General features: G+C 74.5%; 40 protein-coding genes and 7 tRNA genes (2 of these 47 cut by a window edge). 34 read left to right on the forward strand and 13 right to left on the reverse strand.

What is annotated here, in order from left to right; all coding sequences use genetic code 11:
- From argH to C7M71_RS28040, 7 genes are all read left to right on the forward strand, one after another.
- Positions 1 to 964 carry the 3' portion of an argininosuccinate lyase gene (gene argH / locus C7M71_RS28010; protein ID WP_111491379.1) on the forward strand. It extends 479 nt beyond the left edge of the window, so the window shows 964 of its 1443 coding nt (coding positions 480-1443); its start codon lies beyond the left edge, outside the window; its stop codon occupies positions 962 to 964.
- Positions 965 to 1168: 204 nt separating this feature from the next.
- On the forward strand, positions 1169 to 1648 hold the full coding sequence (locus tag C7M71_RS28015; protein ID WP_111491380.1) for an RNA polymerase sigma factor: 480 nt from the start codon (positions 1169 to 1171) through the stop codon (positions 1646 to 1648).
- Between the two features lie 327 nt (positions 1649 to 1975).
- Positions 1976 to 2503 (forward strand): GNAT family N-acetyltransferase, encoded by a 528-nt coding sequence (locus C7M71_RS28020; protein WP_111491381.1) that lies wholly within the window; start codon positions 1976 to 1978, stop codon positions 2501 to 2503.
- Positions 2504 to 2639: 136 nt separating this feature from the next.
- Positions 2640 to 3302, forward strand: coding sequence for an HAD-IA family hydrolase (locus C7M71_RS28025; protein ID WP_111491382.1), 663 nt, complete (start codon positions 2640 to 2642; stop codon positions 3300 to 3302).
- A 447-nt stretch (positions 3303 to 3749) separates the two neighbouring features.
- Entirely contained in the window at positions 3750 to 4775 is a 1026-nt protein-coding gene (locus C7M71_RS28030; protein WP_162824431.1) for a methionine ABC transporter ATP-binding protein, read from the forward strand.
- Positions 4772 to 5596, forward strand: coding sequence for a methionine ABC transporter permease (locus C7M71_RS28035; protein WP_111491385.1), 825 nt, complete (start codon positions 4772 to 4774; stop codon positions 5594 to 5596). Before C7M71_RS28030 ends, C7M71_RS28035 begins: the two co-directional genes overlap by 4 nt.
- A gap of 67 nt (positions 5597 to 5663) precedes the next feature.
- Positions 5664 to 6512 (forward strand): MetQ/NlpA family ABC transporter substrate-binding protein, encoded by an 849-nt coding sequence (locus tag C7M71_RS28040; protein WP_111491386.1) that lies wholly within the window; start codon positions 5664 to 5666, stop codon positions 6510 to 6512.
- 57 nt (positions 6513 to 6569) lie between these two features.
- Here the strand turns inward: C7M71_RS28040 and C7M71_RS28045 are convergent, their stop codons facing one another.
- Positions 6570 to 7337: a class I SAM-dependent methyltransferase gene (locus C7M71_RS28045; protein ID WP_175607756.1), complete on the reverse strand. Its 768-nt coding sequence runs from the start codon at positions 7335 to 7337 to the stop codon at positions 6570 to 6572.
- 300 nt (positions 7338 to 7637) lie between these two features.
- Between C7M71_RS28045 and C7M71_RS28050 the strand changes: the two genes are divergently transcribed.
- The 6 genes from C7M71_RS28050 (at position 7638) to C7M71_RS28075 (ending at position 17590) form a co-directional block, all read left to right on the forward strand.
- Positions 7638 to 8282, forward strand: coding sequence for a GNAT family N-acetyltransferase (locus tag C7M71_RS28050; RefSeq protein ID WP_111491389.1), 645 nt, complete (start codon positions 7638 to 7640; stop codon positions 8280 to 8282).
- A gap of 168 nt (positions 8283 to 8450) precedes the next feature.
- Positions 8451 to 9749: a precorrin-6y C5,15-methyltransferase (decarboxylating) subunit CbiE gene (cbiE, locus tag C7M71_RS28055; RefSeq protein WP_114914621.1), complete on the forward strand. Its 1299-nt coding sequence runs from the start codon at positions 8451 to 8453 to the stop codon at positions 9747 to 9749.
- A gap of 525 nt (positions 9750 to 10274) precedes the next feature.
- Positions 10275 to 14000, forward strand: a complete 3726-nt coding sequence (cobT, locus tag C7M71_RS28060; RefSeq protein WP_114914622.1) for a nicotinate-nucleotide--dimethylbenzimidazole phosphoribosyltransferase — start codon at positions 10275 to 10277, stop codon at positions 13998 to 14000.
- 113 nt (positions 14001 to 14113) lie between these two features.
- The gene (gene cobA, locus C7M71_RS28065; RefSeq protein WP_111494312.1) at positions 14114 to 15424 is read left to right on the forward strand and encodes a uroporphyrinogen-III C-methyltransferase; all 1311 of its coding nucleotides are present in this window, start codon (positions 14114 to 14116) and stop codon (positions 15422 to 15424) included.
- Between the two features lie 58 nt (positions 15425 to 15482).
- The gene (locus C7M71_RS28070) at positions 15483 to 16301 is read left to right on the forward strand and encodes a TrmH family RNA methyltransferase (RefSeq protein ID WP_111494314.1); all 819 of its coding nucleotides are present in this window, start codon (positions 15483 to 15485) and stop codon (positions 16299 to 16301) included.
- 50 nt (positions 16302 to 16351) lie between these two features.
- Positions 16352 to 17590, forward strand: a complete 1239-nt coding sequence (locus tag C7M71_RS28075; RefSeq protein ID WP_229758967.1) for a carboxylate-amine ligase — start codon at positions 16352 to 16354, stop codon at positions 17588 to 17590.
- Between the two features lie 33 nt (positions 17591 to 17623).
- On the opposite strand, the gene C7M71_RS32330 is transcribed toward C7M71_RS28075, so the two are convergent.
- Together C7M71_RS32330 and C7M71_RS28080 are read right to left on the reverse strand one after the other, a co-directional pair.
- A complete protein-coding gene (locus tag C7M71_RS32330) occupies positions 17624 to 18268 on the reverse strand; it encodes a hypothetical protein (RefSeq protein ID WP_229758968.1) in 645 nt (214 codons plus the stop codon).
- Entirely contained in the window at positions 18250 to 19401 is a 1152-nt protein-coding gene (locus C7M71_RS28080; protein WP_229758969.1) for a serine/threonine-protein kinase, read from the reverse strand. Before C7M71_RS28080 ends, C7M71_RS32330 begins: the two co-directional genes overlap by 19 nt.
- A gap of 657 nt (positions 19402 to 20058) precedes the next feature.
- Here C7M71_RS28080 and C7M71_RS28085 point away from each other — a divergent pair.
- Positions 20059 to 20253 carry a hypothetical protein gene (locus C7M71_RS28085; protein WP_111494123.1) on the forward strand — a complete coding sequence of 65 codons (195 nt, stop codon included), beginning with the start codon at positions 20059 to 20061 and terminating at the stop codon, positions 20251 to 20253.
- Positions 20254 to 20519: 266 nt separating this feature from the next.
- Here C7M71_RS28085 and C7M71_RS28090 read toward each other — a convergent pair.
- The 5 genes from C7M71_RS28090 to C7M71_RS28110 form a co-directional block, all read right to left on the reverse strand.
- A tRNA-Val gene (locus C7M71_RS28090) sits at positions 20520 to 20591 on the reverse strand.
- 38 nt (positions 20592 to 20629) lie between these two features.
- Positions 20630 to 20701, reverse strand: a tRNA-Val gene (locus C7M71_RS28095).
- Between the two features lie 71 nt (positions 20702 to 20772).
- Positions 20773 to 20844 (reverse strand) — tRNA-Val (locus C7M71_RS28100).
- Between the two features lie 31 nt (positions 20845 to 20875).
- A tRNA-Cys gene (locus C7M71_RS28105) sits at positions 20876 to 20949 on the reverse strand.
- 28 nt (positions 20950 to 20977) lie between these two features.
- Positions 20978 to 21050, reverse strand: a tRNA-Gly gene (locus tag C7M71_RS28110).
- Positions 21051 to 21319: 269 nt separating this feature from the next.
- On the opposite strand from C7M71_RS28110, the gene C7M71_RS28115 reads away from it, so the two are divergent.
- The 3 genes from C7M71_RS28115 (at position 21320) to C7M71_RS28125 (ending at position 24308) form a co-directional block, all read left to right on the forward strand.
- A complete protein-coding gene (locus C7M71_RS28115; RefSeq protein WP_111494121.1) occupies positions 21320 to 22393 on the forward strand; it encodes a chorismate-binding protein in 1074 nt (357 codons plus the stop codon).
- Between the two features lie 95 nt (positions 22394 to 22488).
- Positions 22489 to 23307 carry an aminotransferase class IV gene (locus C7M71_RS28120; protein ID WP_111494119.1) on the forward strand — a complete coding sequence of 273 codons (819 nt, stop codon included), beginning with the start codon at positions 22489 to 22491 and terminating at the stop codon, positions 23305 to 23307.
- Positions 23308 to 23456: 149 nt separating this feature from the next.
- Positions 23457 to 24308, forward strand: coding sequence for a GNAT family N-acetyltransferase (locus C7M71_RS28125; RefSeq protein ID WP_111494117.1), 852 nt, complete (start codon positions 23457 to 23459; stop codon positions 24306 to 24308).
- A 29-nt stretch (positions 24309 to 24337) separates the two neighbouring features.
- On the opposite strand, the gene C7M71_RS28130 is transcribed toward C7M71_RS28125, so the two are convergent.
- Positions 24338 to 24838 (reverse strand): DsbA family protein, encoded by a 501-nt coding sequence (locus C7M71_RS28130; RefSeq protein WP_111494115.1) that lies wholly within the window; start codon positions 24836 to 24838, stop codon positions 24338 to 24340.
- A 99-nt stretch (positions 24839 to 24937) separates the two neighbouring features.
- On the opposite strand from C7M71_RS28130, the gene C7M71_RS28135 reads away from it, so the two are divergent.
- Positions 24938 to 25438, forward strand: a complete 501-nt coding sequence (locus C7M71_RS28135) for a hypothetical protein (RefSeq protein ID WP_229758970.1) — start codon at positions 24938 to 24940, stop codon at positions 25436 to 25438.
- 97 nt (positions 25439 to 25535) lie between these two features.
- Here C7M71_RS28135 and C7M71_RS28140 read toward each other — a convergent pair whose 3' ends face one another.
- Both C7M71_RS28140 and C7M71_RS28145 read right to left on the reverse strand, forming a co-directional pair.
- Complete coding sequence (locus C7M71_RS28140; protein ID WP_111494866.1) at positions 25536 to 26135, reverse strand: CGNR zinc finger domain-containing protein; 600 nt, start codon at positions 26133 to 26135, stop codon at positions 25536 to 25538.
- A 350-nt stretch (positions 26136 to 26485) separates the two neighbouring features.
- Positions 26486 to 26899, reverse strand: coding sequence for an SsgA family sporulation/cell division regulator (locus C7M71_RS28145; protein ID WP_055586074.1), 414 nt, complete (start codon positions 26897 to 26899; stop codon positions 26486 to 26488).
- 207 nt (positions 26900 to 27106) lie between these two features.
- On the opposite strand from C7M71_RS28145, the gene C7M71_RS28150 reads away from it, so the two are divergent.
- The 3 genes from C7M71_RS28150 (at position 27107) to C7M71_RS28160 (ending at position 27924) form a co-directional block, all read left to right on the forward strand.
- On the forward strand, positions 27107 to 27553 hold the full coding sequence (locus C7M71_RS28150; protein ID WP_111494864.1) for a TIGR02611 family protein: 447 nt from the start codon (positions 27107 to 27109) through the stop codon (positions 27551 to 27553).
- A 57-nt stretch (positions 27554 to 27610) separates the two neighbouring features.
- Positions 27611 to 27682 (forward strand) — tRNA-Val (locus tag C7M71_RS28155).
- Between the two features lie 170 nt (positions 27683 to 27852).
- Positions 27853 to 27924, forward strand: a tRNA-Val gene (locus C7M71_RS28160).
- Positions 27925 to 28003: 79 nt separating this feature from the next.
- On the opposite strand, the gene C7M71_RS28165 is transcribed toward C7M71_RS28160, so the two are convergent.
- Positions 28004 to 28774, reverse strand: a complete 771-nt coding sequence (locus C7M71_RS28165) for an exonuclease domain-containing protein (protein WP_111494862.1) — start codon at positions 28772 to 28774, stop codon at positions 28004 to 28006.
- Positions 28775 to 28960: 186 nt separating this feature from the next.
- Between C7M71_RS28165 and C7M71_RS28170 the strand changes: the two genes are divergently transcribed.
- The 13 genes from C7M71_RS28170 to C7M71_RS28225 all read left to right on the forward strand — a co-directional run bounded on the left by C7M71_RS28170 (position 28961) and on the right by C7M71_RS28225 (position 56493).
- Complete coding sequence (locus C7M71_RS28170) at positions 28961 to 29527, forward strand: DUF4365 domain-containing protein (protein WP_111494860.1); 567 nt, start codon at positions 28961 to 28963, stop codon at positions 29525 to 29527.
- 48 nt (positions 29528 to 29575) lie between these two features.
- Positions 29576 to 30778, forward strand: coding sequence for a hypothetical protein (locus C7M71_RS28175; protein WP_114914623.1), 1203 nt, complete (start codon positions 29576 to 29578; stop codon positions 30776 to 30778).
- A 68-nt stretch (positions 30779 to 30846) separates the two neighbouring features.
- Positions 30847 to 32826: a threonine--tRNA ligase gene (gene thrS, locus C7M71_RS28180; RefSeq protein ID WP_111494817.1), complete on the forward strand. Its 1980-nt coding sequence runs from the start codon at positions 30847 to 30849 to the stop codon at positions 32824 to 32826.
- A 186-nt stretch (positions 32827 to 33012) separates the two neighbouring features.
- On the forward strand, positions 33013 to 33990 hold the full coding sequence (locus tag C7M71_RS28185) for an alpha/beta fold hydrolase (protein WP_111494815.1): 978 nt from the start codon (positions 33013 to 33015) through the stop codon (positions 33988 to 33990).
- Complete coding sequence (locus C7M71_RS30860; protein WP_162824433.1) at positions 33987 to 36434, forward strand: hypothetical protein; 2448 nt, start codon at positions 33987 to 33989, stop codon at positions 36432 to 36434. The genes C7M71_RS28185 and C7M71_RS30860 overlap by 4 nt, the downstream gene beginning before the upstream one ends.
- Positions 36431 to 36709 carry an acyl carrier protein gene (locus tag C7M71_RS30865; protein WP_162824434.1) on the forward strand — a complete coding sequence of 93 codons (279 nt, stop codon included), beginning with the start codon at positions 36431 to 36433 and terminating at the stop codon, positions 36707 to 36709. Before C7M71_RS30860 ends, C7M71_RS30865 begins: the two co-directional genes overlap by 4 nt.
- Complete coding sequence (locus C7M71_RS28195) at positions 36706 to 37728, forward strand: 3-oxoacyl-ACP synthase III family protein (RefSeq protein WP_229758971.1); 1023 nt, start codon at positions 36706 to 36708, stop codon at positions 37726 to 37728. The genes C7M71_RS30865 and C7M71_RS28195 overlap by 4 nt, the downstream gene beginning before the upstream one ends.
- 4 nt (positions 37729 to 37732) lie before the next feature.
- Entirely contained in the window at positions 37733 to 39421 is a 1689-nt protein-coding gene (locus tag C7M71_RS28200; RefSeq protein WP_229758972.1) for a fatty acid CoA ligase family protein, read from the forward strand.
- Positions 39418 to 40437, forward strand: coding sequence for an NAD-dependent epimerase/dehydratase family protein (locus C7M71_RS28205; RefSeq protein WP_111491826.1), 1020 nt, complete (start codon positions 39418 to 39420; stop codon positions 40435 to 40437). Before C7M71_RS28200 ends, C7M71_RS28205 begins: the two co-directional genes overlap by 4 nt.
- A gap of 29 nt (positions 40438 to 40466) precedes the next feature.
- Complete coding sequence (locus C7M71_RS28210) at positions 40467 to 42068, forward strand: PfaD family polyunsaturated fatty acid/polyketide biosynthesis protein (RefSeq protein WP_111491825.1); 1602 nt, start codon at positions 40467 to 40469, stop codon at positions 42066 to 42068.
- Between the two features lie 9 nt (positions 42069 to 42077).
- Positions 42078 to 48038 carry a type I polyketide synthase gene (locus C7M71_RS28215; RefSeq protein WP_111491824.1) on the forward strand — a complete coding sequence of 1987 codons (5961 nt, stop codon included), beginning with the start codon at positions 42078 to 42080 and terminating at the stop codon, positions 48036 to 48038.
- Positions 48039 to 48070: 32 nt separating this feature from the next.
- Positions 48071 to 55888, forward strand: a complete 7818-nt coding sequence (locus tag C7M71_RS28220; RefSeq protein WP_114914624.1) for a beta-ketoacyl synthase N-terminal-like domain-containing protein — start codon at positions 48071 to 48073, stop codon at positions 55886 to 55888.
- 44 nt (positions 55889 to 55932) lie between these two features.
- Complete coding sequence (locus C7M71_RS28225) at positions 55933 to 56493, forward strand: HIT family protein (RefSeq protein WP_111492033.1); 561 nt, start codon at positions 55933 to 55935, stop codon at positions 56491 to 56493.
- 91 nt (positions 56494 to 56584) lie between these two features.
- Here the strand turns inward: C7M71_RS28225 and C7M71_RS28230 are convergent, their stop codons facing one another.
- On the reverse strand, positions 56585 to 57671 hold the 3' portion of the coding sequence (locus C7M71_RS28230) for a hypothetical protein (RefSeq protein WP_111492032.1). 548 nt of this gene lie beyond the right edge of the window; 1087 of the gene's 1635 nt are visible here — the last part of the coding sequence; its start codon lies beyond the right edge, outside the window; its stop codon occupies positions 56585 to 56587.

The following is a 57671-nucleotide window of genomic DNA, read 5'->3' on the forward strand; positions in this document are numbered from 1 at the left end:
CACCGCCATGCCCGGCCGCACCCACCTTCAGCACGCCCAGCCGGTGCTCTTCGCCCACCATGTGCTCGCCCATGTCCAGGCGCTCTCCCGGGACGCCGAGCGGCTGCGCCAGTGGGACACCCGCACCGCCGTCTCCCCGTACGGCTCCGGCGCGCTGGCCGGGTCCTCGCTGGGCCTGGACCCGCAGGCGGTCGCCGCCGACCTGGGCTTCGAGGGCGGCTCGGCCGGCAACTCCATCGACGGCACCGCCGCCCGCGACTTCGTGGCGGAGTTCGCCTTCGTCACCGCGATGATCGGGGTGAACCTCTCCCGGATCGCGGAGGAGGTGATCATCTGGAACACCAAGGAGTTCGGCTTCATCACGCTGCACGACGCCTTCTCCACCGGGTCGTCGATCATGCCGCAGAAGAAGAACCCGGACATCGCCGAGCTGGCGCGCGGCAAGTCCGGCCGCCTGATCGGCAACCTCACCGGGCTGCTCGCCACCCTCAAGGGCCTGCCGCTGGCGTACAACCGCGACCTCCAGGAGGACAAGGAGCCGGTCTTCGACTCCTGCGACACCCTGGAGGTGCTGCTGCCCGCCTTCACCGGCATGCTCGCCACCCTCACCGTGCACCGCGAGCGGCTGGAGGAGCTGGCCCCGGCCGGCTTCTCGCTGGCCACCGACATCGCCGAGTGGCTGGTCCGGCAGGGGGTGCCGTTCCGGGTGGCGCACGAGGTGGCGGGCGCCTGCGTCAAGGTCTGCGAGCAGCAGTCCATCGAGCTGGCCGACCTGACGGACGAGCAGTTCGCCGCGATCTCCCCGCACCTGACGCCGGAGGTCCGCACGGTGCTCACCGTGCATGGCTCGCTGGCCTCCCGTGACGGGCGCGGCGGCACCGCCCCGGCGGCGGTGGCCCGGCAGCTCGCCGAGGTCAAGGCGGACCTGGCGGTCCAGCAGGAGTGGGCGGACGCCAAGCGCTGAGCCCATACGGCAGCAGGGCGGACCGGCCTTCACCGGCCGATCCGCCCTGTTGCCGTACCGGCCCCCGGCACCGCAGCGTCAACCGGCCGCCGCCGCAATCGCCCCGCCGGGCGGTTTGCGCCGCACCCCCGGCCCGTACCGCATCCCGGTCCGGACCGGTCGGCGTTCCCCAGGGCAGACCCCCACACGCCCCCGGAGGCGCCCATGACCGCTCTCGCCGACACCCGGCTGCGCCCCGCCTTCGCCCCGCTCGCCGCCGCCCTGGCCCGCGCCCATGGGCTGGACGCCGAGGATCTGGAGCAGGCGGTCTGGCTGCGGGCCCTGGAGCACACCGCGCGGGCCCCGCTGCCCACCGAACCGGTCGGCTGGCTGCGGTCGCTGACCGTACGCGAGTTCCACCGGGCACTCGCCCCCGCCCGCGCCGAGATCCCCACCCCGCTGCCGCCCCGGCCGACCGCCGCCCCACCCGGCCGCAGCGACCTGCCGACCGCGCTCCGGGCCGCCGTCCCCCTGCTGCCCGCCCGCTGCCCCGCGCTGCTCACCGCCCTGCTGGACCGCCCCGGCCTGACGTACACCCAGCTCGCCGCCGAGACCGGCATCCCGCGCGGCAGCATCGGCCCCACCCGCTCCCGCTGCCTCGCCTGCCTCCGCCGCCTGCTGCGCCACCCGGCCGCATCGGGGTGAGCCGCCGGGTGCTCCCGTACGGCGCGAAGTGATCTAGCCCACGTCCGGGGTCCGCCAGGTTGCAAACGGCCCACGGCCGGGTAATGCCTGGGCGAACGTGCCTCTTGACGAGCCCGCGCCCGCCCGGATACTGAGCGTGAGCGTGGCCGTCCTCCCGCCTGTGAGCTGCGGAATCCGTAGCGCGCGGGGTCAGCGGGAGACGGTACGCTCGCGCACCATCCCCGGCCGGGAGCGATCCCCGGCACGGGTCAACCTCCGGTCAGGGCCGCCCGCGCGCACACCCTCATCCCTCGGCGCCGGGCACACACGAAGGGGAGGCATGCGCACATGGGCATGAGCGTGACCATCTCGGTCGCCGACCAGAGCGACGCCGAACAGATCCTCAAGCTCCAGTACCTCTGCTACCAGGACGAGGCGGAGCTCTACGGCGACTGGGCCATCGAACCGCTGACGCAGACCCTCGACAGCCTGCGCGACGAGCTGGCCGAGCACTGCGTGCTGGTCGCCCGGCTCGGCGACGAGGTGGTCGGCTCGGTCCGCGGCTGGGTGGACGACGACGGGGTGGGCCACATCGGCCGCCTGGTGGTCCATCCCCGGATGCAGCGCCACGGCTTGGGCGGACGTCTGCTCCAGGCCGTCGAGCAGCGGCTGGCCGCCGCCGGCCGGGTCACCGCGTACCGGCTCTTCACCGGCCACCGCAGCCTGGGCAACCAGCGGCTCTACCGCCGCCTCGGCTACCAGGAGACCGGCGTCGAGGAGATCAGCCGCAGGCTGAGCCTGGTCACCCTGGAGAAGTCGGCTCTGCCGGCGGACGGCTGCGCCTCGGCCGTACAGGCCCTCGCGGCCAGTGCCTGAGCCTGGTGCCTCGCAGATCCCGGCACCCGCAGATCCCGCAGGCCCCGCCTCCCTCCGAGCGGGGCTTGCGCCCTGTGGGCGGTCTCACGCCGGGGCCGTCCGTCCGGCGGTCGGGCGGCGGGTACAGTCGAAGATCATGGACATAGCCGCAGACGCCCTGCTCTTCGACATGGACGGCACCCTGGTCGACTCCACTCCGGCGGTCCACCGCTGCTGGACGGCCTGGATGGGCGAATACGGTCTGACCGAGGCGGACTTCGCCCGGATCCTCACCCATGGCCGCCCTGCGGTGGAGATCATCCGGGATGTGCTCCCCCCGGCGCAGCTGGCCGACGGCGGCCTCGCCGCAGCGCTGCGCCGGATCGAGGAGCTGGAGGTCGCGGACACCGAGGGCACCGTGGCGCTGCCAGGCGCCGCCGCGCTGCTGGAGTCGCTGCCGACCGACCGCTGGGCCGTGGTGACCTCCGCGACCCGGGCGCTGGCCGAGGTGCGGCTCGCGGCGTCCGGACTGCCCGCCCCGCTGCTGGTGACGGCCGACGACATCACCCGGGGCAAGCCCGATCCCGAGCCGTTCCTGCTGGCGGCGCGGCAGTTGGGCGTCGACCCGGCGCGCTGCCTGGTGGTGGAGGACGCCCCGGCGGGCCTGGCCGCCGCGCGGGCCGCCGGGATGCGCTCCGTTGCCGTCACCACCACCCACGACCGCGCCGAACTGGCCGCCGACGTGGTCGTGGAGGGCCTGCACCGGATCTGGGCGACCGATGTGCCGAGCGGCCTGCGGATCCGGGCGATGGCCGTCTGACGAACGGCCGCTGTCCGCAATGCGGACTCCATGGCCCAGCATTTGGGAGACGACACCCCCGTCTGGTTTACTGAGGCCATGACGACGACGGCGAACCGCACCCCCACCGGCACCATGCCGGCAGGTGGCCGTGCGATGTGCCGTCGAATGTGTGCCCGCTGAGGGTCCCCGCACCAGCCTCGCGCCCCGAAGCGAGACCCCCGCGCGCCGCCTCGGCGGAGAGCGCCCTGCCCCCTCCTGCTGACATGCTGCCAGTTCTCTCTTCGCGCACCGAGCGCCCCCGCTCCGCGGGCATCCTCCGCTGCCGGCTTGCCCATCACGCGCAGCCGCCGGGCATGCGCCGCAGCTGAGCCCCGCCGCGCCCGCACACCCCCCATTGCCCCACCCCCCGCCGAACTTTGCGCCGCGGCATGCCGCCGCCGTGCCCCCGACCCACGGATGTCCCCTGTGATCAGCATCGCTGACCTGAGAAAGGTCTACCGCGTACGAGGCCGCGAGGTCACCGCCCTCGACGGCGTCGACCTGCACGTCCACGAGGGCGAGGTGTACGGCGTCGTCGGCACCAGCGGAGCGGGCAAGTCCACCCTCATCCGCTGCGTCAACATGCTGGAGCGCCCCACCTCCGGCACCATCACCGTCGACGGCCTGGAACTCACCCGCCTGGCCGGCCAGGGCCCCCGCGCCGGCCGCGAGCTGCGCGCCGCCCGCCGCCGGATCGGCATGGTCTTCCAGCACTTCAACCTGCTCTCCTCGCGCACCGTCCAGGACAACGTGGAACTGCCGCTGGAGATCATCGGCCTGGACCGCACCGAGCGCCGCCGCAAGGCAGCCGAGCTGCTGGACCTGGTCGGCCTCGCCGACAAGGCCCGCGTCTACCCGGCCCAGCTCTCCGGCGGTCAGAAGCAGCGCGTCGGCATCGCCCGGGCGCTGGCCGGCGACCCCAAGGTGCTGCTCTCCGACGAGGCCACCTCGGCGCTGGACCCGGAGACCACCCGGTCGATCCTGGAGCTGCTGCGCGACCTGGGCCGGCAGCTGGACCTCACCGTGCTGCTGATCACCCATGAGATGGACGTGATCAAGTCGGTCTGCGACTCGGCCGCGCTGATGCGCGACGGCCGGGTGGTCGAGTCCGGCCGCCTCGCCGACCTGCTCGCCACCCCCGGCTCGGAGCTGGCCCGGGAGCTCTTCCCGCTGGGCGACCTGCCGGGGACCGGCCGCGCGGGCACCGTACTGGAGATCACCTTCCAGGGCGACACCGCCGCCCAGCCGTTCATCTCCCAGCTGGCCCGCACCTACAACGTGGACCTCAACATCCTCGGCGCCGCCGTGGAGACCATCGGCGGTCGCCAGGTCGGCCGGATGCGCGTCGAGCTGCCCGGCTCCTTCGAGCAGAACGTCGTCCCCATCGGCTTCCTGCGCGAGCAGGGCCTCCAGGTGGACGTCGCCGGACACCGTACGGAGGCGGCGGCATGACCTGGGACGAGATGCGCCCGCTGCTGGAGACCGCCACCCGCGAGACGCTCTCCATGGTCGGCATCGCCACCCTGGTCGCCCTGCTGGTCGGCCTGCCGATCGGCGTGCTGCTGGTGCTCACCGACCGGGGCGGGCTGCTCCGCAACCGGCCGGTCAACAAGGCCGTCGGCGCGGTCGTCAATGTCGGCCGCTCCCTGCCGTTCATCATCCTGATGCTGGCGCTGACCTCCTTCACCCGCTGGGTGGTCGGCACCTCCCTCGGCTGGGAGGCCGCCTCCGTACCGCTCGCCGTCGGCGCCGTCCCCTTCTACGCCCGGCTGGTGGAGACCTCGGTCCGCGAGGTCGACGGCGGCCTGGTGGAAGCCGTCCAGGCGATGGGCGGCTCCACCTGGACGGTGGTCCGCAAGGCCCTGCTGCCGGAGGCGCTGCCCTCCCTGGTGGCCGGCCTGACCACCACCGTCATCGCCGTCGTCGGCTACTCCGCGATGGCCGGCACCGTCGGGGGCGGCGGGCTCGGCACCCTCGCCTACACCTACGGCTATATGCGCTTCGAGACCGACTTCATGGTCGTCATCGTGATCGAGCTGATCATCCTGGTCACCCTCGTCCAGCTGATCGGCGACCTCGCCGTACGGTCCCTGGGCCAGCGCGGCCGAGGGACCGGCCCGGTCCGGCTGCTGCGCCGCCGCGGCGCAGCGACCGCCGTGACCGTACCCGCCCAGCAGACCACCCCCGGCGGGGAGACACCCGCCCCCGGGTCCGCCGACTCGACCGGGGACGGCACCGCAGCCGCCCCGGCGTCGGCCGCCTCCCCGCGATAGCACCCTCAGCCCACCGGGCCGCGACCCCGGACCGGCGGGCACCCCGATATGGAGAAAGGCACTCTTCGTGCGTAACGCCATCAAGCTCACCACCACCCTCCTCGCCGCCGGCGGCCTGGCTCTCGGCCTCACCGCCTGCGGCAGCGACTCCTCGTCGTCCACCTCCGCAGGCAGCCCCGCAGGTAGTTCGGACAAGGCCCTGGTCGTCGCGGCCAGCCCCACCCCGCACGCCCTGATCCTCACGTACGTCAAGGACCACCTGGCCGCCAAGGCCGGCCTCAAGCTGGAGATCAAGGAGGTCACCGACTATGTGACCCCCAACACCGCCGTGCAGGACGGCTCGGCCGACGCCAACTTCTTCCAGCACCAGCCCTACCTGGACGACTTCAACAAGCAGCACGGCACCGACATCGTCTCCGTGGAGCCCGTCCACCTGGAGCCGCTCGGCGTCTACTCCAAGAAGGTCAAGAGCCTCGCCGAGCTGCCCTCCGGCGCCACCGTCGCGGTCCCCAACGACGCCACCAACGAGGGCCGGGCGCTCAAGCTGCTCGCGGACAACAACGTGATCACCCTCAAGGACGGCGCCGGCACCACCGCCACCGTCCGCGACATCACCGGCAACCCCAAGAACCTCAAGTGGAAGGAGCTGGAGGCCGCCCAGCTGCCCCGCGCCCTCGCCGACGTGGACGCCGCCGTGATCAACGGCAACTACGCGCTGGACTCCGGCCTCAAGCCGGCCACGGACGCCATCGCCGTGGAGAAGGCCGAGGGCAACCCGTACGCCAACATCCTGGCCGTCAAGAAGGGCAAGGAGAGCGACCCCCGGGTGAAGAAGCTCGCCGAGCTGCTGCACTCGCCCGAGGTCAAGAAGTACATCGAGGACACCTTCAACGGGTCCGTCATCCCGGCGTTCTGACGCCGGCGCCCGCAACCGGGCCTGCCCACCGGGTCCGAGCCCCGTACACAGGGGGGCTCAGACCCGGTGGGTCCAGTACACATCGGTGGTGTACGGCAGCTCGATCCGGTCGCCGTGCCGGGTCTGCGGATGCGCCCGCAGCACCGCGTCGACCTCCGCCCGCACCCGCTGCTGCTCGGCCGCGTCCAGCGCCGCGATGATGCTGCTGGACGCCATCCGCTCCAGCACCCCCTCCCGGGTCACCGGATGCGGATTGGGCAGATGCCGCTCCTGGATGTCCGACCAGCCCGGCCGCTGCTCCAGCAGCCTGCGCCACCGGCCGTCCAGATGGCTCGGCAGCCCCTCCGGGGCCCGGCCGAAGTAGATCCGCTGGAAGTCGCGCACCCATGGCACCGACGCGTCGAAGGTGTTCCACACCAGGGCCAGCGCCCCACCCGGCCGCACCACGCGCTCCACCTCGGCCAGCGCCTCGTCCTGCCGGAACCAGTGCCAGGACTGCGCCGCCACCACCACGTCCACCGAGCCGTCCGGCAGCCCGGTCGCCTCGCCCGTGCCCTCGCCCACCTCGACCCCGGGCAGCAGCTCCGCCAGCCGGGCCCGCATCGCCGCCACCGGCTCCAGTGCGATCACCCGGGCCCCGGTCAGCGCCAGCAGCCGGGTGAACTTGCCGGTGCCCGCCCCCAGGTCCACCACCGTACGGCCGCGCTCCAGCCGGACCGCGTCGGCGAGTTCGCGGATCACCGGCAGCGGATAGGACGGCCGGGACCGCTCGTAGGCGTCCGCCGCCCGCTGGTACCCGACCCCTGCCGCCTGGTGAACCGTCACGCCCCCTGACGCTATCAGCCGCAGGTGGACGCCACACGAACGCCGTGCGGCGCGCGGTCGGCGCCGACCCACCGCCGATCCGGCACCGATCCGGCACCGATCCGAAGCCGATCCGGCGCCGCGCGGTGGCCCCAAGCCGCTGCACCGCGACCCGCGATGCTGCATGCTGCTGTATCCGCGCCGCGTCCCGATGGCGTCGGCCCTGCACATGACGCATGATCACTGGGTCACCGCCGCCGCACCGTCCCCCGGCGGCGCGGGGCGTACCGTGAGTGCACGACCCGGCGAGGAGAGACGGCCATGGCATCCACCTTCCCCGAGACCGCCATCAGCACCGACCGGCTGCTGCTGCGCCCCTTCGAGGAGGAGGACGTCCCCGCCCTGGTGGAGATGATGAACGACGAGCTGGTCCGCTGCTGGACCGCCGTCCCCGACCCTTACACCGAGCACCACGCCCGCACCTGGCTGCGCTCCACCGCCCCCGAGAACCGGGCGCGCGGCCATGGCATCGCCTTCGCCGTCACCGAGGACCTCACCCAGCGCATGGTCGGCGTCATCCACCTCCAGGGCACCGACTGGCGGCTGCGCTCCACCGAGGCAGGACTGGTCATCGCCCCCTGGGCGCGCGGCGAGGGCTACGCCCCCGAGGCGCTGCTCGGCGTCGCCCAGTGGCTCTTCGAGGACCAGCGGTTCGAACGGCTGGAGCTGCGCACCGCCGCAGGCAACTCCGCCGCCCAGCAGGTCGCCCAGAAGGCGGGCTGCATCAGCGAGGGGGTGCTGCGCAGCGCCACGATAGTGCGGGGCGGCGAACCGGGCGGCGGGGGCGCCGAGACCCGTACCGACCTGATCGTCTGGAGCCTGCTCCCGGAGGACCTGGAGATCCCGGCCGTCCGCACCCCCGGCAGCCTGGGCCTGGCCGACGACCGGTACGCCAGCTGGGTCTGAGGCATCCGGCACGCCGGTGATCGATACCGGTACGCTCCTCGCGGGCGCCCGCCCGGAGCCGCGCCGGACGCGGACCGGGCGCCGGGTGCCCGGCCACCGGGCGCAGGGGGACCCCGGAGCTCGGATGGACCCCCGTTCGGTTACGGACAGTGAGGGAGAGCAGCCGGGATGGCTGACCGGGTCACGGTCATCGGGTGGGACGGGACTCCGCTGACGGAGGCCGCACGCGCGGCACTGGGCGCCGCCACGCTGGTAGCGGGCGCCCCCTATCAACTCGCCGCGCTGGAACTCCCGCGCGGCGCCGAGCGGATGGTGCTGGGCAGCGTGGAACTCGCCGCCCGCCGCATCGCCGACCACCGGGGCGCGGCCGTGGTGGTCGCCGAGGGCGACCCCGGCTTCTTCGGCGTGGTGCGCACCCTGCGCAGGCCCGAGTTCGGCCTGGAGCTGGAGGTGCTGCCCGCCGTCTCCTCGGTCGCCGCCGCCTTCGCCCGGGCCGGCATGCCCTGGGACGACGCCTTGGTGGTCTCCGCCCACGGGCGGCGGCTGCGCCGCGCCGCCAACGTCTGCCGGGCCAATCCCAAGGTCGCGGTGCTCACCGCGCCCGGCGCTGGCCCCACCGAACTCGCCCTGATGCTCCGTGATGTGCACCGCACCTTCGTGGTCTGCGAGGCGCTGGGCACCCCCGAGGAGGAGATCAGCGTGCTGACCTCCGAGCGGGTCCCCGACCATGTCTGGCGCGACCCCAATGTGGTGCTGGTGGTCGGCGGGCACACCCGGAGCAGCACCGAGGCCGCCGGCTGGCTCGCCGGGCGGCCGGTCGACTTCCCCGGCCCGGTACGCGGCTGGGCGCTGGACGCCGAGGCGTACGCGGCACACGACCGCCCGGCCGGTGTCACCACCGGCGCCGCCCCCGAACCCGCCGAGCCGGACCGGGCCGTCGGCGGACCCGCCGCACTGCCGCCCGCCGCCCGGGCGCTGGCCCTCGCCCGGCTCGGGCCGCGCCCCGGCGACCTGCTCTGGTCGGTCGGCGCGGGCAGCGGCTCGCTGGCGGTGGAGGCGGCACGTTTCGGCGCCGCAGTGGCCGCCGTGGAGCCGGATGCCGATGCCTGCGGGCAGATCGCCGTCAATGCCCGCCGCTACGGGGTCGAGATCGAAGTGGTGCACGGAGCCGCGCCGGAGGTGCTGGGGGAGTTGCCGGAGCCCGATGTGGTCGCCGTCGAGCACAGCGGCGCCGAGGTGGTCGCCGCCTGCCTGGCCCGGCGGCCCGAGCGGATGGTGGCCGTACCCCGCACGCTGCCGGAGGCGGAGGAGTTCCGCCGGGCCTTCGCCAAGGCCGGGTACCGCGCCGAGGGCGCCCTGGTACAGGGCTCCACGCTGCTGCCGCCGGAGGAGCCGGTCGCCGGGGAGGGGCACACCCTGACGGCGGCCGTACCGGTGCTGCTGCTCTGGGGCGAGCGCCGGACCTGACCCGGCCTCGGCTCACGACGCGGCCGGATCACCGCTGTCCACGATCCGGACGAACGCGGTCGTATCCGCCGGGAAAGGGCACCACCCTGACCCGATGTCCGCCCAGGCCGGTAGTCTGACGTCCGGTTGTCTCCGCGGCGGTGCGGCGGCCAGGACTCCGGTGACCCCGGATCCCGACCACGACGTGGCGGAGCCCACACCGGGTGAACGTGTGCACATATGCCGCCGGGCGGCCCGGGCCGGAAGAATGCCCTGATGTCCGGGGGCGGTCGTGCCGGTTGCCCCGGGTCCGTCGTTGTTGTAGCGGCAGGTCGGTTGTCCGGCCGGTCGCCTGCGGAGCGGAGGACCGGACGGGACCACGGTTGCCGTGCTTGCGCGGCCGCCTCCCTCGGCCTCCGGCCGGGGGACCCCCATCACGCGACGGGGCGGGTCCGACTGTGGTCCGGCCCCCGAGCGGGGTCGGGTGCTGCGGTCGACGATCGCGCCGCCAAGGACGCCTGTGCGGCCCTGGAAGGAGTTTCTGAGATGACCGATACCGGCCACGTCCCGGGCGAGGGACTGCCGGAGCGCCCACTCGCCGAAGCAGGTCCCGATCCGGCGTACCAGCCGGTCGGCGGCCCTGCGGAAGCGGCAGGCGCCGGTTTCCGACCCGACCCCTTCGGCTCCGGCCCCGAGGCCGCCCCGGTGCCGGACGCCATGACGCGCCCCTCCTTCACCTTCCTCGACCAGCCCGACCAACTGGACGAGGAGGACGACCTCCTGCTCATGCCCGGCCCGCAGGGTTCTTGGAGCGAGGCCGCGCTGCGTGAGCCGACCCCGGCCGAGGGCACCGCGCTGCCGGCCCACCTGTTGGCGGGCGGCTCCCCGGCCGACACCGTGCCGCTGCGTACTGTCACAGCCGAGGACGCCGCCGCGTACACCGTGGGTACCCCCATCGAGCCCTCCTGGCCGCCGCTCGCGCCGCCGGACGCCGCGGTGCAGGCGGCAGCCGACGCCGCTGCGGCGATGCAGGCCGCACCCGGGCCGGAGCAGCTCGCGCCGGAGCAGGTCGCCGCCCCGGAGGCCGCTGCCCCGGAGACGGTTGCCGGGCCGTTCACCGTCGCCGCTCCGCAGCCGCAGATCCCGATCCCGGCCCAGGCCGCCGCGCCTCGGCGTCCGCTGCACGCCGGACCGCCCATCCCCGACCCGTCGATGATGACCGGACAGGTCCCCGTCCGCTCGCTCGCCGACCGAGGGCCCTCGGCCGGTGACACCCAGGGCTATGGAATCCGGCTGGCGCCGCTTCAGCAGACCGGCGTCCCCGAGGCGACCGCCGCCCCGGTGCCCCAGGGGCCGATCGTGGTGGACCAGCCGGTGCCGCCCGTCGCCGCCGAGCCGGAGCCGCCCGTCGCGGTCGAGCCGGAGCCGCAGCGGGAGCCCGAGCCGCAGCCCGAGCCCGAGCCGGCGGCCCCGGCCGCCGCACCCGCCGTCGTCGTGGAGCAGCCGGCCGAGCCGGTCCCCGCCGCCCCCGTCGCGGTGGAGACCCCCGTGGTCCAGCCCGACCCCGAACCGCACGAGGCCCCCGCAGTGAATGTGCCCGCCCCGACCCCCTCGCCGGAGAACACCCTCGGCCAGGGCCACGACGGGCCCCCGGCCGCCGAACCCCCGGCCGTCGAACCCCAGCCCACCCTGATCCAGGCCCCCGCACCGGCCCCCCATGGGCCGCCCAGCCGGATCGCGGCCTTCCTCGCCGTCCCGGCTGCCCCGGGACTGCCGGACCAGAGCAGCCCGGACCCGGCCCCGGTGGCCCTTCACCCGGCCGAGCCCGCCGCCCCGCAGGCCCCGGCCGAGCAGGCCGCCCCGGCTCCCGTCGTCGAGCCGACCGTGCCCGCCGCCGAGGCGCCGACCGCCGCCGCCCCGATCCCCGTCGTCGCCGAGCCCGAGCCCGTGCCTGTGCCTGTGCCTGTGCCCGAGGCCGCCGCCGTCGAGCCCCCGGCACCCGTGGTGGTGGAGACCCCGGATGCCGCCCCCGCTCCGCCGGAGGCACCCGAGCCGGCCGCCGCCGCCGACCCCGCAGCGGCCGAGGAGGCGGCCCCCGAGGCCGTACCCGCCGACGAGCCCGCCCCCGTGGCAGAGCCCGCCGCCGCGACCGAGCAGGTCCCCGTCGAGGAGCCCGCCGCGCCCGTACCCGCAGAGCAGCCGGCCGCTCCGGAGGCCGCCGCCCAGCCCGCCGAGCAGCCCGAACCGGTCGCCGCCCCGGCCGCCGAGGAGGCCGTACCCGCCGCCGCCCCGGCCGCCCCCGAGGTCCCGGACGCCCCCGGCGAGGAGGAGCCCCGGCCCGCCGTCCACGCGGTGGCCGCCGACGGCACGGTGACCGCCCCCGAGCAGCCGGCCCCCGAAGCTGAGACCGCCCCCGAGCAGCCGGCCGCCCCCGAGGCCACTTCCGAGCCCGAGCCCGAGGTCCAGCCCGAGGCCGAAGCCCAGCCCGAGCCGGAGCCCGAGCCGGAGGAGCCGCAGGGCCCCGCAGCCCCCGGCTACGAGGAGTCCATGCGCGACGCCGTGCACCGGGTGATGCGCGAGCGCCGCGACATCCGCAACGGCTTCCGCCGCGACCCGATCCCGCACGAGGTGCTGATCAGGGTCCTGGAGGCCGCCCACACCGCCCCCAGCGTCGGCTACTCGCAGCCCTGGGACTTCGTGGTCATCCGCTCCGCCAAGACCCGCAAGCGGATGCATGAACTCGCCGAGCGCCAGCGCGAGGCATACGCGGCCTCGCTGCCCAAGGGCCGGGCCAAGCAGTTCAAGACCATCAAGATCGAGGCCATCCTCGAAACCCCGGTCAACATCGTCGTCACCGCCGACCGCACCCGTGGCGGCCGGCACACCCTCGGCCGCCACACCCAGCCCCAGATGGCGCCCTACTCCGCGGCCCTCGCCGTGGAGAACCTCTGGCTCGCGGCCCGCGCCGAGGGCCTGGGCGTCGGCTGGGTCTCCTTCTTCGACGAGCGCGAGATGGTCCGCGAGCTCGGCCTGCCCGAGCACCTGGACGTGGTGGCGTACCTCTGCATCGGCTATGTCGACTCCTTCCCCGACGAGCCGGAGCTCCAGCAGGCCGGCTGGGCCAAGAAGCGCCCGCTGTCCTGGGTGGTCCACGAGGAGCAGTACGGCAACCGGGCGCTGCCCGGCGAGGAGCCGCACAGCGTCCTGGACGAGACCCTGCGCGGCATCCGCCCGCTGGACGCCAAGGCGCTCGGCGAGGCATGGGACCGCCAGAAGCGGATGACCAAGCCGGCCGGCTCGCTCGGCATGCTGGAGATAATCTCCGCCCAGCTGTGCGGCCTCTCCCGCAAGTGCCCGCCGCCGATCCCGGAGCCCGCCTGCGTGGCGATCTTCGCCGGTGACCACGGTGTGCACGCCCAGGGCGTCACCCCCTGGCCGCAGGAGGTCACCGCCCAGATGGTGGGCAACTTCCTGGCCGGGGGAGCGGTGGTCAACGCCTTCGCCGCCCAGGTGGGGGCCGAGGTCTGCGTGGTCGACGTGGGGGTCGCCGCCGACCTGCCGTCGCCCGTCCAGCAGGGCCGCACCACCGGCCTGCTGCCGCGCAAGGTCCGTCCCGGCACCGCCGACATGACCACCGGCCCGGCGATGAGCCGGGAGGAGGCGCTGCGGGCGCTGGAGATCGGCATCGAGACCGCCCGCGACCTGGTCGCGGCAGGCAACAAGCTGATCATCACCGGTGACATGGGCATCGCCAACACCACCCCCGCCGCCGCCCTGATCTCCGTCTTCACCGGCACCGACCCGGCGGACGTCACCGGCCGGGGCACCGGCATCGACGACGAGACCCACGCCCGCAAGGTCGACGTCATCCGCCGCGCCCTGGAGCTGCACAAGCCGGACCCCGGAGACCCGGTGGGTGTGCTCGCCGCCGTCGGCGGTCTGGAGCACGCCGCCCTGGCCGGACTGATGCTCGGCGCCGCCTCGCTGCGCACCCCGGTGATCCTGGACGGGGTCATCGCGGGCGCCGCCGCGCTGGCCGCCAAGGCCATCGCCCCCGAGGTACTGGCCGCCTGCATCGCCGGCCACCGCTCGGCCGAGCCCGGCCACAAGGCCGCGCTGGCCAAGCTCGGCCTGCGCCCGATGATCGACCTGGACCTGCGGCTCGGCGAGGGCACCGGAGCGCTGCTCGCCCTCCCGGTGGTGCAGTCCGCCGCCCGGGCGATGCACGATGTAGCCACCTTCGACTCCGCCGGAGTCACCGAGAAGCGCTGACCGCAGCACGCGGCACCCGCTCCGCAGCCGGTCCGAGGGCGCACCGGCTGCGGAGCCGAGGCACGTCCCCGCCACGCCCACCCTTCCCCCGTCCACGCACAGGAGCACCGCCCATGGCCGCGCCCACCCCCAGCCCCGCCGCGAACCCCGCCGCGACCCCCTATGTGGTCGGCCTGCGCCTCGACGGCCGCCGCGCGGTCGTCGTCGGCGGCGGCCAGGTGGCCCAGCGCAGGCTGCCCGCCCTGATCGCGGCCGGAGCCGACATCCACCTGGTCTCGCCCGCCACCACCCCCGCCGTGCAGGCGATGGCCGACGCGGGCGAGATCACCTGGCACGCCCGTGGCTACACCCCGGGCGATCTCGACGGCGCCTGGTACGCCCTGGTGGCCACCGACGACCCGGCGGTCAACGCCGAGGTCAGCGCCGAGGCCGAGGAGCGCCGCGTCTTCTGCGCCCGTAGCGACGACGCCACCGCCGCCAGCGCCTGGACCCCCGCCACCGGCCGGGACGGCTCGGTCACCGTGGCCGTCCTCTCCGGCGACCCGCGCCGCTCCGCCGCCCTGCGCAACGCTGTCGTGGAGGGCCTGCGGGACGGTTCGCTGGGCGCCCGCCACCACCGCAGCCGCACCCCCGGCGTCGCCCTGGTCGGCGGCGGCCCCGGCGACCCCGACCTGATCACGGTGCGCGGCCGACGGCTGCTCGCCGAGGCCGACGTGGTGGTCGCCGACCGGCTCGCGCCCCGCGAACTGCTCGCCGAACTGCCGCCGCACGTCGAGGTGGTCGACGCCGCCAAGATCCCGTACGGCCGGGCGATGGCCCAGGAGGTCATCAACCACACCCTGCTGGAGCACGCCAGGGCGGGCAGGTTCGTGGTCCGGCTCAAGGGCGGTGACCCCTATGTCTTCGGGCGCGGCATGGAGGAGGTCATCGCCTGCGCCGAGGCCGGTATACCGGTCACCGTGGTGCCCGGCATCTCCAGCTCCATCAGCGTCCCGGCCGCCGCCGGCATACCGGTCACCCATCGCGGGGTCACCCACGAGTTCACCGTGATCTCCGGCCATGTCGCCCCGGACGACCCGCGTTCCCTGGTCGACTGGGAGGCCGCCGCCCGGATGCGCGGCACCCTGGTACTGCTGATGGCCGTGGAGCGGATCGCCGCCATCGCCGACACCCTGATCGCCCACGGGCGGGCCGCCGACACCCCCGTCGCCGTGGTCCAGGAGGGCACCACCGCCGCCCAGCGCCGGGTCGACGCCACCCTGGCCACGGTCGCCGCGACGGTGGCCGCCGAGGATGTGCGGCCGCCCGCCGTGGTCGTCATCGGCGACGTGGTCTCCGTCTTCCAGGGCTTCGAAGGCTTCGGAAGCTCCGAGAGCTTCGAGAGCTCCGAGAGCTCCGAGGACCCGCAGGGCACCGGCCGCTGACCCCGCCCCCGTCGGCGCCGGTTTTGGCACTCCGCCGCCGACGGGGCAGGATCGTCCCGTGGCAGAGATCATCACCGTCGAGCACCCCGAAGACCCGCGCCTGGGCGACTACACCTCCCTCACCGACGTGGAGCTGCGGCGCCGCCGCGAACCCGCCGAGGGCCTTTTCATCGCCGAGGGCGAGAAGGTCGTCCGCCGCGCCCTGGCGGCCGGCTACCGGATGCGGTCCATGCTGCTCACCCCCAAGTGGGTCGAGGTGATGCGTGACCTCATCGAGGCCGCCGACGCCCCCGTCTACCAGGTCGACCCCGCGCTGGCCGAGGCGGTCACCGGCTACCACGTCCACCGTGGCGCCCTGGCCTCCATGCAGCGCAAGCCGCTCCCCGACGCCGCCGCCGTACTGGCGGGTGCCCAACGGGTCGCCGTCATGGAGTCGGTCAACGACCACACCAACATCGGGGCGATCTTCCGCAGCGCCGCCGCGCTCGGCATGGACGCGGTGCTGCTCTCCCCGGACTGCGCCGACCCGCTCTACCGCCGCTCGGTCAAGGTCTCCATGGGCGCCGTCTTCTCCGTCCCCTACGCCCGCCTGGACCCCTGGCCCGCCTCCCTGGAGACCCTGCGGCAGGCCGGTTTCCAGGTGCTCGCGCTCACCCCCTCCGCGCAGGCCGAGCCGATCGACCGGGTCGCGCCGCACCGGATGCCCCGGGCGGCGCTGCTGCTGGGCGCCGAGGGCGACGGCCTCTCCCACCGCGCGCTGGCCGCCGCCGACCGGCTGGTCCGCATCCCGATGGCGCACGACGTCGACTCGCTGAACGTGGGCGCTGCCGCCGCCGTCGCCTTCTACGCCGTGGCCCACGGGCGGCCCGGGGAGTAGACCGCTCCGCAGGCCCCCGGGCCTCAGCCCCTCGGGCCGCCGCGCGGCAAGTGCGGCCGGGCCCGAGTGGACGGGCGGCCGTACGGGCATGCTTCTCTTCCGGGAGCGGGGGAGCGGACCCCGCCGGTCCTGCGGAGGGAACCGTCCTGAGCATCGCATCCCGCCCCGCACCGCAGCCCGACGGCAGCCCCCTCACCGTCGGCGTCGAGGAGGAGTTCCTGCTGGTCGACACCGGCCTCGGGGCAGCCGTGCCCTGCGCGCCCGAGGTCATCGAGCAGGCGAGCGCCCGCTTCGGCGCGGGCCAGGTCCAGGCGGAGCTGTTCCCCACCCAGGTGGAGATCGCCAGCGCCCCCTGCACCGCCCTGGCCGAACTCCGCGCCGATCTGCGGCGGCTCCGGCGCGGGGTGGCGGACGCCGCCCGCTCGGCCGGCTGCCGCCCGATGGCCTCCGGCACCGCCGTACTCGCCGCCGCCACGCCGGTGGAGGTCACCGACAAGCCCCGCTACCGGCGGATGGCCCGGACCTTCGCCCCGATCGCCGAGAGCCAGGCCGAGGGGGTGTGCGGCTGCCACGTCCATGTGGGCATCGCCGACCGCGACGAGGCCGTCCAGGTCGGCAATGCGCTCCGGCCGTGGCTGCCCGCACTGGAGGCGCTTGCCGCCAACTCCCCGTTCCGCCACGGCCGGGACAGCGGCTACGCCTCCACCCGGGCCCTGATCTGGTGCCGCTGGCCCTCTGCGGGACCGGCCCCCCGCTTCACCTCGGCCAAGGCGTACGACGACGCCGTGGACGCCCTGGTGGACTCCGGAATGCTGCTCGACCGCAAGATGGTCTACTGGTACGCGCGGCTCTCCGACCGCTACCCGACGATCGAGATCCGGGTCGCCGACGTCAACGCCGACCTGGACACGGTGGTGCTCTTCGCCGCCCTGGCCCGTGGACTCTGCGCCACCCTGCTGGCCGAGGTCAGAGCGGGCCGCCCCGTCCCGGTCGTCCCGGACGAACTGCTGCGTGCCGCGCACTGGCGCGCTGCCCACGACGGCCTGGAGGGCCTTGGCGTCGACCTGGTCACCGGCCGCCTCCGCCCGGCCCGGGACCTGCTGGAACGGCTGGTCGAGCACGCCCGGCCCGGCCTCGAAGCCGCAGGCGACCAGGGCACCGTGTCCACCCTGCTCAGCCGTCTGCACCGACTCGGCGGCGGCAGCGCCCGGCAACGCGCGGCCTACGCCCGGCACGGCGACTTCCGCGAGGTGGTCGACGACCTGGCGGCGGCCACGGCCACGGCCTGACCCCGGCGCGGCTCCCGTCGGCGGCCGGGGGGGTTACTCGCCGCCGGTCGCACCGGCGCCGGGCCAGGACTCCTCGATGGTGCCGTCGTTGCGCACGGTGTACCGGGTGGCGGTGGTGGCCGCCTCGCCGGGGACCCGCTCCTCGCGGATCAGCGACCCGCCGGCGATGCGCCAGGCCCCGACCGCTCCGGGGTCGGCCGCCGAGGCCCGGGCGGCCAGCAGTACCGGGGTGTCCCCGGAGAAGCCGTAGAGTTCCACCAGGTCGACCGGTACGGCGCCCTCGGTGCGGTTGAGCACCACCACGGCGGCGGGACCGCCCCGGTAGCGGGCGGAGAGCACGGTGGTCAGCGTGATCCGGGCGCCGCCCGGCGAGGCGGAGCCGTTGCGCAGCCGGATCGCGGGCCCCTCGCCGGGGTCGGAGTAGGTGCGGTTCGCCCAGTCGACCTCCGGCAGCACCTCCGAGGAGGCCGTCAGCCCGGTGTCGGCGGCCGACCCGGAAGCGGACCCGGAGGGGGAGGCGTCGGGGGAGGGCGAGACCAGCGCCGCGCCGTCCACCGACTGGTGGTAGCCGGTGCGGACGTCCTGCGGGCTCCGCAGCCCCTGGCCGCTGCGGTTGCGGCACCCTTGCGCCGCCGCGATGGCGAGGGCCACCCCCAGCGTCACCGTGACGAACACCACCAGCCGCTGGCGCAGCAGCCGCTGACGGTCCGGCGGAGCCGGGCGGCCCGGCGCGGGGGTGCGCTGGCGGTCGGCGTGCGGTCGCGACGGCCCGCCGGTGCGCGAGCCGCCCGGGGGGTGGGATGGCCGCCGCCCGAGGGGGCGTGCGGCAGGGGCGCGGTCTGCGCCTGCCCGGTCGGTCGGCGCCGGGGCGCGGGGCGCTGGGCCGGTGCGGGCTGGGCCGGGGCAGGCTGCGGCGCGGGAGGCTGGCGGGCGGCCGGGCGGCGCCCCTCGGCGGGGGCCCGGACGGCCGGAGGCGGCGCATGGCCGCCCGGCTCGGCGGTTGTGCCCCGGGCGGCCAACTCCCGCAGCCGCTCATAGAGCTGCACCGTCCCGGGCCGGTCGGTCGGCTCCTTGGCCAGGCAGGCCCGGATCAGCGGCGCCAGCGCCCCCGGCACCCCGGCCAGGTCGGGCTCCTCGTGCACCACCCGGTAGAGCATCACCTCGGAGGTGCCCGAGCCGAACGGCGAGTCGCCGGTGGCCGCGTACGCCAGGGTCGAGCCCAGCGCGAAGACATCCGTGGCCGGGGTCACCGCCGCGCCGCGCACCTGCTCGGGGGCGAGGAAGCCGGGCGAGCCCACCGCCGTGCCCACATGGGTGAGCGTGCTGGCGCCCAGCGACCAGGCGATGCCGAAGTCGATGATGCGCGGGCCCTTGGGGGAGAGCAGGATGTTGGACGGCTTCAGGTCGCGGTGCACCACCCCGGCCTCGTGGACGTGCACCAGGCCCTCGGCGAGCGCCGAGCCGATGGACGCCACCTCGGGCCACGGCAGCGGCCCCTCGTCGCCGACCCGCTTGTACAGCGAGGGGCCCGGCACATAGGCGGTGGCCAGCCACGGCCGGTCGGCGTCGATGTCGGCGGCGACCAGCCGGGCGGTGCAGCCGCCCCGGATCCGGGAGGCGGCGGCGACCTCGCGGGCGAAGCGGGTGCGGAACTCGGGGTCCCCGGCGAGTTCGGCCCGGATGAGCTTGAGCGCCACCCGCTGCCCCCGGCGGTCCGAGCCGAGGTAGACCACGCCCATGCCGCCGGTGCCCAGCCTTCGGTGCAGCCGGTAGGAGCCGACGACCCGCGGATCCTCTCGCCGGAGCCGCATCAACGCCATTCGCTTCCCGCCGCCTCAATTCCCCTCACCGGGGCATCGCCTGACTCTTCCGGCACAGCTTACGGACTGCCCGCAGCGGTGTGCTGATACGCAACGCGCGAGCAGGCGCCGGGATTGCCGGGCCCGTGAGGTCTTCACCACACCCCTTGCCGCCGCCGGAAAACCGGGCGACACCCGGCGGGCGGTCCACCACCATGGAGCCGCTGCCTCCTCCCTCCCCGGTCCCGAGGTGCCCCGTGCGGTCCGCCGGCACGGCCACCTCGACCGGGTTGGATGACGGCCTGTCAGTTCCCGCCCGTGAACGAAGGAGTGCAGATGAGCGCCTTGATCGACGATCACTGCGGCGCCCCCTCGGGGTTACTCTCAGGGTTGTCTCGGGGTGCCGGGGCCGGTGCCTCAGTCTCTGGTAGTACGCGTGAGGCGGCTGTGTCATCCTCCGGGATGCCCGAAGGACGGTACGAGGGCATGAGGACCGGCGGCCCCCGCCGCACATACGGTGGTGACCAGCGGTGGACGGGACGCTCGTCCCCCGAGGTACACCGTCCACCGCGCCAGCCACAACAGCCACAACAGCCGGAACAGCCGGCAGAGAACCACCCGCAGCACGACGACTCGCACGGCGAGCGGCAACGACGAGGAGCCAGGGGTATGGCAGCGCAGTTCGGAGGGCCGGTGCGGCGTCGCTGGACCCCCTCCGCCGGCCGGGCGGCGGAGGAGACCCGCCACCCGCTGGTCGCCGTCGCCATCGCGCTGCCGTTCGCGGTCCTGCTGTCCGTGGTCTTCGGCGGTTGGCACCAGGTGATGGTCCAGGCACAGTCCGTCGCCGCGATGATCGGGCGCTGATCCCGGGGGCTTGGGAGCAGCGTCGGCCGGGGGCCGGGTACGCGTTCGCATGGGACACGCGGACGGGCGAAGCGATGCGCGTACCGCCCCGGCCACTCGGTGGCGCCGCGTCCGGATGTCGGTGAGGGCAATCGGACGCGGCCGCCATGGGTGCGGGGTCGCACTCCAGTGGTCTGCTGCTTCCTGACGGACTGTCGGATTCCCTTGCCCGGCTCACGACGAAGGCCGCCGTCCCATGGACGGCGGCCTCGAAGTGCTGCAATGTGTGGGCGATACTGGGATCGAACCAGTGACCCCTACCGTGTCAAGGTAGTGCTCTCCCGCTGAGCTAATCGCCCGAGACGCCCGCCGAAGCGGCCGTACGGTCCTGCCTGAGTGGACGATACTGGGATTGAACCAGTGACCCCTACCGTGTCAAGGTAGTGCTCTCCCGCTGAGCTAATCGTCCTTGACGACCGGGGAACGGCCGTCGAGGTGGTGCGCGCACAGGGCGCGACCTCCGGGCCCCGAAGGACCCGGTGGGCGATACTGGGATCGAACCAGTGACCCCTACCGTGTCAAGGTAGTGCTCTCCCGCTGAGCTAATCGCCCTTGAGGCGGCCCGGCGAACCGGGAAACCCCTTGGAGGTGGAGACGGGATTTGAACCCGTGTAGACGGCTTTGCAGGCCGTTGCCTCGCCTCTCGGCCACTCCACCGAGTGAAGGGCTGCCAAACCCTTCTCCGAGCGGACGACGAGATTCGAACTCGCGACCCTCACCTTGGCAAGGTGATGCTCTACCAACTGAGCCACGTCCGCATGACCTCCGGTCGGCCTCCCCGCTTCTCTGCGGCTCCGCTTCCCGGCGACGTCATGAACTTTAGCGGATTCCCTCGCCAGCTCAAATTCCGTATCCGCAGCGTGGCGACGCAGTGCGGCAGCCCGGGTCGATCTCAGGCATCACAACGGCAACAGGAACCCCATGAGCCACGGGTCCGGCCGCCGCCGCGACCTACACTTCCGCAGACCCACTCCGTTCCGTCCCGCCTCTCCCGTCTGCCCGTCTCTCCCCTCTGCGCAGGAGCACCGTGTCCGGCACCACCCCCCGACGTCCCGCCGCCGACCCCGGGCTGCCTCCGCTGGCGCGCTTCGGCGACCGGATCGCGACCGGCCTGCGCGATGTGACCCGCGACCCGGCGGCCCTCGACTCGGCCGGCTTCTGGGCCGTGGTGGCGGACTTCGAGGGGCGTACGACCTGCGCCCGCTTCGACCGGGTCCGGCCTGCCACCGCCCCGCCGCCGACCGCAGGCTGGTGCGGGCCCGCCCGCACCGCGTGGACCAGTTCCCTGGACCGCGCCGCCTACACCGCAGGCGTACGCAGCATCCGCGAGCGCATCGCGACCGGCGAGGTCTACCAGGCCAACCTGTGCCGGGTGCTCTCCGCGCCGCTGCCCGACCCCGCCCGGTCCGATGTGGACGCGCTCACCGGTCGGCTGGCCCTGGGCAACCCCGCCCCCTATGCAGGAACGATTCGCCTCCCGGCCCACGGCGTGGAGGTGGCCACCGCCTCACCCGAGCTCTATCTGCGCCGCAGCGGACGCACCGTGCTCTCCGGCCCCATCAAGGGCACCGGCCGTACCGAGGCCGACCTGCTGGAGAAGGACCACGCCGAGAATGTGATGATCGTCGACCTGGTCCGCAACGACCTCGGACGGGTCTGCGCCACCGGCACCGTCACCGTCCCCGACCTGTGCGCCGTGGAGAAGCACCCCGGCCTGGTCCACCTGGTCTCCACCGTGCAGGGCACCCTGCGCCCGGACGCCGGCTGGCCCGAACTGCTTGCCGCGACCTTCCCGCCCGGCTCCGTCACCGGCGCTCCCAAGTCCAGCGCACTGCGGATCATCGAGGCACTGGAGACCGCCCCCCGAGGCCCCTACTGCGGCGCCGTCGGCTGGGTCGACGCCGACCGAGGCGAGGCGGAACTCGCCGTCGGCATCCGCACCTTCTGGATCGACCGCACCGCCCCCGGGGGCCCGGCCGTCCGCTTCGGCACCGGCGCCGGCATCACCTGGGGCTCCGACCCCGAGCGCGAGTGGGACGAGACCGAACTCAAGGCATCCCGGCTGCTGGCGGTAGCGTCGGACACGGAGGAGCCCATCTGAGCCCGGGCGTCACCCGAGCGACCACCCGGCGAGTGCCCGAGCGCCACACCCGAGCGCCATCCCCGAGCGACAAGAGCGACAAGGAGTACACGTCCATGATCTGGGTCAACGGTTCCCTGGTGGACCCCGGGGACGCCGCCGTCTCCGTGCTCGACCACGGCCTCACCGTCGGCGACGGCGTCTTCGAGACGGTCAAGGCCGTCGACGGGCGCCCCTTCGCGCTCACCCGCCACCTCGACCGGCTCGCCCGCTCCGCAGTCGGCCTCGGCCTGCCCGCACCCGACCGCGACCTGGTCCGGCGGGGCTGCGAGGAGGTGCTGCGCGCCAACCCGATGCCCTTCGCCCGGCTCCGGATCACCTACACCGGTGGCCTCTCCCCGCTGGGCTCCGACCGTGGCGACTCCGCCCCCACCCTGGTCGTCGCCCTCGGCACCGCCTCGCCGCGCCCCGACACCACCGCTGCGGTCACCGTCGAGTGGACCCGCAACGAGCGCAGCGCCGTGGTCGGCCTCAAGTCCACCTCGTACGCCGAGAATGTGGTCGCCCTCGCCCACGCCCGCCAGTACGGAGCCTCCGAGGCGATCTTCGGCAACACCCTGGGCCGGCTCTGCGAAGGCACCGGCTCCAACATCTTCGTGGTCCTCGGCAGCCGGCTGGTCACCCCGCCGCTGGCCTCCGGCTGCCTCGCCGGGATCACCCGGGCCCTGGTCGTGGAGTGGCTTGCCGCCGAGGAGGCCGACCTGCCGCTCTCGGTGCTGCACGAGGCGGACGAGATCTTCCTGACCTCCAGCCTGCGTGACGTCCAGGCCGTGTCCCGCATCGACGGGCGCGACCTGCCCGGCGCCCCCGGCCCGGTCACCGCCAAGGCCATGGCCGTCTTCGCCGAGCGCAGCGCCGACGACATCGACCCCTGACGGCCCGGAAATCCGGCCCGGGCACAGCCTCGGAAAACCGCATGGCCCACCCGCCCCGGCGGCGGTAGCCTCACCCGGGCCGCCGCACGCACCCGCGCGGCGGCCCGGGACACCGGACGACACCCCGGAGAGGCGGGTACACCCACCCCATGACCACCACGCTGCGCCCCGACGGGCCCGAGGAGCCGCTGCCCGGCGGAGGCCGCACCAGGAGCTTCGCGGTCTGTGCCAACGGCCGCCCGGTCGGCGCCCTGTGCGTCACCGCCCACGGCGGCCCGGCCGGCCTCACCGGCTGGATCACCCGCCTGGAGATCACCGAAGGACGGCGGCGCGGCCGGGGCACCATCGCCGTCCTGGCCGCCGAGGAGGTACTGCGCGGCTGGGGCTGCACCCGCGTCGACGTCTCCATCCCCGAGGAGTGCGAGGCGGCGCTGCGGTTGGCGTCCGCCCTCGGCTACCGGGAGCGGATGCGCCAAATGGCCAAGCACCTCACCGAGCAGCCGCCCCCGCTCCCGGCCGGACTGACGGGGCGGCCCATCGACGCCGCAGCCTTCCCGGCCTGGCTCGCCGAAGAGAAGCGGGGCTACGTCGACGAACTCGTCGGCACCGGCCTCAGCGAGCAGCAGGCCCGGGAGAAGTCCGAGGCCGACCACCGGGCGCTGCTCCCCGACGGACCGGACACCCGGGACACCGCACTGCGGTTCCTGGTGCCCGCCCAGCCCGCCGACGCCGAACCGCTCGGCAGCCTCTGGGTACAGCAGGGCGGCCGCCCGGGGCCCGACGGCGACCTCGCCTGGGTGTTCTCGGTGGAGGTCGCCGAGCACGCCCGAGGCCGTGGCTACGGGCGTGCCCTGATGCACCTGGCCGAGCGGGAATGCCTGGCGGCCGGCGTCCACGACCTGGGACTCAATGTCTTCTTCGACAACGAGGTGGCCATCGGCCTGTACACCTCGCTCGGCTACCGGATCACCCAGCGGACCTTCGGCAAGCCGCTGCTCTGACGGCGGCCGGGGGGAGGCCCGGCGCCCGGTCAGCCGGCCCGGTGGCGCTCCAGTACGGCGACGATCCGCTCGCGCAGCCCCTGCTGGCTCTTCCCGCCGTCCAGCCGCTCACCCGCGACCACATACGTCGGCGTGCCGGTGACCCCGATGGCCTTGCCCTCCGCCTGGTCCGCGTCCACGACCAGGGTGTGCCGACCGTCCACCAGCGCGGTGTCCATCTCCTCGGCGTCCAGGCCCAACTCCCGGGCGACCTCCAGCAGCAGCGCCTCGCCGCGCCGGTCCAGCTCCTCCACCCGGGCGAGCACCGCCTCCACAAACGGCCACCCCCGGCCCTGTACAAACGCCTCCTCGGCGGCCTGGGCGGCGGCGAAGGCGTGCTTGTGCTTCTCCAGCGGGAAGTGGCGCAGCTCCACGGTGAGGGCGTCGCCGTAGGCGGCGCGCAGTGCGCGGATGTCGTCCAGGGCGGTGCGGCAGTCGGGGCACTGCAACTCGCACCACAGCTCAAGGCGGGGCAGGGAACCGTCGGTCATGGCCCCCAGTCTCCCATCGCCCGGCCGGTGCCTGCTGCCGCGCCCGGCGACCTCGGCCCCGCTCGCCGCCCTGGGTTGCCGCCGCGCCGGGTGGGCACGATGGAGGACGTGACGACGGAAGTGGTGTGCTACGCCCTGACGGCGCTGGGTCTGGCGGTCGGCCTGCTGTCGGCCGTGCGGCGGCGGTTCCTGGCGGCCACCCGCTGGGTCGCGGTCGCCCTGCTGCCGGCCGGCGTCTACCTCGCGGGCCTGGTGCCCGTGCTGCGCCGCATCGGGCGGATGCTCCGTACCTGGGGTGCCGACCTGGTGCTGAGCCCCCAGGTCTGGACCGGTCTGGGACTGCTGGCGCTGGCACTGCTGCTGTTCGCCGCCGCCCACCTCGCCGGACGCCGCCGCGCCGCCCGGACGGCAGTCGCACCCCCGTCGGCGCCGCGCGCCACGGCGGCTCCGGCAGCCGGGCCGCCTGCCCTGCGCGCCCGCCCGGCCGCCCCTCAGGCGACCGAGCCCGCACCCAAGTCCGCCCCGGGCCGCAAGGGCGGCGGCGACGACCTGGGCGACTTCTCCGAGATCGAGGAGATCCTCCGCCGCCGGGGCATCTGAGCCGGTCGGCGCCCTGCGGCGCGGCGAGGGCACCCGGGGCGTCGGCCGCCCGCACGCGACCGGGCCAGGTCGCGCCTACTGCCCCGCCGGTCTCCGGTCAGCGCGCCCCGGCGCCCTGCGGTGCGAGGGCGGCGTCCTGGGTGTCGGCCGCCGAGCGCTGACGGGCCCGGTACGCCGCGACATGGAGCCGGTTGCCGCAGGTACGGCTGTCGCAGTAGCGGCGCGAGCGGTTGCGGGAGAGGTCCACGAAGACCCGGGCGCAGTCCGGCGCCTCACAGCGGCGCAGCCGCTCCCGCTCCCCGGCGACCAGGATGAACGCGAGCGCCATGCCCGCCTCGGCGGCGAGGTGGTCCGCCAGCGCGGCGCCGGGGGCGAAGTAGTGCATATGCCAGTCGTGGCCGTCGTGGTCGGTCAGCCGAGGGGTGGTACCGGCCTTGGCGACCAGGGTGTTGACCAGCTCGGCCGCCGCCCGGGTGGAGGGTGCGGCGAAGACGGCCCGGAAGCGGTCCCGGAGGGCGTGCACCGCCGCCAGGTCTCCCGGCTCCAGCGGGCCGACCTCGCTGAGCTCGCGCCGGACGACGAAGTCGCGCAGCGCGGCCAGGTCCGGCAGTTCCTCCTGGCCGCATGCTTCGGCGGAGGTGTTGAGGAGATCCACGAGCATGCCCAGGGCGCACTCGGTGTCATGGGTGATCAGCACGTCGAGACTCCTCGCTCGGCGTCCGGGCCCGGATCCGGCCCGGGCTGCGGCGGGGCGTGGCCGCCCGTGTCGGTCACCGCGACTCTACCGTTACGGCACCTGTCGGCAAGGAGCGCGCCGCGCCGTGACCCAGCCTGCGCCGTGATCCAGCCCGGGCCGTGACGCAGCCGGGCCGTGACGCAGCAGTCGCCGCCGTGCCGGGGCACGGCGGCGACTGCGTCGGCTGACGGGTGCTGCGTTGTCCCGCCGTGCCGGGGCACGACAGGTGTAGAGGCGCCGGATCGGCCGTGCCCCCGAGTAGGACGGCCGCTGCGACGCCGGACGGTGGTGTGGATGCCCCGATCCAGCGGTCAGCTCTCCGCAAGGATGTGGGACAGCTCCCGGTCCAGGTCGAAGTGGCGGTGTTCGGTGCCGGGCGGCACCGCCGCGTCGGTGCGCTTGAGGAACGACTCCAGCGCGCGCGCCGGTGCTTCGAGGAGCGCTTCTCCTTCCGGGGAACTCAGGGCGATGCAGACGACCCCCTGCCCATGGCTGCGGGACGGCCACACGCGGACGTCGCCGGTACCCGTCGGCCGGTGCAGCCCCTCCGCCAGGAGGTCGCGGGCGAACACCCACTCCACGGTCTCGTCGGCGCCGGTGTGGAACGTGGCGTGCACGGCATAGGGGTCGGCCGTGTCGTAGCGCAGGCCCGCGGGGACGGGCAGCGAGGAGTCGCTCGACACGATGAGGCGCAGGTGCAGCTCGCAGCTGACCGTGGTGTTCATAAGCGCCAGGGCCTTTCGCTCAGTGTGCGCTCGGGGAATCGCACGTCGGCGAACGGACCATCCCACCGTGACGACCGGTGTAAACCCCTCTGTCCCGATTCGGGGCCGCTTCGTACCCCTTCCGGCGGAGCGCGGAAACGCCGCTGCCGCCGTTCCGGTGAGCCGTCGGCACGCAGGGTTGCGAATCGCTCCGGTAGGTTTTCGAACATGGCGTCGCACAGGGACCGCAGCGGCACCGGCGAGGGCTTGCACCGCCCGGCCGCCGGTGCGACGCGGGCACCGGAGCCGGAGGGCGGCCGGTATGGCTCCAAGGCCCCCGCGTTCATCCGCCGCTCCCGCTCGCTCCACCTCACCTGGCGGATCGCGATCCTGGTCGTCGGGGTCGCGGTGATCGTCGCCGGCATCCTGCTGCTCCCGCTGCCCGGCCCCGGCTGGGCGGTCATCTTCGCCGGTCTGGCGATCCTGGCCACCGAGTTCACCTGGGCCCAGCGGTTGCTGCACTGGGCCCGGACCAAGGTCACCGAGTACGCCCGGCGGGCGGTCGACCCACGGGTGCGGCGGCGCAACCTTGCGATCCTGGCCGGGGTGCTGGTGCTGCTCGCCCTGGGCGTCGCGCTCTACGTGGCGAAACGGGGCTGGGTGCTGCCCTGGTGAGCCCCGGCCGGTGGTCACGACCACCCCGCGCGATGCGGTAATGTTTTCTCTGCGCCCGGGCGATTAGCTCAGCGGGAGAGCGCTTCGTTCACACCGAAGAGGTCACTGGTTCGATCCCAGTATCGCCCACCGGGAATTACCCCGGCCGGATATCCGGCCGGGGTTTTCCGCATTGTCGCAATGCCGGGAGGGCGGCCCGCCGGGCGGGTGGGCGGCGCTGCGTGCGGCCCTGACGGCGGATCACCGGGAACGGCGTTGCGAACGGCCCCCCGGGTGGTGCTAATGTTCTTCCCGTGCCCGGGCGATTAGCTCAGCGGGAGAGCGCTTCGTTCACACCGAAGAGGTCACTGGTTCGATCCCAGTATCGCCCACCGGGAAGAAGGCCCCGACCGGATCATCCGGTCGGGGCCTTCCGCGTCTCCGGGGGTCCCTCGGGGTCGGTGCCTGGCGTCAGGCAGCCGCAGCGCAGCGGTGGTCCCGCCCGGGCAGCAGCCGTCGGCCGCAGGTGCACCGCTCGGGCCGCAGCGGCCAGGCGGTGTCCACCTGCTCCGGCGTCCCCGCCCGGTCGAACCACGCCTGGAGTCCGCGTGCCTGCGCCGCGTGCCAGACCACCTGCCGCAGATGCAGCTCGGCGGGGGACAGGGCGCCGAGGGTGCCCGGATGCCGCCGGCCGAGCTCCCGCACCAGGTGCAGCGAGGCCAGCGCGTCCGCCCCGGCGTCGTGTGCCGCGCCCAGCGTGACCCCGTAGTGCGCGCAGAGGTCGGTCAGCGTCCGCCGTCCCTTGCGGTAGCGGTCCACATGCTTGTCCAGCACCCGGGGGTCCAGCACCAGCAGCGGTGCGTCCGCCAGGTGCTCGCCCAGCGGGCTGCCCCGGTGCCGCTTGAGCTCGCGGTCCAGCAGCGTCAGGTCGTACGGCGCGTTCATCACCACCAGCGGCACCTCCGCCCGGGCGCGGGCGGCCAGTGCACGGGCGATCTCCTCCACCACCGTGCGCGGCGGCCGGCCGTGCTCGCGCACCTGGTCGTCGGTGATCCCGTGGACCGCGCGGGCGGCCTCGGGGATGGGGATGCCGGGGTCGGCGAGCCAGGTCAGCGTCTGCGCCGGAGCCCCCGGGGCGGCCTGGAGGACCAGGGCGGCGGAGACGATGCGGTCGTGCTCCACGTCCACACCCGTGGTCTCGGTGTCGAAGGCGGCGAGCGGCCCCTCGTACCAGCGTGTCATGACGGACCCTCACATCCCTTCGCATGCCGCTTCCTGACCTGGTGATACCCGTGTCGGAGTGTCCGTCAACCCCGGTCCGACCTGCGAGTTTCCGGCCCTTCCGGCCAGGGGACCAGACAAGGGTGACGGTCCGTCCGCTGCGCGGGGGGCGCCAAGCCGTCGCGGGGGCATGGGGATGACGTACCGATGGCGCTGACACTGCCCGAACCGGAGGGCTCGCCGAGCGACTGGGCCGCACCGCTGCGGGGCGACCTGGCGACCACCGCCTGCATGGAGACCCTTCAGGTGGGGTACTTGCACGCGGTCGCGGCGGCGGCCGGCTGCTCGCTCTCCCAGCCGTTCCCGGACAACGGCATCGACTGGCACCTCAGCCATGGCTCGGCGGCCCATGCGGCGGACGACGAGGTGACCATCAAGGTGCAGCTCAAGGCCACCCAGCAGACCGCTCCCTGCCCGGCGGGCCCGTACTTCAGCTTCACCCTGGACAACGACCATCTGCGCAAGCTGGCCCGGTCCCGGGTCGCGGTCCACCGGATCCTGGTGGTGATGCTGCTGCCCCGGTCGGTGGACGACTGGCTGCTGGCCCGGCCCGACCGGCTGGAGCTGCGCCACTGCTGCTACTGGGTCAACCTGGCGGGGCACCCGGTCACCGGGAAGCGGCGCACCAATGTGCGCATCCCCACGGAGCGGGTCTTCGACGACCGTGCGCTCTGCGCGATCATGGCGCGCGTCGGCGCGGGCGGCAGCCCGTGACCCCGCGCGGCCTGCGGAATGGACGGCCACGACGGCGGGAGGCGCGGCATGGCGGCGACAGGACGTGACAGCGGCGCGGCGGACCGGGACGGCCCGCTGCCGAACCCGTCCCGGGTCGACCCGGGGGTGCTGGCCGCGCTGCTGGCCCGGCAGGGCTGGGTGCGGCGCGGCGGACCGGCCGGGCGCTATGGGCGCTGGACGCCGCCCGGCGACGGCGCGGGGGCCGGGCTGAGCCTGCTGGTGCCGGCCGGGCCGGGCTTCGACGACGCCGCCGACCTGCTGGCCGAGGCCGTCGCCGCGCTGGCCCGCTCGCGGCTGCCGTCCGCCCGCGCGGTGCTGCTGGCGCTCAGCGTGCCCGGGGACGAGGTCCGCTGGGAGCGCGAGGTGCCCGGTACGGGGGGCGCGGTCCCCTGGGACTCCGAGGACGCGCTGCGCGGCGCGGCCGGGGCGATGCTCCGGGCGGCGGCCAAGGCGGCCCACACCCGGTGCGGCTACTTCGGCGCCCGGCTGGACGGGCAGGCCGCCGCCTTTCTGCGCCGGGTGCTGGTCGCGGAGCCCGGCAGCGGTGGCGGTCGGCTCACCGCGTACACGCCCGCTCCGGAGGGGCGCGGGGTGACCACCACCCTGGTCCGGGCCCTGGAGGCGCTGCGGGACGCGGTGGACTACCGACGCGCCACCGGCCGCCTGGACGCCTTCGACCAGGCGGTGCCGGCCGGGGTCAGCCGGGAGCTGGTGGGGGCGGTGGAGCGGCTGGTGCGCGGCAGCGAGGGCGCCGGGATCGCGCTCGCCTGGTCGCCTGCGGCCGGACCGCCGCGCGGCTTCGCCGACCCGCGTCCGGCGGTGGAGTTCTCCCCGGGCGACCTGCCGGCGCTGGCGGAGGCGGCCGAGCGGCTGGTGCTCGGCGAACCGTCCGTGGAGGTGCGGATCACCGCCGCCGTGGTGCGGCGCGGGCGGCCCGGGCCGGACGGCTCCGGCACGGTGCGGCTGCGGGTGCTGGCCGGTGCGGAGGTGGCCGAGGTCCGCGCCCGGCTGGACGGGGAGGCGTACCGCACGGCGCTGCGCGCCCGGCAGACCGGGGTGCCGCTGCGGCTCAGCGGCCGGCTGGAGCGCGACGGCGGCTTCCGGAGGCTCACCGGCGCCCGCGATCTGACGCTCTGCGAACTGGACGGCACGGAGCGCGAGCGGCTGCTCAAGGCGCTGCGGGAGCGCCCGGAGGGGATCCCCGTGGGCGGCGAGGAGGAGGCTCCTTAATTCTCGGTACCATCGTCAGCGCAGCCCGTACGCTGCGAGGAACGTTTTCCGCGAGTCAGGAGAGACCGGTGTCGGACGTCCGTGTGATCATCAACCGCGAACCCGATCGGGAAGAGCGCGTGGTGACCACGGGCACTACCGCCGCAGAACTCTTCCCGGGCGACCGCTCCATCGTCGCCGCCCGGGTGGCCGGGGAGCTCAAGGACCTGGCGTACCAGCTCCAGGACGGCGACGAGGTGGAGCCCGTCGCCCTCGCCAGCGAGGACGGCCTGGCGATCCTGCGGCACTCCACCGCGCATGTCATGGCGCAGGCGGTGCAGGAGATCTTCCCCGAGGCCAAGCTGGGCATCGGCCCGCCGATCAAGGACGGCTTCTACTACGACTTCGACGTGGAGAAGCCGTTCCACCCCGATGACCTCAAGGCCATCGAGAAGAAGATGCAGGAGATCGTCAAGCGCGGTCAGCGCTTCTCCCGCCGCCCGGTGACCGACGACGCCGCCCGCGAGGAGCTGGCCGCCGAGCCGTACAAGCTGGAGCTGATCGGCCTCAAGGGGTCGGCCGCCGATGCCGCCGACGGCGCCTCCGCCGAGGTCGGCGCCGGCCAGCTCACCATCTACGACAACCTGGACGCCAAGACCGGCGAGCTGTGCTGGAAGGACCTCTGCCGGGGTCCGCACCTGCCCACCACCCGCCTCATCCCGGCCTTCAAGCTGATGCGCAGCGCCGCCGCCTACTGGCGCGGCAGCGAGAAGAACAAGCAGCTCCAGCGGATCTACGGCACCGCCTGGCCGTCCAAGGACGAGCTCAAGGCGTACCTGGACTTCCTCGCCGAGGCCGAGAAGCGCGACCACCGCAAGCTCGGCGCCGAGCTTGACCTCTTCTCCATCCCCGAGGAGATCGGCTCCGGCCTGGCCGTCTTCCACCCCAAGGGCGGCATCATGCGCCGGGTGATGGAGGACTACTCGCGCAGGCGGCACGAGGAGGCGGGGTACGAGTTCGTCTACACCCCGCACGCCACCAAGGGCACCCTCTTCGAGGTCTCCGGCCACCTGGACTGGTACGCCGACGGCATGTACCCGCCCATGAAGCTCGACGGGGACATCGACTACTACCTCAAGCCGATGAACTGCCCCATGCACAACCTGATCTTCAGGTCCCGGGGCCGGTCCTACCGCGAACTGCCGCTGCGGCTCTTCGAGTTCGGCACCGTCTACCGCTACGAGAAGTCCGGCGTGGTGCACGGGCTCACCCGCGCCCGGGGCTTCACCCAGGACGACGCGCACATCTACTGCACCAAGGAGCAGATGCCGCAGGAGCTGGACTCGCTGCTCAGCTTTGTGCTGGACCTGCTGCGTGACTACGGCCTCAACGACTTCTACCTGGAGCTCTCCACCCGGGACCCGGAGAAGTCCATCGGCACCGACGAGGTCTGGGAGGAGGCCACCGAGACCCTGCGGCAGGCCGCCCAGAAGCAGAACCTCGAACTCGTCCTGGATCCGGGCGGCGCCGCCTTCTACGGTCCCAAGATCTCCGTGCAGGCCCGGGACGCCATCGGCCGCACCTGGCAGATGTCCACCATCCAGGTCGACTTCAACCTGCCCGAGCGGTTCGAGCTGGAGTACCAGGGCGGGGACGGCAACCGCCAGCGCCCGGTGATGATCCACCGCGCCCTCTTCGGCTCCATCGAGCGGTTCTTCGCGGTGCTGCTGGAGCACTACGCCGGCGCCATGCCGCCGTGGCTGGCCCCGGTCACCGTCGTCGGCATCCCGATCACCGACGAGCATGTGCCCTACCTCCAGGAGGTCGCGGCCAAGCTGCGGGCCGAGGGGGTCCGGGTGGAGGTCGACGCCTCGGACGACCGGATGCAGAAGAAGATCCGCAACGCCCAGAAGGCCAAGATCCCCTTCATGCTGCTGGCCGGTGCGGAGGACATCGCGGCGGACGCGGTCTCCTTCCGCTACCGCAGCGGCGAGCAGAAGAACGGGGTGCCGGTGGACGAGGCCGTCGCGGAGATCGTCAAGGCGGTCCGGGACCGGGTCCAGGTCTGACCCGGCGCGGTACCGCTCCGGAGCGCCCTGTTCGAATCGGGGCGCTCCGGCCGATTACCAGATCCGGTTCGGCTGTGCGGGTGATCCGCTCCATCCAATCCTAAAGAATGAAAAAGGCGGCCCTTTTCACTCCTGTGAGTGAAGGGCCGCTTTCTTTGCCCTCGGCCTCCTGGCACTCTCTCTGCCATGGGCCGACGAGTCGAAGAATCCGGAGAGCCAACGCCGTCGGCGACGTCGGCGGATTACCCGTTCACCTCACGCTGGTTCGACCACGGCGCCTATCGCCAGCACTATCTGGACGAGGGCGACGGGTCGCCCGTACTGATGCTGCACGGCAACCCGAGCTGGAGCTACTACTGGCGGCACCTGGTCGCCGGGTTGCGGGACTCCCACCGGTGCGTGGTCCCGGACCACATCGGCATGGGGCTTTCGGCGCGGCCCGCCGAGCGCGACTACCGCTACACCCTGGCCTCGCGGGTGGACGACCTGGAGGCGCTCACCAGCCATCTGGTGGCCCACGGCGGTGCGCCCTCCTCGGGGTGGACGCTGGTCATGCACGACTGGGGCGGGCCCATCGGCATGGCCTGGGCCGCGCGCCACCCGGACCTGGTCGCCCGGCTGGTGGTGCTCAACACCGCCGCCTTCCCGAGCCCCTTCGGCCCGCGCCTCCCGCTGACCCTGCGGCTGCCGCTCTGGGCGGTCCGGCGGACGCGCCTCGCCCGCCACCTGGTGCTCCGCCGCAACGCCATGGCCAGGGGAGCGGCCCGCTACGGGGTGACCCACCGGATGGCCCCCCAGGTCAGGGCGGGGTACCTGGCGCCCTATGGCACCCCCGAGGACCGGCTGGCCATCCTGCGGTTCATCCAGGACATCCCGGTCTCCCCGGCCGACCGGGCCTGGGACGAACTGCTGGCCGCCGACCGGGCCACCGCCCTGCTGGCCGACCGACCGGTGCTCATCGGCTGGGGCGCGCGCGACCCGGTGTTCCGCCGCGCCTTCCTGGACGAATGGCGACGCCGCTTTCCCGACGCGGACTGCCGAATCCACTCCCGTTCCGGCCACTACATTATGGAGGACCAGCGGGACGCAATGGTGGCGGAAATCCGCGCTTTCCTGGCGGACGATTCCCGAATGCGGGACGGAGCGGGAGAGCGGCGGCCATGACGACGCCCCCGGCCGTCGGCGCGGCCGAGACGCTGGGCATGGCCATTGTCGGAATCGGCTGCCATGCGGAGCCTTTCACCACGGTGGACGAGCTGGAACGCGCGCTGTTCGAAGGACGTGCCGACCTCGCTACGCGGGTGCGCCCGCCCGACGCCGCCGACCAGGACGGCTCGCCGGTGGCCCGGGCCGCCCGCCAGGCACTCCGGGACGGCGGCGCGGAGACCGGCGAGCCGATCGCCGCCGCGCTCCTTGTGCTGGCCGAGGAGAAGGCGGACCCCGAGGCCGGCCGGCGGCTCGCACAGCGGCTCGCCACCTCCGGCCCGGTGGACACCCTGGCCGGAGACGACGGCGACCTGGCGGAGGCGCTGCGCCGGGCACACCGCGTGCTCCGCCTCGGCGGGGACGTCCTGGTCTGCGCCGAGGACTCCGGCGGGGCGGTGGCGGTGCTGCTCACCGATGCCGCTCGGGACCGCCGACGGGCCTATGCGGTGCTGGACGCCATGGCGGTCGGGCAGCGCGGAGCGGCGGACCGGGTCGCGCTGGAGGCCCTGGGCAGCAGGGCGCTCGACCCCCGGGACGTCGAGTACCTCGGTCTGTACGGCGCGGACGCCGCCGAGCGGGACGCGACCGCGGCCGAGCTGGGCCGGGTCTGGTCGGCCGAGGCGGTCGGGGTACGGCACAGTGTGCTGGCCCCGACCGGGGAGAGCGGGCCGCGGGCCATGCTCACCGCCGTGGTCCGGGCCGCCCTCTGCCTGCACCACTGCTATCTGCCCGCCGTCCCCGAGGCGGTCACTTGCGAGTCGGTCATTGACGAGTCGGCCACTGACGAGGCGGCCACCGCCCGGTCGTCGCGGCAGGGGCCATCTGGGGAGCGGTCCGGGCTGTACCTGCCCTCCGGCAGCCACCCATGGCTGCGGCCCTCCGCCGCCGCCCCACGGCGGGCGTCCGTGGCGGCGGGGACCGGCGACCACCGGGCGTATCTGCTGCTGTCCGGGGCGGCCGAGCGGGGCGCCCTGGTGCACACCGACTGGTCGCGGGTGACCGACCTGGCACTGCTGCCGGTATGCGGCCGGGACCCCGACGACCTGGTCCGCGCCGTCGCCCGGACGCGGGACGCGCTGGACGGCGGCGCCGACCTCGCGGCACTCGCCGCCCGCTCGGCCGAGGAGTCGGCGGGCGCGGCGCTGCGCGCGGTCTTCTGCGTGACCCCGGAGTCGGTGGGCCGGGAGCTCGGGCTGGCCCTGGGCTCGCTGCCGCGCACCCTGGCGGAGGGCCGGGACTGGGCCAGCCCCGGCGGCAGCTGCTGCGCGGCCCGGCCGATCGGGCCCGGCGGCGGGGTCGCCCTGGTCTTCCCCGGCATCTTCGGCGCCTTCCCGGGGTTCGGACGCGACCTGCTCCGCTGCTTCCCCGGGGAGCTCGCCGCCGTCGGGGAGTCGGCGTTCCGACGCGACGCCGGGTGCGGCGGGGAACTGGTGCGGCGGCTGCTGGGCAAGGACGCCGCCGAAGCGGAACTCGCGGCGCTGGAGCGGGAGCTGTACGGCGACGCCGCCGGGCTGACCGAGGTGGGGATCCTCTTCGCCGTCTTCCACACCCGTCTGCTGCGCAGCGTGCTGGGTCTGCGGCAGCACGGCGCGCTCGGCTACAGCCTCGGCGAGATCAGCATGCTGGCCGCCACCGGCTGGCTCTCCTGCACCGAGGACGACCTCGCCGCGCTCTTCGCGCTGCCGCTCTTCGACCAGGCGGTGGGCAGGGCGCGGCAGGTGGTCCGGGCCGCCTGGAACCTCCCCGAGGAGCTGCCGGACGGCGCCGTCTGGGGCTCCCGGGTCGTCTTTGCCGGAGCCGCTGAGGTCCGGGAGCGGCTGAGCCGCTTCGACCGGGTCTTCCTCACCCATGTCAATACGCCGGGCGAGGTGGTGGTCGCCGGTGATCCGGCTCAGTGCGAGGCCCTGGCCGAGGCGATGGGGCGACCCAGCATCCCCTCCGCGTACAGCCACCTCTTCCACACCCCGCTGATCGACACCGGGCGGGCCCCCGGGGAGCTCGGCCGACATGTCCGGCCGACCCCGGACGCGGAGCTGCTCAGCGCGCACGGCTGCCGACCGCTGGACGCCTCGGCGCCCGGGGAGACCGCCGCCGACGTCGTGGGGGTGATGCGGCGGACCGTCGACTTCCCACGCCTCGTCCGGGCCGCCTATCTGCGCGGCTACCGCTACTTCCTGGAGGTGGGGCCCGGCGGCGTCTGCACCCGCTGGGTGGACGACTGCCTCGCCGACCGGCCCCATGTGGCCGAGGCCGTCGAGCGGCGCGGCATGCCCGCCGACCGGTCCATGGCCCGGCTGCTGGCCAGGCTCGCCAGCCACGGCCTGCCGGTGGACCTGGCCCCGTTCCTGCCCGGCCGCCCGCGAACCGCCCCCGACCACGCCCTGGTGAAGGAGACCCTGTGACGTCCGAACCCGTGGACGCCGTCGCCCGCGACCGTGTCCTCGACGTCATCCGCGAGGTGATCGCCGCCTCCCTCGCCGTCGAGGTGGCAGAGGTCCCCGCCGAGTCGCGCCTCTACACGCTGCCCGGCATCGACTCGCTCAAGGCGCTGCGCGCCGTGACGGAGGTGGAGCAGCGGTTCGGGGTCACCCTGGACGTCGCCCAGGTGCTGGTGACGCACACCGTGGGGGAACTGGCCGACATCGTCGCCGCCGCAGCGGAAGGGAAGAGCTCGTGACGCCCGCCGGTGCGGCCCGCCATGCGCGGGTGGCCGAGGTCGCCACCCATCTGCCCGAGGACGGGATGACCAGCGCCCAGGTCGAGGCGAGGCTGGCGGAGTTGAACCCCGGGCTCGTCCCGCCGCCGGGACTGATCGAGCGCCTCACCGGCGTCCGCTACCGCCATCTCGCCCCCGACGACTGGATGGCCTCCGACCTGGCCGCTGCCGCCGTGCGGAAGCTGCTCGACTCCTGCGGCCGGGACCTCGCCGACATCGATCTGCTGATCTTCGCCGCCACCAGCGCGGATGTGATCGAGCCGGCCACCGCCCATATCGTCGCGGAGAAGCTCGGCGCCCGCTGCCCGGTCTTCGATCTCTCCAACGCCTGCAACAGCGTGGTGAACGCGATCGAGGTCGCCGATGCGCTGATCTGCGCCGGACACTACGACCGCATCCTGATCGCCTGCGGGGAGCGGGTGACCCTCGCGGCGCAGTGGCGGCTGTCGGGGCTTGACGAGCTGTTCACCGTGGGCGCCTCGCACACCGTCTCCGACGCCGGTGCCGCCCTGCTGCTGGAGGCCAGCGACCGGCCCGGGGTACTGGGCCACCGCTTCACGGCCGAGTCGGCGGCCTGGCCGACCACCGTCGTGCCCGTCCAGCGTGACCGGCAGACCGGGGTGCTGACCGCAGGCCGGTTCCAGGTCAGGTCGATGGAACTGCTGGCGGCGCTGGACCGGGCCGACCTCACCCCGCTGCTCGACGCGGTGACCGGGCTGGGGATGACCATGGCGGACTTCGCGGTGGTCTGCGTCCACCAGGCGGCGCTGCCCTATCTGGCCCCGTTCTGCGAGCGGGCCGGCATCCCGCTGGACCGCACCGTGGTCACCATCGCCGACCACGGCAATGTGGCCTCGGCGAGCCTGCCGCTGCAACTGGTCACCGCCGTGGAGACCGGGCGCCTGAAGCGGGGGGACCACGCCCTGCTGATCGGGCTGGCCAGCGGGCTGAGCCTCGGCGCGATGGTGCTGAGGTGGTGACCCGGTGACCCTGCTCCCCACCCCCGAGGACGGCACGCCGGAGAACGGCCTGCCGGACGACACAGCGGCCGACCTCACGGCCGCCTTCGAGGCACTGCGCGCCCGGCAGCCGGACGCGGTCGCGCTGCACCACCCGGTCCGCAACGGCCGGTACGCAGAGCTGACCTACCGTCAACTGACCGAGCGGTGCGACGCCTACACCGGTGCGCTCTCCCACGCGGGCCTGCGGCCCGGGATGCGGACCTGCCTGATGGTGCCGCCCGGACCCGATCTGGCGGCGCTGGTCCTCGCCCTGGCCCGGCTCGGGGTGGTCCCGGTGCTGATCGACCCCGGGATCGCCAGGTCCGCGCTCCGCCGCTGCCTGGCCGAGGCCGCGCCGGATGCCTTCATCGGAGTGCCGAAGGCGCACGCGGGCCGGGTGCTGCTGGGCTGGGCCCGCCGCTCCGTGCGCCTGCCGGTCACGGTCGGCCGCCGCTGGTTCTGGCGCGGCCCCACCCTCCGGGCGCTCTGCGCCGCCGCCCCCGACATCCCGCCGCCCCGCGCGGACCGGTCGCCGGACGACCTGGCCGCTATCGCCTTCACCTCCGGATCGACCGGTGTCCCCAAGGCCGTCGAGTACCGGGCGCGGCACCTCGGTGCGCAGCTCCGGCTGGCCCGGGAAACCTTCCCGCTGGAACCGGGGACGGTCGGCATCTCGACCTTCCCGCCGTTCGCCCTGGCCGGTCCCGCGCTCGGGCTGACCCTGGTGGTCCCACGGATGGACCCGATCCGCCCCGCCTCCGCCGACCCGGCGGTGCTGGTCGCCGAGATCGGCCGGTTCGGCGCGAGCGGCCTGTTCGGCGCGCCCGCGCTGCTGGACTCGCTCTCCCGGTACTGCGCGGACCGGGCGCTGGTGCTGGAGCCGCTGCGCTTTGTCACCTCCGCCGGAGCGTCGCTGGACCCCCGCACCGCCGAGCGGCTGCGGCGCTGCCTGCCCGAGGACGCCCTGCTCCACTCCGCGTACGGGGCCACCGAATGCCTGCCGCTGAGCGTCATCGAGAGCCGTGAACTCCTCGGCGAGACCCGCCTGCCGACCGAGCGGGGCCACGGCGTCTGCGTCGGCCGCCCGCTGGCGGCGAACACGGTACGGGTGATCACCGTCTCGGACGGGCCCATCCCGCTCTGGAGCGACGACCTGCTGGCGGAGCCCGGCGCCGTCGGTGAGATCACCGTCGCCGGACCGGCGGTCAGCGAGCGGTACTTCGGCCGCCCGCAGGAGACGGCACTCGCCAAGATCCGCGAGGGCGACCGGATCGTGCACCGCATGGGCGACCTCGGCCGACTGGACGAGCAGGGGCGGCTCTGGCTCTGCGGACGCACGTCGCAGCGGGTGCGCACCCCGGACGGAGACCTCTGCACCGAGCAGGTCGAGCCGATCGCCAACACCGTCCCCGGCGTCCGGCGCAGCGCACTGGTGGGCGTCGGCGCCCCGGGTGCCCAGACACCGGTGCTCTGCGTGGAGGCCGAACGCGGCATCCGGCGCTCCCAGCGGCCCCGGGTGGCGGCCGAGGTGCTCGACCGGTTCGCCGGGTATCCGCACACCGCCGCCATCCGGCAGGTGCTGTTCCACCCCGGCTTCCCGGTCGACATCCGGCACAACGCCAAGATCGGCCGGGAGCGGCTGGCGCGCTGGGCCGCCGGGAGGCTCCGGTGAGGGTACTGGTCACCGGCGGCAGCGGCTTCCTGGGCAGGGCCGTCTGCGTCCAACTCCGGGCGGCCGGCCACCAGGTCCGGTCGCTCGGCCGCCACCGCTCGGCGCAGCTGGCCGCCCTCGGCGTGGAGCAGCACCCGGCGGACCTCCGCGACCGGGCGGCGGTCGCCGACGCGGTCGCCGGATGCGCGGCGGTCATCCACTGCGCGGCCAAGGCCGGGGCCTGGGGACCGGCCGCCGAGTACCACGCGGTCAACGTCGGCGGCACCGAAAACGTGATCGCGGGGTGCCTGGAACACGGCGTGCGGCGGCTGGTGTACACCTCCAGCCCTAGCGTGGTCCACCGGGGCCGGGACCTGGAGGGCGTCGATGAGTCGGTGCCGTACGCCACCCGCTTCCCGGGCCCGTACCCCCGGAGCAAGGCGGAGGCCGAGCAGCGGGTGCTGGCGGCCAACTCGCCGCAGCTGGCCACGGTGGCGCTGCGGCCCCATCTGATCTGGGGCCCCGGCGATCCGCACTTCACCCCCCGCATCCTCGAAGCCGCCCGCACCGGCCGGCTGCGGCTGGTCGGGCCACCGGGCAAACGGATCGACACCACCTATGTGGACAACGCCGCCGAGGCCCATCTGCTCGCCCTGGACCGGCTGCACCCGGCCGCGCCGATCGCAGGCCGCGCCTACTTCCTCAGCCAGGGCGACCCCCGGACCACCGACGACACCCTGAACGCCCTGCTGGCGGCGGCCGGACTGCCCCCGGAGACCCGACGCGTCCCGCGCGCCCCGGCACGGGCCGCCGCCGCCCTGCTGGAGACCGCCTACCGGGCGGCCCGGGTGCCGGCCGAACCGCCGCTCACCCGGCTGGTGGCCGGACAGCTCGGCACCTCGCACTGGTTCGACATCTCCGCCGCACGGCGTGACCTGGACTACCGGCCGCGCATCGGCACCGAGGAGGGGCTGCGCCGGCTGGCCTGGCACCTGGCAGCGAGTACGGCCGGACCGGAGAACGGCGGCGCCCGATGAACCGCTACCCGACAAGGGAGGACGCATCGATGCCCGTCCAGCAGCGCTCCGGCTCGGCCCCTGGGGAGGCGGGCCGACCGGTGTACGCCCCGGCCGAGCTGCCCGGGGTGATCCAGCGGATCCGGGAACCGGCCCATGTCGTACGGGACCGCGACGGCGGCCTCGGCGTGGCGGCGGGCAGCCCACCGCCCTCCGGCCCCGGCGGCGAGATCGTCGGCACCCTGCCGCCGCTCTACCCGGAATGGCTCGGCGACCGCTCGTTCGGCGAGGCCCATGCGGTGCGCTTCCCCTATGTGGCCGGGGAGATGGCCAAGGGGATCGCCACCACCCGCATGGTGACCGCCATGGCGGAGGCGGAGATGCTCGGCTTCTTCGGCGCGGCCGGCCTCGCCCTGCCCGCCGTGGAGGCCGCGGTGGACGAACTGCGGCGTGCCCTGCCCGGCCGGACCAACTGGGGCGTCAACCTCATCCACTCCCCGGCCGAACCGGCCCTGGAGGAGCAGGTCGCGGATCTGCTGCTGCGCCGCGCCGTGCCCCATGTCTCCGCCTCCGCCTTTATGCGGCTGACCCCCGCCGTCGTCCGCTGCGCCGCCACCGGACTGCACCGGGACGCAGCGGGCCGGATCGCCCGGCGGACCCGGCTGATGGCCAAGGTCTCCCGCCCGGAGGTGGCCGAGCAGTTTCTGTCGCCGGCCCCCGAGCCGCTGCTGCGCGCCCTGGTGGAACGCGGCCTGCTCACCGCCGAGGAGGCCGAGTTGGCCGGGCACGTCCCGGTGGCCGACGACATCACGGTGGAGGCCGACAGCGGCGGCCACACCGACAACCGCCCGCTGTCGGTGCTGCTGCCCACCATCCTGGCCCTGCGCGACCGGACGGCCGAGCGGTACCCCCGCCACCCCGGGCCCGTCCGGATCGGCGCGGCCGGCGGGCTCGGCACCCCGGGCGCGGTCTCCGCCGCCTTCGCCCTCGGCGCCGCCTATGCGGTCACCGGGTCGGTGAACCAGGTCGCGGTGGAGTCGGGCGTCTCCGACGACGCCAGAAACCTGCTGGCGCAGGCCGATGTCGCCGATGTCACCATGGCTCCCGCCGCAGACATGTTCGAGCTGGGCGTGAAGCTCCAGGTGCTCCAGCACGGCACGCTCTTCGCCGCGCGGGCCACCCGGCTGTACGACGTCTACCGCGACCACGACTCGCTGGAGTCCGTCCCGGCGGCGCTGCTGGCCCGGATCGAGGCCGAGGTGCTGGGCAGCCCGGTCGCGCAGGTCTGGGAGCTGACCCGGCGGTTCTGGGAGCGGCGCGACCCCGCCCAGCTGGCCAGGGCCGAGCGCGATCCCAAGCACCGGATGGCCCTGGTCTTCCGCTGGTACCTGGGCAGCTCCAGCCGGTGGGCGATCACCGGGGACACCTCGCGCCGCGCCGACTACCAGCTCTGGTGCGGCCCGGCGATGGGCGCCTTCAACCGGTGGACGGCGGGCAGCTTCCTCGCGCAGCCCGGCAACCGGTCGGTGGTCCAGATCGCGCTCAACCTGCTGGAGGGCGCGGCGGTGCTGACCCGCGCCCACCAGCTGCGCACCTATGGCGTACCGGTTCCCCCGGCGGGGTTCCACTTTCGGCCCCGACCGCTGAGCTGAGGAGAGACCATGCTGGACCATCACCCGCGACCGGTGCCGGTCGCCGTGGTCGCCGTCGGTGCGCTGCTGCCCGGTTCGCCCGATCCGGAGGGGTTCTGGCGGGCCGTCGTCCAAGGGCGTGACCTGATCACCGATGTCCCGCCGCACCGCTGGCTGGTCGAAGACCACTACGACCCCGACCCGTCAGTGCCCGACCGGACCTATGCCCGGCGCGGTGCCTTTCTGCCGGCGGTCGACTTCGACCCGATGGCGTTCGGCATCCTGCCCAACAACCTCTCGGCGACCGACAGCGCACAGCTGCTCGCCCTGCTGGTCGCCGAGCAGGTGCTCACCGAGGCGGGCGGCGACCGGCTGCCCGCGCTGGACCGGGACCGGATCGGCGTGGTCCTCGGCGCCGCCGCGCTGCCGCTGCTCAGCCAGATGGCCGACCGGCTGGCCTGGCCGATGCACCTCAAGGCGCTGCGCGAGAGCGGCGTTCCGGAGCCCGAGGCGCAGGCGATCTGCGACCGGATCGCGGACCAGACCGTGGAGTGGGGCGAGGCCACCTTCCCCGGCATGCTGACCAATGTGGTGGCCGGCCGGATCGCCAACCGCTTCGACCTGCACGGCCTCAACCACACCACCGACGCGGCGTGCGCCAGCTCGTTAGCGGCGCTCTCCACGGCGATTGCCGAACTCACCCTCGGCCGGGCCGACCTGATGCTCACCGGCGGCGTCGACACCGCCAACGACATCGGCACCTATGTCTGCTTCTCCAAGACCCCGGCCCTCTCCACGACCGGGGACTGCCGGCCGTTCTCGGCCGACGCCGACGGCACCATGCTCGGTGAGGGGCTGGCCATGTTCGCCCTCAAGCGGCTGGCCGACGCCGAGCGCGACGGCGACCGGATCTACGCCGTGATCCGTGGCGTGGGCACCTCCTCGGACGGCGGCGGCACCGCCATCTACGCCCCCGTCCCGGCCGGTCAGGCGAGAGCACTGCGGCGGGCCTACCGGGAAGCCGGGTACAGCCCCCGGACGGTCGGGCTGGTCGAGGCCCATGGCACCGGGACCAAGGCCGGCGACGCCGCGGAGTTCGCGGCGCTGCGCGAGGTCTTCGAGCAGTCCGGCGATCCCGAGGGGACGGGTGACGGCCCAGACCGGCAGTACTGCGCCCTGGGGTCGGTCAAGTCGCAGATCGGGCACACCAAGTGCGCCGCCGGAGCCGCCGGGCTGCTCAAGGCGGTGCTGGCGCTGCACCACCGGGTGCTGCCCCCCACCGTCAAGGTCGAGCGCCCGGCCCCCGGCCTGGACCTGGAGCACAGCCCGTTCTACCTCAACACCCGGGCCCGCCCCTGGGTGCGCCCGGCGGACCATCCACGGCGGGCGTCGGTCTCCAGCTTCGGCTTCGGCGGCTCCAACTTCCATGTGGCGGTGGAGGAGTACGTACCCGATGAGTCCGGCTGGGGCGAGCGGGCCCGCCGGTTCCGCAGCATGCCCAGCGAACTGGTGCTCTTCGCCGCCGACACCCCGGAGGCGGTGCTGACCGCCGCCGGGGAGGTCGACCCGGAGCAGCCGCTCGCCGCGCTCGCCCGCAGCAGCCAGCAGGAGTTCCGGCCCGACGCCCCCGCGCGCCTGGCGATCGTCGCCCGGGACACCGCCGACCTCGCCGCCAAGGCGGCGCAGGCCGCCGCCGTGATCGCGCGGCGGCCCGACGCGCCGTTCGCGGCACCGGGCATCCGCTATCGGACGGGCGCCGCCACGCTCGGCCGGATCGGATTCCTCTTCCCCGGCCAGGGCTCCCAGCACATCGGCATGGGAGCGGACCTCGCCCTGCACCTCCCGACCGTGCAGCGTGCCTGGGACCGCCATGGGGCCAGGGAGTTCGACGGCCTGCCGCTGCACCGCCTGGTCTTCCCGCCGCCGGCGTTCACCGACGCCGAGCGGGACAGGCAGCAGGCGGCGCTCACCGCGACCGAATGGGCCCAACCCGCCCTCGCCGCCCACAGCCTGGCACTGCTCGACCTGCTGCGGGCGCTGGGCCTGCGGCCCGACTGCGCCGCCGGGCACAGCTTCGGCGAACTGGTCGCACTGCATGCCGCAGGCGCCCTGGACGCCGATGGACTGCTCGGGCTGGCCCGCTGCCGGGGTGAGTTGATGCGGGACGCCGCACTCCGGACGCCGGGGGCGATGGTGGCCGTCACGGCGCCGCGCGAGCAGGTCGAGCCGCTGATCGCCGACCTGCCCGGCGTCTGGCTGGCCAACCACAACGCCCCCGAGCAGGTGGTGCTCTCCGGCCTCGGCGACGCGGTCGACGCGGCGGCGGGCCTGCTCGCGGGCCGGGGCTTCACCACCCGGCGGCTGGACACGGCCACGGCCTTCCACAGCCCGGTGGTCGCGGCGGCCGGCGAACCGTTGGCCCAGGCGGTGCGGGCGCTGCGCATCGACGGCCCGGCGCTCCCGGTGTACGGCAACGCCGACGCCTCGGTCTACCCCGCCGAGCCCGACCAGGTGCGGGGCCGGATCGCCGCGCACCTCGCCTCGCCGGTGCTGTTCCAGGCAGGGATCGAGGCCATGTACGCCGCAGGTGTGCGGACCTTTGTCGAGGTGGGGCCGGGAACCACGCTCACCGGCCTGGTGCAGCGGATCCTCGGCGACCGCGACCACCTCGCGGTCGCGCTGCAACGCCCCGGCCAGGACGGCGTCACGGCGCTGCACGAGGCACTGGGGCAGCTCGCCGTCTGCGGCGCAGCGCTCGACCACGGCGTGCTCTGGGAGGAGTACGCGCCAGCCGCGAAGCGGACCAGGGAGGACATGTCCCGCATGACGGTGAAGATCGACGGAGGCAACCACGGCCGGCCCTACCCCCCGCCGGGCGGCGCGGCGGCGCTGCCCGGGCCCAACCCTGTCCAGGCTCCGGTCTCGGCGTCGGTGTCGGTGTCGGCCCCGGGGTCGGCCCCGGCGTCGGCCGCTCCTGTGCTGCCCGTGCAGCAGGCCGTCGACCCCGGTCTGCTGGCGCTGATCGAGGAGACCCAGCGGCAGACCGCGCAGGCGCACGCCGACTACCAGCGGCAGACCGCCGAGGCGCATACCGACTACCAGCGGCAGGTGACCGAGAGTCACCTCGCCTATCTGCGGATGTCCGAGTCGGCGATGGCCGCGCTGCTGGGCGGCCCGGTGGCGGTGCCCGAGACCGCGCCCGCGTACATTCCCGCCGCCCGGGCTGCCGTCCCGGTCCCGCAGATCGAGTCGGCCGTGGTGATGGCACCTGCCCCTGCCGTTCCGGTTCCGGTGGCTTCGGCCGTCCCGGTGGCCGCTCCGGTCGCTCTGGCCGCTCCGGACACTCCGGCGGCTCCGGCACCGTCGGCGCCGTCGGAGCCGACCGCCGGGCCCGACGTGCCCGCTCCGCAGGACCTCGAACGGCTGATCCTCTCGGTCGTGGCGGAGCGGACCGGCTACCCCGTGGACATCCTCAACCTCGATATGGAGCTGGCAGCCGACCTCGGCATCGACTCGATCAAGCGGGTGGAGATCCTCTCCGTGGTCTGCGGCGACATGGGCGATCTGCCGCAGAGCGCCTTCGCGGACCTCGGCGCGGCCCGCACCCTGCGCCAGATCGCCGACACGGTCCGCAGCCACCTGGGGATCACCAACTCTGACACTCCGTCAGCCGCTATGCCGCCGACCCCGGTTACCCCGGCGGCTCCGGACACCGCCGTACGGGCGGCGCTGAGCCGCGCGGTGCCGCGCGCCGTCCCCGCCCCGGCCGCCGGACTGGCCATGGCAGGGCTGTACGACGGCCCGATCGCGGTCACCGACGACGGCACGGGCGTGGCCCAGCTGGTCGCCGAGCAACTGCGCTTCCACGGCTGCGCCGCCACCGTGGAGCGCAGCATCCCCGAGGACGCGGCCGGGGTGGTCCTGCTGGACGGGCTGGCCCCGGTCGACTCCGCCGCCCGGGCCGCCGCGGTCCAGCGTGAGGCGTTCCGTACGGCGGTCTCCGCAGCCGCCCGCCCGGGGGTGCGGAGCGGGGTCTTCGTCACCGTCCAGGACACCGGCGGCGACTTCGGCCTGGGAGGCGGACAGGGCGACCGCGCCTGGCTCGGCGGGCTGGCCGGGCTGGCCAGGACCGCCGCCAAGGAGTGGCCCGAGGCCGCCGTGAAGGCCATCGACTGCGAACGCGGCAGCCGTGAGCCGCACGCCGTCGCCGCCGCCATCGTGGGCGAGCTGCTGGAGGGCGGCCCGGACCTCGATGTGGCGCTCTCCGCCGACGGCACCCGGCGCACCCTGCGGCTGGCGCCCGCGCCGCTCCCGGCCACCGCCGGGGAGCCCGCCCGGATCGGGCCGCAGTCGGTGATCGTGGCCACCGGAGGCGCACGCGGGGTGACGGCCGCCGCGCTGCGCGCGCTGGCGGCCGAGCACCGGCCGCATCTGGTCCTGCTGGGCCGCACCCCGCTCACCGAGGAACCGCCCGGCCTGGCACACCTGACCGACGAGGCAGCCCTGACCCGCGCGCTGGCCGAGACCCGCGCGCCGGACGACCGGGAACCGGCCCCCGCCCCGGCCGCGCTCGCCGCGCACGCCCGCCGCATCCTGGCGGTACGGGAGATCCGGGAGACGGTCGCCGCGATCGAGCGGGCCGGGTCCCCCGTGCGGTACCTGGCGGTGGACGCGCGCGACGGCGCTGCGCTCAGCCGGGAGCTGGACCGGGTACGGGCGGAGTGGGGCCCGGTCACCGGCATCGTGCACGGCGCCGGCGTACTGGCCGACAAGCTGATCGCCGACAAGACCGACGAGCAGATCGACCGGGTCCTCAGCACCAAGGTCGACGGCCTGCGCGCACTGCTGGACGCCACCGTGGACGACCCGCTCCGACTGGTCTGCCTCTTCTCCTCGGTGGCCGGTCTCTTCGGCAACGCGGGCCAGAGCGACTATGCGGTCGCCAACGAGGTGCTCGGCCAGGTCGCCTCGGTGGAGCAGGCCAGGCGTCCGGGCTGCCTGGTGCGGTCCATCGCCTGGGGGCCGTGGCAGGGCGGCATGGTCACCCCGCCGATCGCCGCGCTGCTCGTCGGGGAAGGGGTCGAGCTGATCCCCGTCGAGGCGGGCGCCGACGCCTTCGCCGCCGAGCTGGGCGGCCCGGCGTCCGAGGCCAGGGTCTGCCTGGCCATGGACGGCGGGCTCGGTCCGATGGGTTCGGTTAGCCGGGCGCCCGCCCGGGCGGAGCTCCGCATCGACGCCGACCGATACCCGTACCTGGCCGATCACGCGATCAACGGCCGACCGGTGCTGCCGCTGGCGCTGTCCGCCGAGTGGTTCGCCCGGGTGGCCGCCGTCTGGCGGCCGGAGGGCGATCCGGTGGTGCTGCGCGGCCTGCGGGTACTGCGCAAGGTCGTTCTGCCCGAGCCGACGGCGGCCGGACCCCGCCTGGCGGTGCAGGGCCGGGTCTCCGGGCAGGGCGGGCAGCGCGCCCTGGAGCTGGAGCTGCGTGGTGACGACGGAGCCGCGCACGTCCGGGCGGTGGTGCCCGGCGCTGCGGCGGCGGACGCACCCGACCTCGGCGAGCCGGGCGGGCTGCTGCCACCGGACGGGATCGAGCTGTACGACGGCCATGCGCTCTTCCACGGCCCGCGCTTCCACGTCGTGCGGTCGCTGACCGGGATCGGCGAGGCCGGTGCCGTCGGCGAACTCGTCGGCCTGCGCGGGCTGGGCTGGCCGGGCGAAGCCTGGCGCAGCGACCCGGCAGCTCTGGACGGCGCCTTGCAACTGGCCTCGCTCTGGGCGCTGCGGATGCTGGGCGGTGCGGTGCTGCCGATGGGGATCGAGGAGTGCCGCCTGCTGGGGGCGGGCCCGCTGACCGGGGCCGCCCGATGCGTGGTCAGGGCCGTCGAGGTGAGCGGTGACCGCGCCCGCTGCGAGGCCGTGGTCGCCGACGAGAGCGGCGCCGTACGCATCGACCTGCGCGGCGTCGAGCTGGTACGCCGCCCGTCCTGACGCCTGCCACCACCACCCACGGAGAGCCCACCTTGGGATTCGAACCCATCGCCGTCATCGGGCGGGGCTGTGTGCTGCCCGGTGCCCTCGACCCCGACCAGCTGTGGCGGAACGCCGAGGCCGGCCGGTCCTGCCTGTCGGCCGTCTCCATGGAACGGTGGCGGCTGCCCCGGCAGGGCTACGACCGCCTGGTGACCGACCCGGCCGACCGGATCGCCTCGGTGGCCGGCGGATACGTCCAGGGCTTCGACGAGGTGTTCGACCCGAGCGGCTTCGCCCTCGATCCGGCGGAGATCGCCGAGCTGGACCCGCTCTTCCACTGGGTCCTGTACGGCGCCCGGCAGGCACTGCGCGAGTCCGGGCAACAGGGGCCGTTGCCCGACGCCGGTCTGGTGCTGGGCAATCTGGCCTACCCCAATGAGTCCGCCAGCCGCTTCGCCGAGCATGTCTGGCTGACCGCCCAGGAGCCCGCGCTGCGCACGGCACTGCTGCGCGGCAGGCCCCGGCCGCACCCCGGCAACTGGTTCGCCGCCGGACGGCCCGCCCAACTCGCGGCGCGGGCGCTGGGCCTGGGAGCGGGCGGGTTCGCCGTCGACGCGGCCTGCGCCTCCGGGCTCTATGCGATCAAGCTCGCCTGCGACCGCCTGCACTCCGGGGCGGTGCGGCTGATGGTCGCGGGGGCGGTCAACCGGGCCGACAACCTCTTCCTGCACCAGGGCTTCCACGCCCTGTCGGCGCTCAGCCGCTCCGGCCGGAGCCGGCCCCTCCAACGGGACGCCGACGGGCTGATCCCGGCCGAGGGTGCCGGGTTGGTGGTGCTGATGCGGCTGGCCGATGCGCTGGCGGCGGACGTTCCGGTGCTCGGGGTGATCCGGGCGGTGGGGCTCTCCAACGACGGCCGGGGCGGCGGTCTGCTGCTCCCCGACCGCGACGGGCAGACGCGGGCGATGCGGCTCGCCTACGCGCTGGCGGGCATCGACCCGGCCACGGTCTCGCTGATCGAGGCCCACGCCACCGGGACCCCGAGCGGTGACGCGGTGGAGGTCCGGGCCATGGCCGAGGTGTTCGCCGACAGCCCCGGCGTGCCGATCGGCTCGGTCAAGGCCCAGCTCGGCCACCCGCTGGCCGCAGCCGGGGTGGCGGGGCTGCTCAAGGTGCTCGGGGCGATGGGCGCGGGGGTCCGCCCTGCGGTGGCCGGAGCCGACCGGCCGCTCGCGGAGCTGGACGGTACGCCGCTGCGGCTGCCCGCCGAGGCCGAGGAGTGGCCGGGGCTGCGCCGGGCTGCTGTCAGCGCGTTTGGATTCGGCGGCGCCAATGCCCATCTGGTCCTCGACGGCTGGCCCGAGGGTGCCGGGTCGGTTGTTGTGAGGGGCCGGGTTGGAGGGTTGCCCGAGGGCGCCGGGTCTGGGGGCCGGGGCGGTGGGAGTCTGCCCGAGGGTGGTGGGGTGGCGGCCTCGCCGGAGGTGGATGCCGGGCCGCTCGCGATTGTCGCCCTCGGCGCCCGGGTCGGCGGCGGCGAATCCGCCGAGAGCCTGCGCCGCACACTGCTGACCGGTGAGTCCGAGCCCCGTACCGCCGCCGTCACCGCAGTCGAGCTGTCGGCCGGAGGGCTCTGCTTCCCCCCGGCCGACCTGGCCTGCGCGGAGACCCGCCAACTGCTGGTGCTGGCCGCCGCCGAGGAGGCTGTGGCGGACATCCGGCTGCCCCGCGAGCGCACGGCGGTGCTGATCGGCGCGGGCAGCGACCCGCAGGCCGCCCGCTACGGGGCACGGTGGCGTTCGGCCGCCTGGCGGGAAGGCGCCGACGCCGAGACCGTCGCGGCCACCCAGCAGGCGTTCGCCGCGCCGCTGCCCGCCGCCGGAGTGACCGGCACCATGCCCCATCTCCTGGCCCACCGGCTCAACACCCGGTTCGACCTGGCCGGGCCGGGCTTCGTGGTCTGCGCGGAGGAGGCGTCCGGGCTGGTGGCACTGGAGCTGGCCGCCCGCGCGCTGCGGACGCACGAGGTGGACGCCGCCCTGGTGGGGGCGGTCGACCTGGCGGACGAGGCAGTGCAGCGGGCCGCGCTGGCCGGGCTCGGGGTACTACGGCGGCCCCCGGGAGACGCCGCCGTGGCGCTGGTCCTCAAGCGGTTGGCCGACGCCCGGCGCGACGGCGACCAGGTGATCGCGGTCCTGGACCAGGACGGCACGGCTGCACCGCAGCTGCTCGTCGGCGACGGACCCGCCGAAGGCGAGGCGGCGGTGCCACATATCGACCCGGCCGAGCTGTTCGGCGCCGCACACGCCGCCGCCGGACTGCTCTCCGTGGCCGTCGCCGCCCTGGCACTCCAGCACCGCGTACTGCCCCGCCCGCACGCCCCGGCGCTCCCGCTGGACGCCGCCCGCACGGCCGAGGTACGGTGCTCGGTCCTGGAGGGCCCGCAGGCCCGTACCCGCCTGGTGGCGGATGCGGCCCGGCCGTGGGTGTCGGGCCCGGCCCCCCGGCTGCACCTCTACTCCGGCCGGGACCGGCATGAGGTGGCCCAGGCGCTGGACGCCGACCGCGAGAGCGCCGCAGGCCCTGCCCGACTCGCCCTGGTCACCACCGACGCCGACCTCGCCGAGCAGCGGGAACGCGCCCGGCGCTGGCTGGCCGGTGAGGGCATCAGGCCACCGGGGGCCGCCTACCGGGACGCACCCGTGGTGGGGGAGACCGCCTTTGTCTTCACCAATGGCTCCGCTGCCTACCCGGGTATGGGCCGCGAACTCGCCCTCGCGCTGCCCGACCTGCTGGACAATCTGGAGGCGTCGGGACTGCCCCGGTCACTGCTGACCGGCCCGGCCACCGCCACCGGCCCGGCCGACGCGCTGGACCAGATCATGAGCACCGGCCTGGTGATCAGCCTGCACACCGCCATCAGCCGGGCCCTGCTGGGCGACCCGGACGCGGCGATCGGCTACTCCTCCGGTGAGACGGCCGCCCTGATCGCCCTGGGCGTCTGGACGGACACCGCCGAACACTGCGCGGAGAGCCGGGCGAGCGGGCTCTTCGACCGGGAGATCGGCGGGGAGTACCGGGCCGTCCGCCGGGCCTGGGAACGCGCGGGCGTCCCCGGCAGCCGATGGGCCGGCTACCTCGTCTCCATGCCCGCCGAGCGGGTCCGGGCGGAGCTGGCCGCTGAGCCGGCGGTCCACCTGCTCGCGCTGAACGCACCCGGCCTCTGCGTGGTCGGCGGAGAGGCCGAGGCATGTGACGCCTGGGTTCGCAGGCAGCGGGCCCACGCCGTGCCGATCAGCTACGACATGGCCGCGCACGCACCGGAGCTGGCCGAGGTGGAGAGCCGCTGGTGGCAGCTGCACCACCGGCCCACCACGGCCGTCCCCGGGGTGCGGTTCTACAGCTGCGCGAGCGGGACGTCGTATCTGCCGACCGCCGAGCGGGTCGCCGACGCCCTGACCGCGCAACTGCTCACCACCGTCGACTACGTCCGGGTGATCGAGCGGGCCTGGGCGGACGGGGTGCGGATCTTTGTGGAGCAGGGGCCGCGCGGCCTCTGCACCTCATGGATCAGCCGCATCCTCGGCGACCGGGACCATCTGGCCGTGGCCATGGACGCGCCCGACGGCCAGGGCCTGGCCCGGATCGGCCAGGTCGTCGCCGAACTGGCGGCGGCGGGGGTGCGGGTGGACGCCGACGCGTTCCTCGGCCGCTGGGCGGCTGCTGCGCCCCGGGCGACGCCGACCGGGCAGCGCATCGCCATTCCGATCGCCCCCGCCGAGGTCCGGCTGCCGGCCGAGCGGGCGCCGCAAGCCGCACCCATGCCCCGGGCCCCCCGCCTGCCGTCCACGCTGCCCAAGGCCGAACCGGCGCCCGCGTCGGTGTCCACGCCGGTGCCACCGACCGTGTCCGTGCCCGTGCCCGTGCCCGTGCCCGTGTCTGTGCCCGCGTCCGGGCCGGCGACGCGGGTGGCCGGGGTGATCGCCGAGGCCCGCAACCGGGTCACCGCCGTGCACCGGTCGGTGCTGGCGGGCCAGGCGGACGCCCAGCGGACCTTCGCGGCCCAGCAGGCCGAGGCGCAGCGGCACTTCCTGCACGGCCGGTCCACCGCTCTGGCCGCACTCGCCGCCCTGGCGCACGGCACGGCGCACGGCTCGACGGCCGGTTGGAGCCCGGCCGCCCCGGCCGACCCCGCCCGGCCCCGCCCGTATCCCGGCCCGGCCTTCGACCGGGCCCAGCTCGAACACCTCGCCCACGGCCGGATCTCGGAGCTGTTCGGCCCGGCGTTCGCCGCCCAGGACGACCGGCACCGGCAGACCCGGCTGCCCCGGCCGCCGCTGCTGCTGGTCGACCGGGTCCTGGGCATCGACGCCGAACCGGCGGCGCTGCTGCGCGCCTCCGCGCCCGGCACCGGCACGCTCTGGACCGAGACCGACGTCCGGCCGGACTCCTGGTACCTGGACGCCACCGGGCGGATGCCGCCCGGGATCATGGTCGAGGCCGGGCAGGCGGACCTGCTGCTGATCAGCTGGCTCGGCGCCGACCTGCTGGACCGCCAGGACCGGGTGTACCGGCTGCTGGGCTGCGAGTTGACCCTGTACGGCAGCCCGCCCCGCCCCGGCGACACCCTGCACTTCGAGATCCAGATCGACGGCCACGCCGTGCACCAGGGGGTGCGGCTCTTCTTCTTCCACTACGACTGCCATGTCGACGGCGAGCTGCGCCTGACCGTGCGCAACGGGCAGGCGGGGTTCTTCACGGACGAGGAGCTGGAGAGCAGCGCAGGGGTGCTCTGGCACCCGGCGGACGGCCCGCCGGACCCGGATGCCACGGTGGACCCGCCGGTCGCCACCACCGCCTCCTGCTTCGACGCTGCCCAGGTACGGGCCTTCGCCGACGGCAATCCCGCCGACTGCTTCGGACCGGCCTGGACGGCGGCCAGGGCGCACATCCGGACCCCGAGGGTCGGCTGCGGACGGATGCTGCTGCTGGACGAGGTGACGCACTACGACCCCGCCGGAGGACCGTGGGGCCGTGGCTATCTGCGGGCGGAGACCCGGATCGACGCGGCGGACTGGTTCTTCGACGGGCACTTCCACCACGATCCGTGCATGCCCGGCACCCTGATGTTCGAGGGCGCCTTGCAGGCCATGGCCTTCTCCCTGGCGGCGGGCGGCCACACCCTGGACCGGGACGGCTGGCGCTTCGAACCGGTGCCCGGCCGCCCCGCCGCCCTGCGCTGCCGCCGCCAGGTCACACCGGACAGCTCGCGGCTGGTCTACGAGGTCTTTGTGACGGAGCTCAGCGCCGGTCCCCAGCCCACGCTGGTCGCCGATGTGCTCTGCACCGTGGACGGGGTGCAGGCGTTCCACGCCGCCGGGGTGGCGCTGCGCCTGGTGCCCGACTGGCCGCTGGAGCAGTGGCGGCAGCTCGGCCCGGTCCGGGTGCAGACCGACGGCACCCCGGTCCCGCTGCCGCTGCTGGGCGGCCTGCGCGGCCATCGCGACGACGCGGACTGCGCCGTTGTCGGGGACGTCCGGTACGACTACGCCACGCTGCTCGCCGCAGCCTGGGGGCGGCCGACGGAAGCCTTCGGCCAGGACGCCGCCGTCTTCGACGGCGGCAGGAGGCGGGCCCGGCTGCCCGGCCCGCCCTTCCACTTCGTCAGCCGCATCGTCACCGGTGACCTGGTCGTCGGCGGGGAGCGGCCGGGCAGCCGGCTGGTCACCGAGTACGACGTGCCCGAGGATGCCTGGTACTTCGAGCAGGGCGGCGGCTCGGCCATGCCGATGGCGGTGCTGATGGAGGTGGCGCTGCAACCGTGCGGCTGTCTGGCGGGCCAGGCCACCGACCTGCTCCGAGGTGAGCAGGACCTGTACTTCCGCAATCTCGACGGCACCGGGACCGTACTCGGCGAGGTCACCCCGGGGACCCGCACCGTGCGGACCGAGGTCGTGCTCCGCACCATCGCCCGCCACGGGGACCTGATCATCGAGACCTTCGACGTGGAGTGCCATGCCGACGGCAGGCCGGTGTTCCGGCTCTCCTCGGTCTTCGGGTTCTTTCCCCGGAGCGCGCTGGAGAGCCAGACCGGCCTGCCCCGCAGCCAGGACGACCACCATCGACTGCGGGCGCCCGGCGGGCAGCCGATCGACCTGCAGCGTCGACCGCCGGCGGGCCCGATGCTGCTGATGCTGGACCGGGTCACCGGGTACTGGCCGGACGGTGGCCAGGCCGGGCTGGGACGGCTGTGCGCGGAGAAGGACATCGACGCGGGGGACTGGTACTTCAAGGCGCACTTCTTCCAGGACCCCGTGCAGCCCGGCTCGCTGGGCGTCGAGGCGATGTGCCAGCTCCTCCAGGTCTATCTGGTGGAGAGCGGCCATACCGGCCGACTGGTCGCCCCGCGCTTCGAACCGGTCATGACCGGTCAGGAAGTGACCTGGAAGTACCGGGGCCAGATCGTGCCGACCGACGGCACCATGACGGTCGAGATGGAGATCCTCGAAGCCGCCGGGGACGCGCACGAGTGCCATGCGGTCGCCGAGGCGTGGCTCTGGATCGACGGCCGCTGCATCTACCAGGTGCGCGGCCTCGGCATGCGCGCCGTCTCCACCGGGACCGCCGTCTCCATCGAGGACACCGGGGCCGCCGGGAACACCGGGACCGCCCAGGGCCCCCGGGCCGCCGCGACCCCCGCCACCCTTCCGGCGTCGTACGACACGGTGCTCGATCCCGCCGAGCAGGCATGGCTGCTCGACCACCGGCCGGACTGGATCACCCCGGCGATGCCCATGATGGCGATGGTGGACCACCTGGCCCGGACGGCTGCCGAGCACACCGGCCGCCAGGTGTCCGGGCTGTCCGGGCTGCGGCTGCGGCGATGGCTGCCGCTCGGGGAGCCGGTGCGGCTGCGGACCGACCTGCGGGAGGCGCCGGAGGGGGTGACCGCCGTCCTCTCGGTCTGGCGGCAGGCCGCCACCCCGGACCTCTCCCGGTTCGACGAGGTCATCGGCGGCACCGTGCGGCTCGGGCCGCCCCCGGGACCCCGCCCGGAGCCGTTCCCCGCGCTCGCCGACGCGGAGGAGACGGTGGACCCCTACACCTCGGGGGCGATGTTCCACGGCCCGGCGTTCCAGTGCGTCAGCTCGCTGTGGATCTCCGCGTCCGGCGCGTCCAGCATGCTCGACACCGGCCGGAACCGGGTGCCGCGCGGGCTGCTGCACCAGGGGGTGCTCGACGCCGCGCTGCATGGGATCCCCTGCCGGGAGATGGGCCGCTGGCTGCCTGGTGTCGGCGCGGACCAGGTGGCCGTACCGCACCTGCTGCACAGCCTGGAGGCGTATGAGCCGCTGCCGGACGATGGACCGGTCCGGGTGGAGGTGCGGTTCGCCGGCGTTTCGGAGGGCGACTCCCGACTGCCGGTGGTGGACATCCAACTCCAGGTCCAGGGCCGGGTCGCGGTGACCCTGCGACTGGCCCTGGCGCTGGTGGAGGTCCCGCTGTTCGCCTCCGTGCCGCTGGTGCAGCGGAGGGAGTTCCTGCGCGACCGCCGCCATGTGGAGGGCGTGGCGCTGTCCACGGTGGCCGGGGAGGCCACCGTGCTGCGGACCGCCCTGATCGACGCGGTGGACATCGTGCCCGGCACCCTCGCCGCCGTCTACGGACTGCCCCGGGACGGCTCCCCCCGGGCGCGGACCGCCGTCATCGCCGCCAAGGAGCACCTGGCCAGGCTGCTCAGGGTGCATCCCGCCGAGGTCGAGGTGGCCGACGACCTGACCGCCGCCTCGGTCGCCGGTCGGCCGGAGACCCTGCGCCGCCTCCGGGTCCGAGAGGAGGACGGGGTGGTCACCGTGCGGTCGGACGACTGATCATCTGTAGCCCTCGCCCGTACGTCCGGGCCGTCCCGCGTCCTATGCTGATCGGCATGACGAGCGAGCCGGAGCTGCAGGAAGGGGTCGGGGAGCCGGACGGTTTCCAGCGTCTGTGGACCCCGCACCGTATGGCGTACATCAAGGGCGAGGGCAAGCCCAGCGGTCCTGGTGAGGGCGATGGCTGTCCCTTCTGCGGGATCCCCGCCAAGAGCGACGAGGAGGGGCTGGTCGTCGCCCGGGGCGAGCGGGTGTACGCGGTGCTCAACCTCTATCCGTACAACGGCGGCCATCTGATGGTGGTCCCCTACCGGCACGTCGCCGACTACACCGAGCTGGACGACGCGGAGACCGCCGAGCTGGGCGCCCTGACCAAGCGCGCCATGACCGCGCTGCGCACCGCCTCCGGCGCCCACGGCTTCAACATCGGCATGAACCAGGGCGCCGCAGCCGGCGCCGGTATCGCCGCCCATCTGCACCAGCATGTGGTGCCGCGCTGGGGCGGGGACACCAACTTCATGCCGGTCGTCGGCCACACCAAGGTGCTGCCGCAACTGCTCGCCGACACCCGCAAGATGCTGGCCGACGCCTGGCCCCGGGACTGAGCCGCAGGAACCGAGCCCCGCAGACGGCGAGGGCCCGCCCCCGGAAGATCCGGGGGCGGGCCCTCGCTGTCCGTCTGGCGGCGGCTGCTGCTCAGCCGTCGTAGAGGTCGGCCTTGCCGGGGCGGACGCCCTCCGCGTCGGCTCCGGGGCTGAGCGACCGCGCCGTGGAGAAGTGGTCCACGTCCACGTCGTGCTCGGCCAGGAACTCGTCGATCACCGTACGGACCAGCCGCACGATCGGGGTGGCGGCCCGGATCACATCGTCGGCCATGAAGCGGTGCGTCCACATCCGGTCCACCCAGGCCGAGCGGAAACCGAACGGCTCGGGCAGGGAGAGCCCGCCGCCGAGCCAGTCCCGCACGACCGGCGCCCACATCAGCGGGGCGCGCACCGCCAGGCGCACCACCTCGTCGCTGTCCACGATGGGCAGTTGGCGGGTCTCCGTCTTCCACGGCCGACCGGGCCGGGTGAAGCTGATCTCCTTGGGGGAGGGCTTGCCGGAGAAGAACCCCGCCACCGGCCCCAGGGCGTACCCGGTGACCTCCACCCGCAGGTAGTTGTGCAGCACGGTCACGGTGGCCAGCAGCGACACCACCAACTGCCCGTTCCAGAGCACGAAGTGGGTGCCCTGGTAGTGCCGGGGCTCGGCGCCGAACTTCTGCGCGTTGCAGAGGTTCTGCATCGCGAAGTCCCGCATCCGCTGGCCGTCCATGGTCTCGGCGTCGGAGGGACGGGCGATCTCGTCCGCTCCCTCGCCGACCGGCCGCACCGCCCACTGGTGCAGCTGCGGATGCGGCATACCGCCGCCGGCGATCTCGCTCCGCTCCAGCTGGCCCAGCCGATCGGTGATCCGGCGGACCAGGTCCCACGGCCGGAAGGCGTGGATGTCCGCCGCACCCGCGCGGGGCTTCAGCGGACCGGTGAGATGCCAGGCGCCCCAGCGGCCGCCCAGCCCCAGGATCCCCTTGGTGCCCGCGTAGTGCAGCACATTGGTCTCCTGCTCGGCGGCCAGCTTGTCCAACTGCTCGCGGAGGTTGACCGCCGTGGCGTCCTTGTCGTCCTTGGGGACGATCTTGGGCAGCATCGGGCCGAGGGCGCTGCCGTCCACCAGCGCGGTCCACTGGGCCCGCATCTGCTCGGAGCTGCGCAGGCAGATCCGCTTGGCGATGAACCAGCCG

Origin of the sequence: Peterkaempfera bronchialis, assembly GCF_003258605.2 — a bacterium.
Lineage (GTDB): Bacteria > Actinomycetota > Actinomycetes > Streptomycetales > Streptomycetaceae > Peterkaempfera > Peterkaempfera bronchialis.

Bases quoted from the DNA above. Each gene is read 5' to 3' on its own strand.
- C7M71_RS28085 (WP_111494123.1), top strand. From the start codon at position 20,059: ATGGCAGCGCAGTTCGGAGGGCCGGTGCGGCGTCGCTGGACCCCCTCC.
- C7M71_RS28025 (WP_111491382.1), top strand. From the start codon at position 2,640: ATGGACATAGCCGCAGACGCCCTGCTCTTCGACATGGACGGCACCCTG.
- cobA (WP_111494312.1), top strand. From the start codon at position 14,114: ATGGCCGCGCCCACCCCCAGCCCCGCCGCGAACCCCGCCGCGACCCCC.
- C7M71_RS28035 (WP_111491385.1), top strand. From the start codon at position 4,772: ATGACCTGGGACGAGATGCGCCCGCTGCTGGAGACCGCCACCCGCGAG.
- C7M71_RS28165 (WP_111494862.1), bottom strand. From the start codon at position 28,774: ATGACACGCTGGTACGAGGGGCCGCTCGCCGCCTTCGACACCGAGACC.
- C7M71_RS28225 (WP_111492033.1), top strand. From the start codon at position 55,933: ATGCTGATCGGCATGACGAGCGAGCCGGAGCTGCAGGAAGGGGTCGGG.
- C7M71_RS30860 (WP_162824433.1), top strand. From the start codon at position 33,987: ATGACGACGCCCCCGGCCGTCGGCGCGGCCGAGACGCTGGGCATGGCC.
- C7M71_RS28080 (WP_229758969.1), bottom strand. From the start codon at position 19,401: ATGCGGCTCCGGCGAGAGGATCCGCGGGTCGTCGGCTCCTACCGGCTG.
- C7M71_RS28050 (WP_111491389.1), top strand. From the start codon at position 7,638: ATGGCATCCACCTTCCCCGAGACCGCCATCAGCACCGACCGGCTGCTG.
- C7M71_RS28135 (WP_229758970.1), top strand. From the start codon at position 24,938: ATGGAGGACGTGACGACGGAAGTGGTGTGCTACGCCCTGACGGCGCTG.
- C7M71_RS28120 (WP_111494119.1), top strand. From the start codon at position 22,489: ATGATCTGGGTCAACGGTTCCCTGGTGGACCCCGGGGACGCCGCCGTC.
- C7M71_RS28145 (WP_055586074.1), bottom strand. From the start codon at position 26,899: ATGAACACCACGGTCAGCTGCGAGCTGCACCTGCGCCTCATCGTGTCG.
- C7M71_RS28215 (WP_111491824.1), top strand. From the start codon at position 42,078: ATGCTGGACCATCACCCGCGACCGGTGCCGGTCGCCGTGGTCGCCGTC.
- C7M71_RS28210 (WP_111491825.1), top strand. From the start codon at position 40,467: ATGCCCGTCCAGCAGCGCTCCGGCTCGGCCCCTGGGGAGGCGGGCCGA.
- C7M71_RS28015 (WP_111491380.1), top strand. From the start codon at position 1,169: ATGACCGCTCTCGCCGACACCCGGCTGCGCCCCGCCTTCGCCCCGCTC.
- C7M71_RS28150 (WP_111494864.1), top strand. From the start codon at position 27,107: ATGGCGTCGCACAGGGACCGCAGCGGCACCGGCGAGGGCTTGCACCGC.
- C7M71_RS28185 (WP_111494815.1), top strand. From the start codon at position 33,013: ATGGGCCGACGAGTCGAAGAATCCGGAGAGCCAACGCCGTCGGCGACG.
- C7M71_RS28170 (WP_111494860.1), top strand. From the start codon at position 28,961: ATGGCGCTGACACTGCCCGAACCGGAGGGCTCGCCGAGCGACTGGGCC.
- cbiE (WP_114914621.1), top strand. From the start codon at position 8,451: ATGGCTGACCGGGTCACGGTCATCGGGTGGGACGGGACTCCGCTGACG.
- cobT (WP_114914622.1), top strand. From the start codon at position 10,275: ATGACCGATACCGGCCACGTCCCGGGCGAGGGACTGCCGGAGCGCCCA.
- C7M71_RS28130 (WP_111494115.1), bottom strand. From the start codon at position 24,838: ATGACCGACGGTTCCCTGCCCCGCCTTGAGCTGTGGTGCGAGTTGCAG.
- C7M71_RS28175 (WP_114914623.1), top strand. From the start codon at position 29,576: ATGGCGGCGACAGGACGTGACAGCGGCGCGGCGGACCGGGACGGCCCG.
- C7M71_RS28125 (WP_111494117.1), top strand. From the start codon at position 23,457: ATGACCACCACGCTGCGCCCCGACGGGCCCGAGGAGCCGCTGCCCGGC.
- C7M71_RS28020 (WP_111491381.1), top strand. From the start codon at position 1,976: ATGGGCATGAGCGTGACCATCTCGGTCGCCGACCAGAGCGACGCCGAA.